This is a genomic window from Bacillus sp. JKS001846 (assembly GCF_900176455.1).
Lineage (GTDB): Bacteria > Bacillota > Bacilli > Bacillales > Bacillaceae_G > Bacillus_A > Bacillus_A cereus.
Map to the genome: position 1 here is coordinate 2,558,483 of NZ_FWYG01000001.1, position 57,671 is coordinate 2,616,153.

The window sequence follows — 57,671 nt, forward strand, 5'->3', positions numbered from 1 at the left end:
TTGCAGGAGATTCTGCGGGAGCGCAAATATCTGGACAATTTGTTACTATTCAAACATCTCCAGATTATGCGAAATTAACCGGGATTGACGCTGTTGTTGCTCCTTCTACAATTAAAGGTATATTGCTATTTTGCGGCCCGTATAATATGCCTGCATTAGCTAAAATGGAAACATCCAAAGAAGTGCAAGACTTTATGCGTACTACTGGCTGGGCTTACTTTGGGAAAAAGAAATTTGAAACATTACCTGAAATGGAAATCGCCTCTATTTATAAACACGTTACAAAAGATTACCCACCAACGTTCATCACAGATGGAAATACTGCATCATTTGAAGAGCAAGGTAAAGCATTAGCTTCTACTTTACAAAATAAAGGAGTACCTGTAGATACACTTTTCTTTGATAAAAATATCTCTGGCGAGTTAGCACATGAATTTCAATTTAAAATGAACACTCCAGCAGGTGAAGAAGCTTTTAACCAAGTTCTTAAATTTCTAAATGAAAATAAATAATATATATACTATTAACTTTTTATAAGCCTAGTTTAATACCATATAGGGGTGAACAAAATATTGCATTAATAATCTAATGGTAGCAAAAATAAATTTGATAAGAAGTATATAGTAAGAATGATTTGGAGATACAGATGGGGATATAACTATTTTATTTAGGACGGTGCACTTTAAATGGATTTACAGAAAGGGAAATTATATTGGAACACAACTTTTTCTAATACATCTTCTTATCCTCGCTTGGAAGAAGATATAAAATGTGACGTACTAATAATAGGAGCAGGAAGTTCAGGTGCTCAATCAGCATACTATTTGAGTGAATCAGATTTAAATATTGTTGTCGTTGATAAAAGAAAGGTAGGACACGGGAGTAACCTTACAAATACAGCACTTATTCAATATTTAGGTGACAAGATGTTTTTTGAACTTGTAAATACATTTGGAGAAGAGTATGCAGTTAAGCATATGAAATTATGTGAACAAGCTATTAATGATATTGAATATGCTGATCAAAACTTGCCTTATTGCTCTGATTTTAAACGACGTGACAGTTTATATTATGCAAGTTATGAAGAGGATATAAAGAAATTAGAAAAAGAACTGTATTATTTACATAAGCATGATTTTAAAGCGACTTGGCTATCAGAGGAACAAATTGGACAGAGATATCCATTTAAAAAACGTGCAGCTATTTATACGTATAATGATGGTGAAATAAATCCTTATAAATTTACACATAGTTTATTAGAACAAGCTGCTAATAAAGGAGTTCAAATTTATGAAGATACAGAGATTGTTGGCAAAAAGTTAGAGAAAGAATGTGCTATCTTTTATACAAAGGGGGGCAATTCTATTACTGCCAATAAAGTAATTGTGGCTGCAGGATATGAAGGGTTGGAATTTAAAAAGGAAAAGAACGCTACACTGATTAGCTCATATGCAGTTGTTACTAATCCTGTAGAAGATTTATCTTCTTGGTATAAACGTACTCTCATTTGGGAAACTGCGAGACCATATATTTATATGAGAACTACTGCAGATAACAGGATTATTATAGGTGGGTTAGATGAAGATACAAACATTGCTCAAGAAAGAGATTCAAAATTAATCCATAAAAAAGAGAAATTAGTAAATGAATTTAATAAGCTCTTTCCCAATATAACAGTTGAACCTGAATTTTATTTAAGTGCTTTTTATGGTGGTACTCATGATGGTTTACCTATAATTGGAATGTATGAAGAGTTTCCAAATTGTCACTTTATCTATGCGTATGGAGATAATGGATTAGTATATAGTATGGTGCTTTCTAAAATTGTTCGAGATATAATTATTAGCGGTTCAAGTCCGGATTTGAATTTATATTTACAAACTAGACCAAAACTAAATGAGTAAGCTACATGTATGCAAAATCATAGTAGTAACGAGTTTATTTAGGGTTCCATTGTAAAAAAACGCTATTTTAAATGTATTAGTTTAATGTGACTATTTGTTATGTTTATGAATGCTTAAATAAAGCATTTATAAACAATATTATTTGTTAAACCCATTCATCTTACTAATTTCTGTTATTTGTATAATCCATTCTTTTTTTAGGTAGGGTAGAGTTGCTTGGATATGATGATATTCCCATTCTTCCTCAATGGTAGGATAAAGGTTAAATAAGTATTTTTCTTCATCATTTGTTACACTTGCTTTAGGATTGCCAGTGAGTTTAAAATAAATGTCGCACCATCCGCTATAGTTTGTTAACATAAATAAAAAATTAGGACATGTGAATTCGATGAGGTATATTTCTTTCTCTAATTGAATATCTGATAGTAATTCCCTTGCAGTCTCAAAAGTAGGCTTCTTTTTGTAACCATTGCATGAATGCCATGCCCAAATGGGGAAATCTATAGTAAAGTCAATACCTTTCTGTTTCATGTGTCTTACAATGTATTTATATGCTGTGAAATCTTCTTTACTAACAAAAATAGGATTGGCTATAAGCTTACCTTCATTCAAAAGTGTATTTATAGCATTTTTGTTTTGAAAAGTCCATAGGATTGTTGAATCAATAAATGTATTTAAGTTTGATTGTTTATCAAATTGTTTTTTCATCTTTCGCTCCATTTTCTTTTTTATTTTGCAGAATTAAGAATAAATATGACTAATCGGATAATAAGAAATACCTATGCTAGATACAATTGTAAATGCTTATTTAAAGTAACAGCAAGGAATAACCTTTGTATATAGAGTGTACAATACATGCAAAACAGGATTAAAGAAGATTTTAAATATAATATGAAATAGTACAAAATAAGAATTTGATACATCTTTTATATATAAACTATTAATTGAAGTTTGTAATTACACATTATAGTTAGTATACTAACTATATAATTAGTGTACTAACTATATTGGAGGTTATATGAATAATTTAGGCTATTTATTACACAAGGTAAGTATAATGACGAAAACAGAATTATCAAATCAATTAAAAGAATATAAAATAACAGCTCAGCAATGGTCTGTGTTAAAGGATATATCTCTTTATCCAAATGGAACCACCCCGGCTATGATTGCTGAAAGGCTCTTAGCAGACCGTCCAACAGTAACCGGAATTATACAAAGATTATTGCAAAAAGAATGGATTCTTATAAAACATAATCCTAAAGATAAACGGTCACATTTAATATTTTTAACAGATGAAACTAAGGCATTAATACAGGAGATAGAAAATGTAAGCGATGAAGTTATAAAAAATGCTACAGCTAGTATTCCTAAAGAGGAAGTAGAAAATACAGTTCGAGTTTTGCAAAGTATGATTCAAAATTTACAAAAAAATAAAGGGTGATTAAAATGATTTTAGTAACAGGTGCTACAGGGAATGTAGGAAAAGAGGTTGTAAAATGCCTAATAAAAAGAAATGCTACTTTCAAAGTCACAACGCGCAGTAGAGAAACTGAAGGAGTGTATTTTGATTTTGAAAACCCCTCATCTGTAAAGGCGGCTTTAACAGGTGTTACTAAAGTCTTTCTAATAAGACCACCACATCTAGCTGATGCAAAAAAGTATTTCCAGCCTGTTGTAGATGCCGCAAAAGAAATAGGTATAAAACACATTGTATTTTTATCTTTATTAGGTGTAGAAAAAAATCCGATAGTACCTCATGCTAAAATTGAAGCTATGATAAAGGCTTCTGGGATCCCTTACACATTCCTAAGACCGAGTTTTTTTATGCAAAATTTATTATCACAACATGGTGATGAATTAAGAAATGAAAAAATAATTGAAGTACCTGCTGGTAAAGGGGAAACAAGTTTTATAGATGTACGGGATATTGGAGAAGTTGCAGCTAAAATATTAACCGAAGAGGGACATGAATTTAAAGCTTATTCTTTAACGGGAAATGAGGCATTAACATATTATGAAGTTGCTGCTATTATTTCAAAAATAATAAATAAAGATATTACTTATACAAATCCAAGTATATTTAAATTTAGAAAAAGAATGATTCAAAAGGGACTTAACAGTGACTTTATTTGGGTTATGATTGGAATATATACAACTGCAAAATTAGGGTTAGCTAAAAAAGTCACATCAGATTTATCGAATTTACTAGATAGAAGTCCAATAACTATGGAAACGTTTGTTTACGATTACAAAGAATTATTAATATAATAATGCAAAAGTAAAAAAGAGGATTATTCACATAAAGAATCTATTATGTTTTAAGAGTAAGAGGGGATAGCCATGCAAAACAAAATTATCGTTATGTTTCAAAAAGATTTTCGTTTATATGATAACCCAGCTCTATTTGAGGCTGTTCAGTCCGGGGAGGTTCTTCCGGTATATGTACAAGATGAAACTTTTTCAATAGGAAGTGCGGCAAAGTGGTGGTTACACCATGCTATAATAGATGTCCAAAAGCAACTTAAGGCATTGGGCTCTACTTTAATAATCCGCAAAGGAAATACACAGGAAGAAATACTTTCTCTCATAAAACAATTAGATATAACGGCTGTATATTGGAATAGTTGTTATGATCCAGACAGGTTAAAATCTAATCAAAAAATGAAAATGATATTAGAAGATAAAGGTATTATTTGTAAGGAATTTAATTCGCATTTATTATTAGAACCGTGGATTATAAAAAAGAAGGATAACACTGAATATAAGGTGTTTACGCCTTTTTACAATGCATTTCAAAAGCAGGTAATACCTAAACCTATTAACAGAGTGCAGAGTATAAAGTGGGGAAACTCTTTACCAGCAAGCTTATCTGTCTCAGAATTACACTTGTTGCCGACTATACCGTGGACATCTCATATGGAAGCAATATGGGAGCCTACAGAGGAAGGGGCATACAAAACATTTAAGAAATTTTTCTCTAGTAAATTAGCCTCTTATAGTGAAGGAAGAGATTTTCCAAATCAAAATGTCCATTCGATGTTGGCACCGTATCTTTCATTTGGACAAATATCAGTAAAGCTAATGTTTCATTACTTAATAAATAAAAGTACTGAAAGACAATCTAGTCTCTTTGAAAAACAAGTTAATAGCTTTATACGTCAATTAATTTGGCGAGAGTTTTCTTATTATTTACTATACCATTATCCATTTACAGTATATAAACCTCTTAATAAGAGCTTTGAACATTTTCCGTGGAATAAGGAAGAGGAGTTATTAAGAGTATGGCAGAAGGGTGAAACTGGTTATCCGTTTATTGATGCGGGAATGCGAGAACTATGGCAAACCGGTTTTATGCATAATCGGGCAAGAATGGCTGTAGCCTCTTTTCTTGTAAAGCATTTGTTAATTCCGTGGCAAGAAGGTGCAAAATGGTTTATGGATACACTACTAGATGCTGATATTGCAAATAATACAATGGGATGGCAATGGGTTGCTGGAAGTGGAGCAGATGCATCACCGTACTTTCGTATTTTTAATCCTATCACACAAGGAGAAAAGTTTGATAAAAATGGAGAGTATATAAGAAGATGGGTACCAGAATTAAGAGATATCCCAAACAAATATATACATAAACCTTGGGAAGCACCTGAGCATATTTTACAAAAATCCAATATAAAACTTGGGAATACATACCCTTATCCGATTGTTGATCATAAGGCAGCACGAGAGAGAGCCCTTTGTGCATATAAAAGTATGAAAGAATTTATATAAAATACACGAGTCAATATGAATTTGATATGTAAAAGTTATAATGTCTATTTGCGTATTAAAGTTGTATTCATTGAAAGAGTATACGAATCATATAGAGTTTCTAAAACCTTCTATTAAAAAGGAGAATGTTTATGAAAAAATCTAGTATTATAGTATTTTTACTAACATATGGTTTGTTTTATGTTTCTAGTGTTTTATTCCCTATTGATCGTACTTGGTATGATGCGTTAGAAAAGCCGTCTTGGACACCTCCTGGTATGACAATCGGAATGATATGGGCTGTATTATTTGGACTTATTGCATTATCAGTAGCAATTATTTACAACAACTATGGATTTAAGCCAAAAACATTTTGGTTTTTATTCCTTTTAAATTATATATTCAATCAAGCGTTCAGCTATTTTCAATTTAGCCAAAAGAATTTGTTTTTAGCAACAATAGATTGTTTACTAGTCGCTATTACTACGTTGCTTCTCATAGCGGTTTCTTCCAATTTATCTAAAGTATCGACATGGTTGCTAATTCCATATTTTTTATGGACTGCATTTGCTACATATTTATCTTGGACCATTTATAGTATAAATTAAAGGCGTAAATAAAAACTTGAGCATAATAAAAATGCTCGAGTTTTTATGTGTGTTAATGATAATCCGAAATATGGAATATATACATCTTATGGAGGTCATCTTTGTGAAGAAATGGATAAAAATTACGCTGTACTCTTTACTAGCTATTTTAATTATAGGAAGTATTACTTTTTTGACTTGGTCTCAGTTTACTTATAAACCGACGCAAGAGGCTTTGTCGTTAGTAGATGATAAAAAAGATGAAGATAATATCGTTTTTGGAGCGAAAGATGCGAAAGTAGGGGTTATTTTTTATCAAGGAGCTAAAGTAGAAGCTGAGGCTTATAGTTACTTAGGAGAAGCTCTTGCAAAAGATGGGCACTTTGTAGTAATGCCTCAGTTACCATTAAATTTAGCGATACTTGGAATAAATGAGGTAGACAGTGTAATTGAAAAGTATCCGGAAGTTCAAAAATGGTATGTTGCAGGGCATTCAATGGGAGGAGCTATGATTTCTAAGTATGCCTTTCAACATGAAGACAAGGTAGACGGAATCATTTTCTTAGGTTCGTATCCTGCAGATGACTTCTCTACGAAATCGATTCCGATGTTATCAATTTATGGGGAAGTAGATGCTTTAGCAACTGTAGAAAAAATAGAAAACAATAAAAAGTTCATGTCCAAAAATACAACTATGCACATGATAAAAGGGGGCAATCATGCTCATTTTGGTATGTATGGTGAGCAAAAAGGTGATAATGCGAGTTTAATTACGCCAAAAGCACAACGAGATGAAACAGTAAAAGTAATTGAGCAATGGTTATTGGAACAATGATAACGAATTTAATAAATCTACCGAAAGAATTATCCAAACGGTAGATGGGAGAGAGAATAAAGAGCCAAATCGTATGAATTGGCTCTTTTATTTATTTGCTATCTCCAATTGTCCCCTTATTTTCTCCGGAATGTCCTTTTCAGAAATAACGTCGTAAGAATAGACATACTTTCCTTTTACATGAATTTTTAAGTAAGTTTTTCTTCTAAAATCATTAGGCGTGTTCGTTCCAATTTTATATTCTTTTTCATTGCTTAATTCATCAACACCTTTTAGTGAGTACATAGCTCTTCCTTTATGATGATAATCTGGAACACCATATCCTTTCGCAACGGCATATACATTTTTTTCTTCAGCAATCGGATTAAATCTGTCTAAATCTCCACGTAATATGAAAGGTAGTAAGTATATAGGGAGGCCTATTCCTAGTATAAAAATTACAAATTTCTTCATGAACGTTTCTCCTTTTGTTAAATTACTTATTTTTAAGTATAGGAAAAAATTCTTATGAATTTAGAAGTGAATTTCTTAAGTTTTTCTTAAATAGGTGTTTAAAGGAGGGATAACATTGTATGGTTATTCTTTCGTGCAAATCGTATTATTTTTTATTTATATCTTCGTGGCTTTTATGCAAAACACAACATTTCTAGATGAAATTAGATCTCCTTATATATATTAGAAAATGTATTTTGTGAATTAATTATGAATATATTTTATTTTAAAAAACATCCCTTGATAAATACACAGAGTTATTGTAAAGTGATGATAATTAAAATGTATATTGTGTGAAAACGATAAAAGGAAAGAGTAAAAGTAGTTTTTCTTTTAGAGAGTCGGTCGGTGGTGTAAACCGAAGATGGGGAAATAAACCAAATTAGGTTCAAAGATGGTTCGTATGCTGACATTATTTTTATGGCTCTTTATATAAAAATACCGAGTAACCACTCATTCTAAGGATGAGTGGTTACTTGCAGTTTGTTTAAATAGAGAAATATTGCTACCAAGGAAGCAAATTTATATATACGGTTCTCTTCCTTTTATGGAAGCTAGTATTAAAATTTTGTATAAATGGGAAGTACCAAAGGAATTGATTCATTATGAATCGTTTAGCCCTGTTGCAATTATAGGTGATTAACTAATACCGGATAGGATTATAATCATAATAATGTAAATAAATAGTTTTTTGCGATATTTCAATAGTGAAGTATCGTTTTTCATTGTATAACTAAAGCCCAGCTATGGATTCTGATGTAATGTTGAAAAATGATCCCAAGTAATGATTTGTCTGTTGCAATACTAAGTAACTATGACGAATTTGAATCTAAAAAGTATGCTAATAAAATAGCGGAATTTTTTTTAAAAAAAGTAAAAAACAATAGAGCTTAGATTTGCAATGATAAATGTTTTTTCATTAGATAATTACTTTACCGATAATCGAGATGTTTGCGGATACATTTATTTTTTGGATACATAATTATATTTAGAGAATACCCAGTTACAGTATTTGAATTTTTAATAAGAAGGGATGCGAAGGAATGAACTCACAGAGACAAGGCTATGTAGGCTGGTGGCAAGGCGGGCACGGTGGTGGTTGGCCGGGTGGACACGGTGGTTGGCAAGGCGGACACGGTGGTTGGCAAGGTGGACATGGTGGTTGGCAAGGTGGACATGGTGGTTGGCAAGGCGGACACGGTGGTTGGCCGGGTGGACACGGTGGTTGGCAAGGCGGACATAGTGGTTGGCAAGGTGGACACGGTGGTTGGCAAGGCGGACACAGTGGTTGGCAAGGCGGACACGGTGGTTGGCAAGGTGGACACGGTGGCTGGCAAAGTGGGCATGGATATTAAAAAGAGGCTATAAAATCATTTTTTATGCAAAGTTTGTATATTTAGTATCGTTGTATATTTTCATTTGTATAGTAAGTATATAGTGAAAACAGCAAAAAATTCTGTGAAGTAAGAATTCCATCCGAAAAATTAAAGCAGCAGAAATGTCAAAAGAACAAAAGACATCGCTTTTTATTATTCAAGGTGAAAGAGACTATCAAGTTCAATCGAAAATCGAAATCTCTCTATGGAAAGAACAATTAAAAGAACGAGATAACATTGATTATCGACTATATCCAAAGTTAAATCATTTCTTTACAGAAGGGGATGGAGAAATAAGTAAACCGGATGAATATTATAGTCCTGCTAATATTCTTGAGTATGTTATAAATGATATTGCTGCTTGGGTGCAAGGAAGATCGCAATTAAATTAGCAACTATATGTTTTAATAAAGACTTTCTTTCTGTAATTAAACTAGAAACATTATTAGGGTATATGTTTTTTAGCACTCTTTTAAAAAGAGTGTTTTTTTATTTTCCTTTGATTTAATTAACGAAAAAAATATCTTGTACTCCTTTTGTAACTTTTTTAAATCGAAATTTTCTATAAAACAATAGGCTTGTCTTCCAAATAAAGCGTTATTTGTAACACTGTTATCAAAGCAAAGTGCTCGTGACATTTCCTTGATATTCAAAAACATTAATAACCTATTATGTGAAGTTTTTTGAAAATTTAGGTTTAACATCTTTAAAATAGGTGTATTACATATTACATAACAACTAAATAAGAAAATAAAAAATCTAAGGGAGGAAAAATACGATGCATAAGAATGAAAGAAAACCGGTGGTTTATGAATATCAAAATGAACAGGAAGTAGTTATGAAAGTAAAAGAGCTAGAATTGCAAGGGATTCACCAAGATGACATTTACGTCTTAACACATGAAAAACATATAACAAAAAAGATTGCGGATGATACAAACACAAATACGATTGGAGTAAAAGAACAAGGATTGGGCACAAGTATTATCAACTTTTTCTCCAAAAAAGGGACGAGCTCCGAAATCAAATGGAGGAAATGGGGTTGTCGAAGGAGGAAGCTAACTTATATGAAGAAAAACTAGATCAAGGGAGAATTTTACTTCTAGTAACAGATGAAACACTAACGGCGAGTGATAGGCAGCCGCAAAACTATCATTCTCTCTAATAGATTGCAATATCTGATAAATAGATAAGTTAATTATTTTAGGTTGTAGCATGGAAGAAAATAAAAGTAGAGAAGGGTGAGAAAAATGAAACATACAATATTTAAATATGCTGTGATTGGGATTACGACCGGAGTCATGGTATCTCTGTTAAAAAAAGAAAATCGGAAAGCTATACAAACAAAAGGAAAAAGCGTAAAAGACAAACTACAAGAAGGAAACATAAAGGAAACATTAGAGAAGGTAACCGAGACAAGTAAACAATTCTCTGTAACTGCAGCTAATGTTGCAAAACAAACATTACCACAACTGCTTACAGCCACACCGGTTGTCATTTCTACTATTAAAGATTTAACAGAAAACGAAAATAACAAAAAGAAAAAAGATGAAAAGGATAATGAAATAAAACAAAATAGTAAGAACCTAGACGGAGAAAAAACGGAAAATGAAAAGAAATATGTGAAAGAAGGGAAAGAAGAGAGTGCTTAGATTTAATTCTAAAAAGAGAAAGTGAGGAAAAAAGTATGAAATCTCTGTATGCAATTGATGTAGGAATTGGTTTTACTAAGCGGGCATATCGACAGGATGTAGATTCTGAGGTGACGATTAAGAGTGAAGCTGCCACACTAGCTCCTGTACCTAATCATGCTGAAAGTGAAGATTTAACAAAGGTAAGTTTTATAGACTTAGACTTTGCATACTACATGGGAAATGAAGCACATCAATCTGACGCTTCATTTCTTCCTCCATTTGACGAAGAAATAGAAAATTATTATGAAAGCGAACAGTTTAAACAACAAATATTTGGTTGCATTGCAAAGGATTATAAAGAAAATGTCGTGTTACCTTTAGTTGTTACCGGGCTTCCAGTCACTTGTTTTGGTAGTCAGCATGAGCAATTACAACGTGCACTAAAAAAAGAAACTTCCGTACAAATTGATGGGAAATTTATTAATATTACGGTTGAAAATGCTTTGATTCTTCAGCAACCGATCGCTTTACATGCCTATTTCTTAAAAGAGGGAATCATTCAGGAACAAGATCGCATCTTAATTATTGATGGTGGATTTCGTACATTAGAAATGACAGATATGAAACAGAATGTCATTTTAAATCATTATGAGACGGAACTAGGATGTAGCAAGCCTTTGAAAAATATTAAGAATATCCTGCAGAATCATGCGGGTGAAAGTAATCAATTGCATATTAATGACATGCCAAAAATATTAGAAAAAGGATATGGAGATAAAGAAGAAAATTATGAGACAAGTCAGGTGGATATTTTAATTCAAAAAGAGTTGGATACACATTTCCAAGACATCATGCGTGTATTACAAGAACAATTTAAGTTAGACCAGTATGATACTATTATTTGGACAGGAGGAGTAGTAGATCTCCACAAAAAACAAATTGAAAAAATGCAAGGTGAAATTGTTTCTTTCCGTATGGTAGACGCTTCAAAAGAGGCCGCGCTTCATGGATACTATATTATTGGAAGTCAAGTATTTGAGGACATCACCAATCAATCTGCATATAAATCCAAATTATAATGACGACCGAAATGGAGTTCGTTGAATAGACGTGCCAAATTGTGTGGCTTCTTTTCCAAATATAAATAAGAAAAGATAAAAAGTGCTTGTATAGAGGAAATGTTTAAAATTGAGAATAAAAATAACTAATATATAGGGGGTCTTCCTTTTTAAAGAATAAGACCTCCTATGCATTTATTTTGTAATTTAGATGATTTAAAAACTTTTCCTCCAAGATATGGATACCTACATACAAATTTCATATTACGGATATGATTCGATCAAACATAAAACTATTTAGAAAGGAAGAATAATATGGAATGCATAAAAATGACGAAATGGAGTTGGTATCATGTGAAAACTAGTGAGCTTGAAGAAATTTCTTCTATAATCCCCCGTGATGTAACATCTTATTTCCCTCAATTTGTAAAGAAAATAAGTTCTCCTTGTGAAAATGGATTATATGTTTATACGTTATCACCAAGTCAAACTTGTGTATATGGTTCGTTTTTATATGATCAAGATAAAAAGGACGCCAAAATTCAAAAATTTCTTCATTATTTCGTAGCTCATGGGATACTGATAACGGTCCAAGAAAAAGAGGAAGAAGATTTTCAAGAATTAATACATAAATTCCCTATAGGTATAAAAAATTGTAATAGTTCCGCTGAAGGACTATGTGCCATCTTATCGATATTTATATCTCACTATTTACGAAAGGTTGACTATTTTGAAAACAATTTCAGAAATGTGTTATGGGATTTTTATCATTATAATAACATAGCAGTTTTAGAAAGGATTTATCATATTCGTCATGAATTATTTATGAACACACATGTGTTTCGCTTAATACAAGAAGTGTTACAAGGCTTGGAGGAAGCTTGGTTAGAAAAACTAACAAACACCCTTTGTTATAAACAAACACACGTAAAATTAGAGCGTGGATTACAACTTGTTAAAGAGTACCAAGAAGAATTAGACACGATGATTCATTTGCAAGAAGTTGTTTCTTCTCATCGTGGGAATGAAATTATGAAAGCTCTTACTGTATTAACTGCTGTGAGTACGCCTTTGACAGCCTTAGGAGCATTATGGGGTATGAATTTTAAATACATGCCTGAACTAGAATGGAAATATAGCTATTTAATCGCTCTCTTATTTATTATTTTCACAACAGCGGGTATGTATATGTATATGCGATTCAAAGGATGGACAGGTGATTTATTACGAGTAAAGAAAAAGAAGTCTTTTTTTAAATCTAATTAGTCCTGTTTATAAAAAATATGATAGACATATAGTTAATAATATTTATTAATTGGGGTAGTGCCATATCCCTATCAAGTTAAAGTTTTGATGTCCCCGCAATGATAAAAATAAACTTGGTTTCCATAAAAAACATAATATTTTCATTTAAAGGCTATGAGGTGAAATGTCATCATCTTCATCACGTTTGACCTTCAAGAAATAAAAAGTTAAACTATTCTTGTACTCGAAGTACTATTATAGTACTGGAGAGATAATAACTTTACTATTTTGGTATGAGGTGAATAAATGATGAAAGATCGGATTGCCAAAACTGCTATTGCGCTTTTTCATGTAAGGGGAATAAAATTCACAATGAGTGATTTAGCTCGTGATCTAGGTGTAAGCAAAAGTACGCTTTACGAGCATTTTCCATCTAAGGACGAGCTTATTGGTTATGTAGTTGAGCAAATAAATGAAGAAGCCCAAATACGTTTTCGGGAAATTATCGATAATTCGAATTTGACCATACCGGAAAAATTAAAAGGGATTCTTTTAATTGTGCCTAAGGATTTTCAGCACAGCTTCGTACGTTTACTGATTGAACTGCGACGTTACCATCCAGAGCAGTGGGCAAAAATAGAACAAGGCATAAATGAAGAATGGGAGGTAATTACTGGGCTAGTTGAAGAGGGCATCAATAGCGGTGTTTTACGTTCAATGGACATTCCAGTGCTAATCCAAACACTCAAAACGTTAATGAAATCAATTTTTGAACAGGGGAGTATAGCCTCTAACCAAATTACTCTACAAGAGTCACTTGCAATGATGGCCGATATCATATTGCATGGAATCACAAGTAAGGATTAAATAGTACTTCTACATAAAAAATGAGTAGGGTCACAATAACCATACAGGTTAACGTAGCCTCGCTCATTTTTTATTTTTATCCCGCTTTAATGGGCAGTAAGATTCCTACCTCAAAATTCAGTGAAAGCAAAGAATTTAGGTGGGAGATCAACTGCCCATAAAAGTCCGATTGGTGAGGGCTGATTAAAGTTTCACTTTATGTCGATTTTACTTAAGGGTAATTATACTTTACAGTCTGGAAGATTTCGGTATAATATAAAATGAGTACCAAAAATAATTTTTCGGTACTGAAGGTACGAATTAAGGTAATCAGAGATGGAAACGAAAAGTTTGTAATTTTAAATTGTTTTTTCAATTTGGCTGGGATGTCCTTGAAGATAAAATACGGGTATAGGAGGAATGTAAATGGATTTTTTTGAGACTGTTATAATCATTGTGAATTTTAGTATTCTAGGCTGTATATTGTTTTTTAGTGAGAAAATAAAACAATGGTCTGTCTTCATTCTAACAGTTGCCTTTTGTGTGGTTGGTGTGCAGCTTATCGTAGAAGGGTATCGCTGGCAGATGATTCCTGCTTATTTGTCCCCATTTATTTTAACAAGCTGCTATCTATTTGCTGAATCAAAAAAGAACGTTAAAAGTTGTGGGGCATTCACAGTCAAGACATCGCTACTGGTCATTTATTTGACTATTGCGGTCATGCTTCCTTCCCTCATGCCGGTAGTTTTATTTGAAAAAACGAGCGGTCCCTTCAAGGTTGGTACTACACTTTATCATTGGATTGATTATAATCGAGAAGAACCTTATATGAAAGATTTGAACGGCCGGCGCGAGCTGATGGTTCAGGTTTGGTATCCTGCAAAAGAAAAAGGAGAGATGAATCGCGCACCTTATATCCATAACTCGGATGAGATTGCCAAGGGGTTGGAAAAATCATTGTCTATTCCAGCATTCGCGTTTCATCATCTAGGCTTGATGAAGTCGAATGCATTCATGGAAGCTCAATTGTCAGATTCAGAGGAACGTTATCCGGTCCTACTCTTTTCCCATGGTTTAAGCGGTTTTCGCAATCAAAACACGTTTGAGGTGGAGGAGTTGGCCAGCCAAGGTTACATCGTCGTAGGAATTGATCATACCTATGATGCTGCAGCTACCGTCTTTCCAGATGGCAGAACCGCTTTTGTACAGTCGATCAATTTAACTGATTTTGCCGAACGAGATCGCCATATCAAATTATGGAAGGAAGATGTTGTTTTTGTACTTAATCAAATAGAGAAGCTTAACCAAAGCGATAAAGATAATCGCTTTACAGGAAGAATGGATACATCCCGAATTGGAATGTTTGGACATTCTTATGGTGGAGCTACAGCTGCGCAAGTGTTAGTGGAAGACTCCCGTGTCAAAGCAGCCATCAATATGGATGGTACATTATATGGGGAAAATGTTCCGAAATCTAGAGTTGGAAAACCGTTTTTGATTATGAATGCAGAGACTAGTGATGATTCCACGGAAGATTTTTTAGAGGGAAAAGTTCGTAGTGACCATGCACTTGCAGGTGGTGGCATGTCAATGGTTATTCCCCATACCAATCATACGAGTTTCACTGATTTTCATTTGTTCTCTCCTTTGTTACGAAGCTTAGATGAAGATCCAAGATACGTTCACCGTATTATAAACGAATTCAGTCTCGCTTTTTTTGATCGATATGTGAAACAGGTAGACGATAGCTCTGCGCTTGAAAAATTGGACTCCAAATACCCAGAAGTGAAATTTAAAGTGAATTGATGACAATGTCTTTTAATATATTTGCTAACAGTTGGGTATATATTTTAATCATCAAGAAAGATTGCCCTCTGTAGCATACAGAGGGCAATCTTTTTTAAATTAATATAAAGGAGTTTTTTTATGTTTAATAGATTGAAGTATTTTCTTTTATCCGAGAAAGAAATAGTTGAAACTGTGAAGAATTACAAGGAGGAAAAAATACATGTTTTCATAATAAAAGATTTTTTAGGGGAGTTAATCTTAATAAGAACTCTTATATTTTTAATGTTTGTTCCAATATCAACTTTTATTTTTTCAGTTGTAATTTTTGGAGCTGTTTTCTTTTTATCCGGTATTAAGATTACCATTTGGGGCATTGCTATAATGTTATTGGTTCCAATAACATTACTTTTCTATATGAATATAACTAATACATCAATTATTATTACTGATTTAGTGAAGAAATTTTTATTAACCATAAAATATCTAAATCCATTTTACTCAATATTAAATAAACCTTGGTTATTTATTTTTGAATTATTATTTGGTTTTTTATATGTCTTCGTGCTATCTTTGTTTTCTATTTGGATAGTATTACATTCATTAGAAATAGGTTTCTCTGAATTTAGTTCGGAGGACAATCGAAGTTTCCAATTTTCAATTATTATTTTGCATACAGCAATTTATTTGTTTATAAGAGTTCATGGCCAGCCTTGTAAGACAACTAAGCAAAAAATTAAAAAACTGAAAATGAAATTTTATTTATGGTTTTGTTCTATGATTGCAAGTATTGTATATATATTTGAATCACTCTTTAATTATATGAATGGAATTCAAGCAATTTATTTTATATTTGTTTTAATGATTGCTTTAGAAAGAACAGTGACACATTATAAGAAATTTATAGATTTTTTAGAATCTGAAAATTTGTATGAAAAATAATTTTAGAGAGAAAAGTCATTTGAAATATAAAAAGTTATACCTACTAAGTACTGAACGAGTAAAAAAACGCTATTCTTTCTCTAGAATCATAGGAAAGGATAGCGTTTTTTATGTCTATTTTTGTATCTGATGAACTACAACTATTTGCTCAAGAAATTCAATGTTATTTATCCCCGAACATCTTAAGAAATCTTGCCAGAGAGTCTGGTTTCGTGCAACGAACCTGTAAATTCCAAACAAAAAGTTTACTCAATTTATGAGTATGTATGGAAAAAGAAAGAGATTCAATAATGCTTTATTTAATATTAATTTATACAGAAATACATATTAAACAATATGTAATAATACATTTTATGATGATTTATTAAAATAAAATGTTATATTTTTGGGTGGAATATATAAATGGAGGAAATGTTATGAACAAGAATTTAAAATTTACTCAAATGATGATCGGTATTAGTACGATGGCATTATCATTTGGAAGTATTCAAACACAGGTATCCGCAGAAGAAAAAGCACCCTATAATACGTTACAGATGAAACCGATTGGGACAGAAACTTTAAAAGATGAAATTGCACATGCTACAAAAGCGGATGGAACTTTAACTTTTGAAGAGCGTTTAAAAGTAGGCGATTTTTCACAACGACCTACTTCGGTGATGAAACATGATGAAAGGCAATTAAAGCAAAGCTATACTCTGGCAGAATTGAATAAAATGCCTGATAGTCAATTCATTGATACGCTATCAAGAGTTTCATGGAATCAAATTACAGACTTATTTCAATTCAATCAAGATACGAAAGCTTTTTATCAAAATAAAGAACGTATGAACGTTATCATTGATGAATTAGGACAAAGAGGGACATCTTTTACGAAAGAGGATTCAAAGGGAATTGAAACTTTTGTTGAAGTATTACGTTCTGCTTTTTATGTGGGATATTTTAATAATGAAGTAGGTTACTTAAAAGAGAGAAGCTTCCATGACAAATGTTTACCATCATTAAAAGCAATTGCAAAAAATCCAAACTTTACATTAGGTACAGCTGAGCAAGATAGAGTAGTAGTTGCGTATGGAAAGTTAATTAGTAATGCTTCTAGTGATGCTGAAACAGTACAGTATGCAGCAAATATTTTAAAACAGTTTAATGATAACCTTTCTATGTATGCTAAAAATTATACGAAAGAACAAGCTGTATATGAAATTGTAAAAGGTATTGATTATGATCTACAGTCTTATTTGCAGGAAACGAATAAAAAACCTAATGCAACAATGTGGTATGGAAAAATTGATAATTTTATAAATGAGATTAGTAGAATTGCTCTCATACGGAATTTAACAACTGAGAATAGTTGGCTAATTAATAATGGGATTTATTATGCAGGACGTTTAGGGAAATTTCATAGCAATCCAAACAAAGGATTGGAAGTTATTACACAAGCGATGAATATGTATCCTCGCCTAAGTGGACCTTATTTTATAGCGGTAGAGCAAATCAAAACAAACTACGGTGGAAAAGATTATGATGGAAATACAGTAGATTTACAGAAAATACGTGAAGAAGGGAAGTTACAATACTTACCTAAAACATATACATTTGATGATGGATCTATTGTTTTTAAGACAGGCGATAAAGTAACAGAAGAGAAAATTAAAAGGTTATATTGGGCAGCCAAAGAAGTAAAGGCACAATATCACCGTGTAATTGGAAATGATAAAGCACTAGAACCAGGTAACGCAGATGATGTGCTGACAATTGTAATTTATAATAATCCAGATGATTATCAATTAAATAGACAATTATATGGATATGAAACGAACAACGGCGGTATTTATATTGAAGAGAAGGGTACTTTCTTTACATATGAGCGTACACCAAAACAGAGTATTTATAGTCTAGAAGAGTTATTCCGTCACGAATTCACTCATTATTTACAAGGAAGATACGAGGTTCCTGGTTTATTTGGGAGTGGAGAACTATATCAAAATGAACGCTTAACTTGGTTCCAAGAAGGGAATGCAGAATTCTTTGCAGGATCTACACGTACAAATAATGTTGTTCCACGTAAAAGTATTATAAGTGGCTTATCATCTGATCCGGCAAGCCGTTATACTGCAAAGCAAACTTTGTTCGCAAAATATGGATCATGGGATTTTTATAATTATTCCTTTGCACTACAGTCTTATCTATATAATCACCACTTTGAAACCTTTGATAAGATTCAGGATTTAATCCGTGCAAACGATGTGAAAAATTATGACGCGTATCGTGAAGCATTAAGTAAAGATGCACAGCTGAATACAGAATATCAAACGTATATGCAGCAGTTGATTGATAATCAAGATAAATACAATGTACCACAAGTAACAAATGATTACTTAATACAACATGCACCTAAGCCGTTAGCTGAAGTGAAGAAAGAAATTGTCGATGTAACTAATATAAAAGATGCAAAAATCACAAAACATGAGTCTCAATTTTTTAACACATTTACTGTAGAAGGCAAGTACATAGGTAGTACATCAAAAGGTGAGTCTGAAGACTGGAAAACAATGAGTAAACAAGTCAATCAAACCTTGGAGCAGTTGTCTCAAACAGGATGGAGCGGCTATAAAACAGTTACAGCCTATTTTGTTAACTATCGTGTGAATGCAGCCAATCAATTTGAATATGATATTGTTTTCCATGGTGTTGCAACAGAGGAAAAAGAAAAAACAACGACTATAGTAAATATGAATGGACCATATAGCGGGATAGTAAATGAAGGAATTCAATTCCATAGTGATGGTACAGAAAGTGAAAATGGAAAAATTATTTCTTATCTATGGAACTTTGGAGATGGTACAACAAGTACTGAAGCCAACCCTACCCATGTATATGGGGAAAAAGGAACATATACTGTGGAACTAACTGTGAAAGATAGTAGAGGAAAAGAAAGTAAAGAACAAACAAAAGTTACTGTAAAACAAGATCCGCAAACAGGTGAATCCCTTGAAGAGGAAAAGGTACTCCCATTTAATAAGCTTGTAAAAGGAAATCTGATTGCTCCTGATCAAACAGATGTTTATACGTTTGATGTTACAGTTCCAAAAGAAGTAGATATTTCTGTGGTAAATGAACAAAACATTGGGATGACATGGGTACTTTATCATGAATCAGACATGCAAAATTACGTAGTTTGTGGTGAAGATGAAGGAAATGCTATAAAGGGAAAATTCGTAGCGAAACCAGGGAAATATTATTTGAATGTGTATAAATTTGATGATAACACTGGTGAATATTCATTATTAATAAAATAAATTTATTTTCCATATGTATATAACGGTTGTTTTTTAGGAGGAGTCTGTCACGATAGGCTTCTCCTAATTTTTACTCTAAAATAAGTTAATAAATTAGGTAATTATCTCTAAAAATAAATCATTATAAACCTAAAATATTCAATTAAAAAATAGAAGAGAGGGAGCTTGCGTCTTAATAAAACTAATATTAGGAGTTATGTCACATTTCGATTAAATAAAATATCGTAAAATCCTCAGAATAAATTTTTTTGCATGTTCATTCATTTAGGGTAATTCTCAACTCTTAAGCAGATGTATGTGGGGGACCGATTCATATACATCTGCTTAAATAATTAGATATTTTATTTATTAAGTTAAGCGAAATTTTATTCGTATATGAGGAAGGCGCATTTAATTCTTTTTTCGAATGTTATTCATGTTAATCGTATTCCATCGAATGCGCTTGTTACCAAGTGATGTACATAGGAATCATCCAACTTATCACCGGTTACTAGCAACCGATAAAAAATTGGTCCGTAAATGAGATCGATGGATAATTCAATATCAAGGTTTTCTTTCAATTCTCCTCTTTGAATTCCCCTCTCTAGAAGTTGCTTTGCTTGCAGTCGACGGGGCGGAAACATCGAGTACGATATTCTTCCGCCAGTTTTAAGTCAACGTTTGATTTTCTCTTTGCAACCAGAAGTGCGTAGTCGCTTAAATGGATTATTCATGTCTATTTTCTTTTTGGGTGGTGCTGTTGGACCCTTTGTCGGAGGATGGGCATACGCTTGAGGTGGATGGAGTGTAGCATTGTGGATCGGAATCGCTTGAATGCGTATTCATTGATATGTCTGAGTTTTATAGATTATTTGCGGTTATTTTGAAGTTTTTACATCACAACCAGATTTTTTGTCTCTATCGCTAAAAGAGGGCAAAACTCACCATATAAAATGTGTCCGAATTCCATTTAGACTATGAAAAAAGAGAGCTTGCGCTAGACAACAAGCCCTCTAAAAAATAACGTAATTGAGATATCTATATATTAACAGTTATTTTCTAACGATTCCATATGTCTTATGTTGAGAAATAAATTATAAGTGGCTTGATAAAGCTAAAATGAATGATTGACATAATATTTTGACGATAATATAATAAATCTCGAATTCAAGGTAATTTGTAAAGGATTGGTAATTGTGAGCGTGATTAACGATGAGAGCTTATCTTTAAAGTTAATTGTTATATTATCAAGGGAATTACAGCCAATCACTAAACGTATTGAAAAGGATCTAAAAATTTATGGACTTAATGCAACTGAATTTGCAGTGCTTGAGCTACTATACAGTAAAGCTGATCAGCCTATAAAAAAATTGGGGACAAAATATTACTTGCAAGTTTTTGTATCACGTATGTAGTGGATAGGTTGGAAAAGAAGAGGTGAAACCATGTCCTAAAGACCGCCGTGTCACGTATGCATCAATTATTTCAGAAAGTATTGAATTGGTGACACTAATTTTTCCTCAGCATAAAGAGGGGATTCGGCAAATATTTGGTAGTTTGGACTATATTGAGAAAAAATGATAAGTAAACAGTTGAAAAAGTTAGGATATTACGCACAGAAAGTGTAAGTTTTTAGATGTTATTTCTGTTTAGTAATATCCTAATTAAATATAAATTAAATAAATAGGAGGGAAAATTAATAAATAGTAGTAAATGTATTGTAGTACAAAATAAAGAAATTATGTAATTGCAATTGATATAGTAGGAAAGATAGTTGTTATGCATAACGTATACATATTGTCCTTTTCATTATAAATCTTTCATAAAGCGGAGAGTGGGAGTGGGTATCAAGAATGGAATTACGTCATTTAGAGTACTTTATTCAAGTTTGTAATAATAATAGTTTTACTAAAGCTGCGGAAGTTCTAGGTATTTCACAGCCGACTTTAAGTCAACAAATCCGTGTGTTAGAAGGTGAACTTGATACACCTTTGTTTCATCGAGTTGGAAGAGGTATCAAAATGACAGAAGCGGGTAAGCTGCTATTTGATAAAGGAAAATTTATCATGCAACAATTTGATGACGTTTATAATGAAATTTTTGAATTAAAGGGTGTAAAAAGAGGTGTAATTACTATAGGAGGTTTATTAGAGGATCTCACTTATTTAACACCTTATATTATGAAGTTTCAACAACATTATCCCAACATCGTTGTAAAAATTATAGAATCCGAAGTTGCTGTAAATCAAATCGTTGATAAAAATATTGATATAGGCATCACGCGTAGTGCTCAAATTCCAGACACATTAACAAGTACCCTTTTGTATAGCGAAGAGCTTGTCCTTGTCATTCCCAAAAACCATCCTTTGAATGAAACATCATTTGTTTCTTTTAGAGAATTAGTAGGGCTCAGTAGAATAATGGTTTCATGTAGTTGTCGTGAAACTATTAAAATATATTGTGAGAGTTTAGGGCTATCTTTATCTGAAGTAAATATAGAAACAAAATCTTCCATTTCTCTATTGAGCCTTGTATGCAATGGACATGGGGTTGCTATAATACCTCTTTCACTAGTTGACTTTGTTAATAATGATACTTTGAGCATAGTTCGTATTATTGATCCAACACCAAGGCAAGATATTAATCTTATTCACTTTGATGATAAATTTTTAAGTTTTGCAGCACGTATCTTTATGCAGAAGTTACATGATCCTGAAAAAGTATTAGTATAATAGAAATAATAATGATTATAGTGTGAGAATTAAAAATGATACATAATCCTTGGGGTAAGAGCTAAATTACAGTCAAAGGGCATTGACTTTATATGTGTGGTGTGATCGATTCAAATGGGAATATCATTGACTTTTACTTAAGGAAAAAAGGGCAGACTTTGCAAGGGGAGAAGGCTGTTAAAAATAAGTCAAGTTAATTAATTAACTCTTCGGTTTTATCACATAGTAATAGATTCCATTAGGGAGATACTGCTATTTCTTTTTACATATCCTTATTGCATAAAGAAAACCACCGGCATTATACCGGTGGTTTTGATTTAGAAAGCAAAGCAAGTACAACCAATACCCCATTTAGTTCCATCTTTTCCTATTACGGTATGAGTGTGTTGATGGAGAGGGTTACTGCAACTATGTAACTTGTTATCATGGGCATCGTGAGAAAGTATAGTGTTGGCTAGGTTAGCACCGCCATAACCATAAACGCCCGTCGGTGACCAGTCAGGTGATGCTGGCGGCAATTCAGGTGATAAATTTTTAAATTCATCATTTCCATACACAACCTGTCCGCCCATAATTGTGAGTAATGATTCAAGGTTCTTGATTTCTTCTTCTGGCACAGTAAAGTAGTCAGCAGACAATACAGCAAGATCAGCAAACTGACCTACTGCAAGGGTTCCTTTTTTACCTTCATCACCAGAGAACCACGCACTTCCTTTTGAATATAATTCCAGGGCTACTTTTCTATCCAGTTTATTTTTTTCATCGTATATCGAAAGTCCACCAATGGTTTTTCCGGCAACCATCCAATAAAGAGCGACCCAAGGGTTATAGCTGGAAACTCTAGTTGCATCACTACCGGCGCCAACAGGTATACCAAGGTCTAACATACGATAAATCGGAGGAGTACGCTTTGCAGCTTCCTTTCCGTATAAATCAACAAAGTATTCACCTTGAAAAGCCATGCGGTCTTGGATGGCAATACCTCCATTTAAAGCCTTAACACGTTCCATGCTACGATCTGAGATTGTTTCTGCATGATCAAACCACCATCGTAGACCATTAAAAGGAATTTCACTGTTAACTTCCTCGAATACATTTAAGAAACGTGTGATTGACTCATCATAAGTTGCATGTAAACGGAAGGGCCAACGGTTTTCCACCAATAGAGAAATTACTTTCTTTAAGTCAGCTTCCATCATCGTAGCTAGTTCAGGCCGTGGCATTTGAAATTTTTCAAAATCGGCTGCTGAGAATACTAACATCTCTCCGGCACCATTCATTTTATACTTATCAGTTCCTTGACCTGGAGAAACAATTTTTGCCCATGAAGCAAAGTCTTCATATTCATGATTTGGATTTTGCGTAAATAGATTATAAGCAATACGCAAAGTTAATTGTTCCTTCTCGGCTAAATGTTCAACAACTTTGTAATCATCAGGATAATTTTGGAATCCACCACCTGCGTCAATAGCACTTGTAATACCTAATCTATTTAATTCGCGCATAAAATGGCGAGTTGAATTAATCTGGTCGTCAAAATTAAGTGCTGGTGCTTTACCCAAACTTGAATAAAGAATAGAAGCGTTAGGATTCGCAATTAAAAGGCCCGTTGGATTACCTCGTTTGTCCCGCTCAATTAAGCAGCCTGGAGGGTCTGGTGTATCTTTTGTATATCCCAGTGCATGCAGCCCAGCACGATTTACAAGTGCTCTATCGTAAAGATGTAGCACAAAGACAGGAGTGTCTTCAGAAACGGCATTAATTTCTTCCAAAGTTGGCAACCGTCTCTCTTTAAATTGAAATTCAGACCAACCTCCAACTACCCTTACCCACTGAGGAGCAGGTGTACGCCTTGCCTGTTCTTTGAGCATTTCTAGAGCAATAAAAAGTGATGGCACGCCTTCCCAACGTAATTCCATATTATAATGCAGACCACCACGAATAACGTGTATATGAGAGTCATTCAGGCCTGGAATAGCTCTCTTTCTTTTAAGGTCTATTTTTTTTGTTTTTTCCGTGGCACTATTAAGAAGCTCATCTCCACCTACTGCAGTGACTAAACCATCAGTTATGGCGATAGCAGATACCTCAGGCTGAGAAGGGTCAAGGGTAGTAATTTTTCCGTTATATAAGATCATATCCGGTAAATTCATGTTCACACCTCGTCTACTTTCTATTATTTTGTAACCATGGATGAAATAATTTACCGAAAATCGGCATGACTACCCATGATAGCAAGGACACTATACATACTGAAACAAAAAAGGCCGACATAATAGGATTCATATGTTTTATAATAGGTCCTATCACTTTAGGAACTAACATGCTAAGAGGCCATACACCCAAAAGGGTAACGATAGACATTTTCCATTTTGGCGGTGGAACTGGCGTTTTCGGAGTAACAAACCAATAAGCCAAACTACTTTCAGTTTTGTAACTCGGATTAGTAACTTGAAATTGTTCTGCCGTTTTTAACAAATCCCGGCGAATGTCTGATTCTTGCCAAGCACGTAGATGCTCATACGTATCAAAGCGAAAAATAACAGTATACTCTCTCGATTCGTTATTTGGGACTATTAGATTTACACCTAAATGCCCTGGGAATTTAGTAGCGGCAGCTTCGATTTCATGTCTCCATGTTTCAAACTGTTTTTCTTTACCTTGTTGAATTTCCCATGTAACAATCGTTGTTACTGGATCAGCAGCATCCATCGTGTTCCCTGTATAAGTCTCTTCGACAGCTACTCCTTCTTGTTTCATATTTTCCTGCTTGGAAGCGCGCCGTGCACCATAGTATATGCGTATTCTACTCCTTGACCATAAGCGCCAGTGTGCTCCTTTACAATTTCCATTACAGCATCATAAGTGTCTTTGTGTGCCCAGTCACGTTGGTATTCAAGTAAAACTTGAATTGCTGTCACTGGAATTGCACCAGCTTGTTCTACACGACGCATAGCAGCGTTATGTGCTGTCAGACTAGTACCACCTGAAGCATCATCAACTGCATACACTTCATAGCCAGCTTTCATTGCTTCAAGCACAGGGAATGCAAGGCAAACTTCAGTCCAAAGTGCTGCAAATATTAATTTCTTTCTACCTGTTGCTTTAACTGCTTCAACAAATTTTGGATCTTCCCAAGAGTTCATTGAACTGCGTTCTATAATTTCATGGTTTGGGAATATGTCAAGAATTTGTGGCCAAAAATAACCAGAAAAGCTGCGTGTCTCAACTGTAGTAAGAATAGTAGGTACGTTAAAAGTTTTTGCTGATTTAGCAAGCAACATAACGTTATTAATCAATGTTTGTCTATCAATACTTGCAACTCCAAAAGTCATTTGGGGTTGAAAATCAATCAAAATTAATGCACTGTTCTCCGGATTTAACAATTCTAACTTACTCATAATAAAACGCTCCTTTTTTAATTGTTTATCGAAAATAATATATTTTCTGTCAATTAAAACACTGCTATACTTTTTAATGTAAAATTTAGTGCTGATTTAATCAGCACTAAATTTATACTATCTACTTTAAAAAGTGATTTAAAGCTATTTCCTTGGAATACACTTATACATTTTGCTTACTAAGATCTCGTTGAGCTCCCCTATAGCTTCCAATTATATTTTGATAGCCTGGAAGATTGCTAGCAAGCAAATTGCCAAAACCTTCGACATCGTTGCGCCAATCGCGTTGTAATTCGCAAGCTACGCTAAACCAGTTCATAAGTTGTACGCCATTATGTGCCATACGCGTATTGGCAGCATCTGCAACTTGTTTACTGAAAGTTCCTGAAGCATCAGTAACAGCAAATACTTCATATCCAGCTTTTATAGCGGAAAGTGCTGGGAAAGCAACACAAACGTCCGTAACTACGCCCGCGATGATAAGTTGTTTTTTTCCAGTTTCTTCGATTGCTTTTACAAAATCATCATTATCCCATGCGTTAATTTGTCCAGGTCGAGCTATTTTTGGTGCATGAGGAAAGAGATCAACCAATTCTTGCATTAAAGGTCCATTAGGCCCGTTTTCGAAACTTGTTGTTAAAATAACTGGTAAATCAAAAAACTTAGCAGTATGAGCAAGGGCTAAAACATTGTTCTTGAATTCATCAACACCATAGTCACGTACTAGTCCGGACATAAGACCAGTTTGATGATCTACTAAAAGCACGAGAGCATCATCTTTGTTAATACGAGAATAGAGATCAGTCATTATGTATTCCTCCTAAAAATTAAGTAATCAAAGAAAGTTTAAATAGTCGAATACTATCATAAGTTTCTTCGTTTATAACTAAGCTGACCAATAATATTGGTTATAGCAGCATTCACGGAACATGAAGCGCTATACAAATTTATAGTATTTGAAAACTGATTCGTTAATCAATTCTAAATTATCTATAGTTTGTATAGGTGGTAACTATAGTTATTTTCACTATAAAATGAATTGGTTTTACCTATACATTCTATAGATAGAACGATATTGATAGTCACCTACTTTTGTTATTACAATTGAATAGGAGAAATGTTCAGCAAATACTTCGTGATGAAAAAAGTATGAGATGGGGAAGCGTTCCATAAACAGAAAATGAATTCATCGGAACAATAGAGTTTCATACTTAGCGTTCACAATATAAATGTGCATAAATAGGTTATGAGATTCATCCGGATTATTGAAGAAAAGGATATATATTAAAGGAGGTAGGAAAATGGCAAAAATTACTGTAGGAACCGAAAATCAAGCACCAATTGAGATATATTATGAGGATCATGGCATAGGAAAACCAGTTGTACTCATTCATGGTTGGCCGTTAAGTGGTCGATCTTGGGAATATCAAGTTCCCGCTCTTGTTGAGGCTGGATACAGAGTTATAACGTATGATCGTCGAGGTTTTGGAAAATCATCTCAGCCGTGGGAAGGGTATGAATATGATACCTTTACTTCTGATTTACATCAACTATTAGAACATTTAGAGCTTCAAAATGTCACACTTGTTGGTTTTTCTATGGGTGGAGGCGAAGTAGCCCGGTATATTAGTACGTATGGAACAGATCGTATTGAAAAGGCTGTTTTTGCTGGAGCAGTTCCTCCATATTTATACAAATCAGAGGATCATCCTGAAGGGGCATTAGATGATGCAACAATTGAAGCATTCAAAAGTGGTGTGATAAATGACCGCCTTGCATTTCTTGATGAATTTACTAAGGGATTTTTCGCGGCTGGTAATCGAACAGATTTAGTTAGTGAGCCATTCCGTTTATATAATTGGGATATTGCAGCCAGTGCATCACCTAAAGGAACACTTGATTGTATTACTGCCTTTAGTAAGACAGATTTTAGAAAAGACTTGGAGCAGTTTAATATACCTACTCTTATTATTCATGGTGATTCAGATGCAACTGTACCATTTGAATATAGTGGGAAATTAACACATGAATCAATTCCTAATTCTAAAGTAGCGTTAATAAAGGGTGGTCCACATGGGTTAAATGCAACGCATGCCAAAGAATTTAATGAAGCACTCCTATCATTTTTAAAGGACTAATTACAACTATATAATTGTTAATTAATAAATTATAAACAAGTTAAAATAAAGCTTTATAAAAGATGCTCTTGGATAAATCCAGGAGCATCTTTTTAAATACGGAGTAGTGCACCACCGTAATCTTCCATTACGAAATTTCTATTTATTTTTAAATTTTGATATTGGGATGTTAACTTAAAAAATACTCATTAATTTCGAATTGAATATTCTTCTTAACAGCTAAAATTTATGGATTAGAGTTTTTTAGGTCTCTTAGGGGGATTGCTATATTACTATCAAGATAATATTTTGAATAATCCTCAAAACAAAGAAATGTACATGTTCTTGTTTGTGTAGTGAAGTTTCTTAAGTTGAGAGGGAGCCTTTATATCCTAATCCAAAAGTGTAGACTACAGCCTACAAATAATCATCTTCCTCTTAAAATTGTTGTTTTACATCTTCACATTTTTGAAGAAGAAGTGTTTTGTTGGGAAATGATAAAATCTTATTAATTTTTATAATTAGTAGAATTTTTTATAGAAATAATCCTCTTAATATATTAAAATAACATTGTATTATGTAAGATTTTAATTAGGGGAGAGAAATTTTATGTTAAAAAAAATCATTCCAGTTGCTTTAGCATTAAGTACAGTTACTTTTACTAGTGTATTCGCTATGCCTTCAGCCCAAGCAAGTACAGAACCAAACCGCTACATAGATGTACAAATGCTCGGTATTAACGATTTTCATGGGCAACTAGACACAGTAAAAAAAATTAACAATAAAGATGCAGGGGGAATTGAGTACTTAGGGGCTTATTTACGTGATCGTGAAAAACAAAATCCGAATACATTAAAAGTACATGCTGGCGACGTTGTTGGAGCAAGTACTCCTGTTTCAGCATTATTACAAGACGAACCTACCATTGAATTTCTAAATGATTTGAAATTCGATGTTGGAACGATAGGAAATCATGAATTTGATGAAGGTGTTGCGGAAATGAACCGCCTTATTTATGGTGGATACCATGAGAAAACAGGAAATTTTAAAGGAGCAAAATTCCCATATGTTGCTGCAAATTTCTATAATAAATCCACCGGTCGTTTATTTTTACCACCATTCACTATAAAAAAGGTGCAAGGAGTTCCAGTTGGATTTATCGGAGTTGTAACAACGGATGTTCCTAACCTTGTTATGCCTACTATGCTAAAGAATGTAGAAATTACAGATGAAGTTGAAGCTATTAACAAATCCGTAAAGCAATTACAAAAACTAGGCGTTAAATCTATCGTTGTTCTTGCGCATAACGGAGGTACAACAGATGGGAACGGCGTAACAAATGGTGATATTGTCCGATTAGCAAATGAGACTGATCCAGAAGTTGATGTTATTTTTGGTGGGCATAGCCACACTTATGTAAATGGAACTGTTAATAATAAACTTGTCGTACAAGCAAATTCTTATGGTATGGCTTTTGCTGATGTTGATGTAAAGATTGATCGTAAGACACAAGATATTGTTGAGAAAAAAGCAGAAATTGTTACAACTTACCATGAAGGCATGGAGCCTGATAAAAAAATAAAGAAGAAGATGGAGAAATATCAAGCAAAAATCGCACCTCTTGTTAATGAAGTTGTAGGTAAGTCTATTGCTCCACTAGATCGCAAACTAAATACGGCTGGTGAATCTACTCTTGGAAATTTAGTTGCTGATGCCCAGCGTGCAACGATGCAATCCCAAATTGCACTTATGAATCCTGGTGGTATTCGTAATGACTTAGATGCTGGTGATATTACATGGGGAGAGATATATGGTATTCAACCATTCGGAAATCAATTAATAAAATTAAATTTAACAGGTCAAGACATTCGTGATATTTTAAATCAACAATGGCAAAAAGACATAACAAGAATGCTTCAAATTTCAGGGATCCAATACACTTGGGATGCGAACAAGCCCAATGGAGAAAAAGTAACAAGTATTCGCTTAACAAATGGAGAAGAAATCATTCCTTCTAAAACTTACAGCGTCGTTGCGAACGCATTTTTAGCTTCAGGTGGAGATGGATTTGTATCTTTTAAAAATGGTAAAGATGCTGAAACAGGACCAACTGATTTTGAAGCATTAGTAGATTATATAAAAAAATCAAAAGAACCAATTCAGTCTGTTATTGATGGAAGAATTCAAAAAATAAATTAGGTTTTTATTAATCTCAAAAACAAATAGATTACCTGTGCACCATTCTTTTTCTTGTGCAGGTAATCTATTTGTTTGCGCTTTCGAGCACAGACGCTACTTCAATCCTATCAATATAGAAACAATTTCGAATGTAAGGAATTTGTAAGGAAAAAGAGATTTTCAATTATATGTACATTTATTTAATAAAGTAGCGTATCTCATTGAAGATAGTTTGTTAAAACGCTCATTGTTACAAGATACTTACATGATTAAATATAAACCAGTATTAAACAAAGAAGTACAAAAAGAATTCTCAGAGTTGTATACTCAATACATTAAGCAGACAAATAAAAAATCTATGTTGTTAGAAATTGATGAAGCTAAAGAAAAAGGGGAGGAGTTAAAGAATAAATTAGTAAAATTAGTGGATGGAAAAACTATGTTTTATGACATAATTTCTCTGTTAAACAATGGATATAACTATCATGTCCTTTAATTGGCAGAAAAAGGGGAGGGAAAGGGTTCCCATAAAAATACTAGAAGAAATTAGGTTATTCATGCATAAATAGCATAATTAGGCACATGTTATTTATAAATATTCAAAGATACGAAAGTAATGCAAATGAAATTCTTATTTCTACTACTACAAGTACTATTGAGCAAATGAAGTATGAAATTGCTTTTGAACTAGGAGTAACACTGGGACTTGATACATCATCATCTACAAATGGTTCGGATCGGTGGAGAGATTACAAAACGCTTAGTTCGAATGGTTGAAAAACAGTTAACAGGTCAATACAGATTACACTAAGAAAATAATCCGTATATATATGGATTATTTTTCCTTTAATTTACAAAAAAATAAAATTTGAAATCGAAAAAACTTCTCAGATTCCTTTGTAATAAACTTTTTTAGTCATGTTAATGGAATAGGTATCGAAAGATAAGGAATTAGATACGAACGATGTATGAGCCCTTAAAAGAGTTTTGGTTTTATTTGCAATTTTAATTTCATAATACTTAAGCCGATATAATAAAATGTTTTATGTGTAAATTGATATAAAGTAATAATTATTAAGTGATATTTCTTTTTTATAGAATAAGTAAAAACTGATATTGTAGTAATTACTGTTTTGAGGTCAATTTATTGTGCACCTTAATTATTGAAGTTTTTTTTGATTAACAACTATTGTATTTGGAAATTAATAATAAGTTTATCCCGCTATTTGTGGGCAGTAAGACCCCCACCTCAAAATTCAGCGGAAGCAAAGAAGTTAGGTAGGGGATGAACAAAACCCCCACTGATTAAAGTTTCACTTTATGTGATGCGGTAATAAAACTATCTAGTTTTCTATTCTTAGTATTTGTAAATATTGTATATTTTTCCTCTTTTGTGGAAAGTAAAACTATTGTTACGACCAGTAATATAGTGTCATTTTTTTGAATATTCCATTCGTTTTTTTATTTTTAGTTGATGAAAAGACCTTTCTCTCAATTAAATGTTTAATTGAGTACTTGAATTTCCTCCACCTTGTACTTTTCAAAGCATAGTGCTTCAAAAATAGCCGTATCGCTTTCATCTGTTTCCAATTTCACAACTTCTTTATTATCTTTTTCTAAAATTTGGAGCAAAATAGTTTTTCAGTTTCACATTTAAATTAGCAGTATTTATTTTTTGAATTCAATTTGTATAAATAATTGAATTGGAACTTTGACTGTTGTTTCTTGCGGTGGTACAGTATCTTCTTTTAATTTCGCTTTATTTTAAATCTTTTTCCAGCTTGGTCCTCGCATTGACTACCACTGTATTTTGTAGTACTTCACTGTTTTCTCAAGTACAATAATATATCTTGTAGAATTAAGAAAAGAACTTAGTGTATTTCCTTTACTTATCTACTCTGATATTTAGATGCTAACTACAATTAAATAATATATGATTTTTATAAAAAAGATATAGTAACATTTTGTTGTGAATTGTACTAATTTGATATTTTATAGTATTATTTGTCGTGAATTATATATAACAGAATATATTTTATGGATCTATAAAGGAGAATGTAATGAATACTTCCATCGATATACAACACTTGTGTGATCTTGCACATAAAGCATTTAATGCCCCTGTGCATATTTTGTCTACAGACAGAAAAATTTTATATCATTCTACATCTGATAATGTTTGTAGTCCTTTTTATTCTTCAAAAGAAGAACATCTTAGTGATATTTATCAAGAAAATGATCCCTTTAACTTGCCACTTTTCCGAAGCAACAACTATCTTGAAAATTTTGTTCTAATTCATATAGAAAATCATGATGATATTAAAGGGACTATTATAATCGGTCCTACTATACATTCAAAAGATTCAGATGATATGATCATAAAATTTCAGAAAGAATTTAAATCAAATGATAACATTCAAGAAAGACTTGCCTATTATCAGTGTTTATCTGAGATTAAAAAAACTACATTAATTGATATGGGAATTTTATTACATTACATGATTTTCAATGAAAAGTTAGATGTAGATATTGTCTTGGAAAAAAATAAAGTACTAGAGGAAGTTCCTAATAAAATTGTAAAACCTGATTTATATATTTTAAAACGCCGACAAAACAAACCTAAAACGCACAATATGGCATTAGTAAATGATTTCTTTTCGACTATCAAAGAAGGAAATAAAAAAAAGTTAATACAGTATATGTATGCGGTTTCACAAGAAGATGTTGAACTTATGCTAATAGAGGATCCGCTCAGGAATCAAAAAAACCTTGGAATTATTGCGATTACCTTAGCCACTCGATATGCAATAGAAGGAAATCTGCCACCAGATATTGCTTTTGCTCATAGTATTTTATATATACAAACCCTAGAACAATTAGATAATGTAGAATCTGTAAAGCGATTGTCAGGGGACGCTTTACGTACCTTTGCAGATCGTGTGAAAGAATACAATGCAAAAAAGTATTCTTACGCGGTTACTACATGTATAAAACATATTAATAAAAATGTTTACGATGGAATATCTCTGAATGAACTTGCTAATCATTTAGAAATTACGCCTACTTATCTATCTAAACTATTTAAAAAAGAAATGGGAATTACTTTAAGCGAATATATTCAAAGGGAACGAGTGGAAGAAGCAAAGAAATTATTAACACTCACTACTTATTCGTTATCAGATATCTGTGCGTGGCTTAACTTTAATGACCAAAGTTATTTTATAAGAGTTTTCAAAAAAAACACTAGCATGACTCCTAGGCAGTACCGTGAAAAATATACAATAATATAAGCTTGTTATTTGCTGTCTCCAATGTAAAGACTTAAACATGGGTGTAAGTATCCCAAAAAATGAAAATACTGAACTTATTACGCTAGAAAGAGTTTTTGATTTGTCTAGAAAAAGCACCTGTATTCAAATAGACATGTGAGATTAACCTGTTATTATCTTGTAGCGGAACAGTTTCAATTTTTAGGAGTTAGAAAAATAATGGAGAAACAAAGTATATCTATTTTTTTAATAGCAATCAGGTGCTGAATTTATCGGTATAGTTCTGAATCAGATAAACTAGTCTGACGTCAGCCCAAACAAATAGCTCTTGAAGACTTTATAAACACATATGTGAGCAAAAGCTCAATGGAAATCTTTGTACCATATTGTTAATTTGAAAAAATACATTAACCGCTATTTTGCTAAAGGAAATAAAAAGACAGAAGGCTGCAAAGTGTTCCATGGAAGCTTTGCAGCTTTTTTGTAATTTAAAACCTATGTTTATAATGATGATAAGTTTATAGACTAACATCTTCATACTAGATATTTGTTAATAATGATATTAGAATGTTATGTAAAAAATCAATAATATAACATATATTACTAAATATATCTACATGTTATGCAATTATGCATAACTAAATAAAGGTAAAAAAGTATAAAAAGACCTATTATATTATTCTATAAGTATTTTTTCTAAAATAAAATTTCTCGGTTGAGCTAAAATAGTTATTTTTAACCGTATACACATTAATTTGTAATCATTACAATTACAGAAATGAAATTTACGAATAACTATATTCATATAATTTTTTTCGGTTCATATTTTTATTTAACAGTAAATTATCGAGCTTAATCGACAAAATTTTTCTATTTACGCATTAAAAATTTAATGTTTTAATGAACAACATAACTGGTATGACCAGACAGAAAGGAGAAGGTTACGCTAATAGGAATTACAGTGAAGTTATAAGTAACATTATGTCTTTAATAATTTTCTAAATAGTCAATTTATTTATAAGAGGTCAAGAATCAAATTGGTAATAAACGTGTTCTAAGTTTCTGCATAACAAAAGTGAAGTTATTCCGCAATAAAAGTATAAGCGATGTACAGTATAATTTCACCTTTTGTTGTCTAGTAAGGAGTTTGCTGACAAAAACTAAGAGGGATATTATCAAATTGAAATTAAACAATGTTATGACAGGATTAACTGTAAGCATTGGTTTATTGATCCTCACGATTCTGTAAGTTAAACCGCAAATTTAGGAAAGAATTAATAATTTACTACTCATAGGGTGCCTGATTCAAATATAGTTAATAAATTTTTGTTATTTATATTTTAAAAAATAGAGTATCGAAATGAGAGATAAATAAAATCCTTACATCCTATTAGAAGTAAAAAACAACGTTATTAACGTATCTGAAAGATTTCTCCTTCTTATCCAGTTTACAAAGAGAGCGGTCGTACAAGTTATATGAATTAAGTTATAAAAACAATGGTAAAGGAGTGTACGGAATGAAAACTAAAATAATGACAGGATTTTTAATAACATCCATTGTAACTGGAGCAACTATTCCTATCAATACTCTCGCAACACCAATCGTTCAAGCAGAAACTCAACAAGAAAACATGGATATTTCTTCATCATTACGAAAATTAGGTGCGCAATCTAAATTAATTCAAACGTATATTGATCAATCTTTAATGAGTCCTAATGTACAGCTAGAGGAAGTCCCAGCTTTAAATACCAATCAATTCCTAATCAAACAAGATATGAAGGAATGGTCATCGGAACTCTATCCACAGTTAATTCTATTAAATTCAAAAAGTAAAGGATTTGTAACAAAATTTAATAGTTATTACCCGACATTAAAATCGTTTGTAGACAATAAAGAAGATAGAGAAGGGTTTTCGGATAGACTTGAAGTACTTCAAGAAATGGCTATGACGAATCAAGAAAATGCGCAACGACAAATCAATGAATTAACAGATCTTAAATTACAGCTGGATAAAAAATTAAAAGATTTTGATACTAATGTGGCAACTGCGCAAGGCATACTAAGTACAGATGGGACAGGAAAAATAGATCAGTTAAAAAATGAAATATTAAATACCAAAAAAGCAATTCAAAATGATTTACAGCAAATTGCATTAATACCAGGAGCTTTAAATGAACAGGGATTTGCTATATTTAAAGAAGTTTATAGTCTTTCAAAAGAAATTATTGAACCAGCTGCTCAAGCAGGGGTGGCAGCGTATAACAAAGGAAAAGAAATTAACAACTCTATTCTAGAAGCTGAGAAAAAAGCAGTGCAAGAAGCAACAGAGCAAGGTAAAACTGCTCTAGAGATTGAATCAGCAAAAAAAGCAGCTCGTGAAGCAATTGAGAAAAGCAAACAAGGTGAAATAGCAGCCGCAGCCGCAGCAAAAACACAAGAGTATGACCTGATGAAGGTCATTGATACCGAAAAGATTAAGAAAACATTTAGCGTTTTTGCTGAAGTAAATAAATTAACAGCAGAACAGCGAGCATATTTAGATGATTTAGAGAAACAAAATCAAAAAATATATGATTTAACAACGAAATTATCAATAGCTGATTTACAAAAATCAATGCTTCTTCTTACACAAAATGATTTGCATACGTTTGCAAATCAAGTAGATGTAGAACTTGATCTACTAAAGCGCTATAAAGAAGATTTAAATCTAATAAAAAGTAGCATTACAAAATTATCTACTAATGTTGATACAACTAACGAGCAGTCTCAAAAAGATACATTAAGACAATTAAAAAATGTAATAAGTTACCTTGAAGAACAAGTATATAAATTTTAATATTGCGTTTTTGGGGAATTCATAAAGATTATAAGCATTTAGCGAAAGAAGGAGAATAGTCATGAAAAAATTTCCATTCAAAGTACTAACTTTAGCTACATTAGCAACTGTTATAACTGCTACTACCGGTAACACTATTCATGCATTTGCACAAGAAACGACCGCTCAAGAACAAAAAGTAGGCAATTATGCATTAGGCCCCGAAGGACTGAAGAAAGCATTGGCTGAAACAGGGTCTCATATTCTAGTAATGGATTTATATGCAAAAACAATGATTAAGCAACCAAATGTAAATTTATCTAATATCGATTTAGGGTCAGAGGGGGGAGAGTTGCTCAAAAATATTCACCTTAATCAAGAGCTGTCACGAATCAATGCGAATTACTGGTTAGATACAGCGAAGCCACAGATTCAAAAAACTGCTCGTAATATTGTAAATTACGATGAACAATTTCAAAATTATTACGACACATTAGTAGAAACTGTACAAAAGAAAGATAAGGTAGGTCTAAAAGAGGGTATAAATGATTTAATTACTACAATCAATACAAATTCAAAAGAAGTTACAGATGTGATTAAGATGCTACAAGACTTCAAAGGGAAACTATATCAAAATTCTACAGATTTTAAAAATAATGTTGGTGGTCCGGATGGGAAAGGTGGATTAACTGCAATATTAGCAGGTCAACAGGCAACGATTCCACAACTTCAAGCTGAAATTGAGCAACTTCGTTCTACTCAGAAAAAACATTTTGATGATGTATTAGCATGGTCAATTGGTGGTGGATTGGGAGCAGCTATTTTAGTTATTGCAGCTATTGGAGGAGCGGTAGTTATTGTTGTAACTGGCGGTACAGCAACACCGGCTGTTGTTGGTGGACTCTCGGCTCTTGGCGCAGCTGGTATCGGTCTAGGAACTGCGGCTGGTGTCACAGCATCTAAGCATATGGATTCCTATAATGAAATTTCTAACAAAATCGGAGAATTAAGTATGAAAGCAGATCGTGCTAATCAAGCAGTTCTTTCGCTTACTAACGCGAAAGAAACATTGGCATATTTATACCAGACTGTAGATCAAGCGATATTGTCTCTAACAAATATTCAAAAGCAATGGAATACAATGGGCGCAAATTATACAGATTTATTGGATAATATCGATTCTATGCAAGACCACAAATTCTCTTTAATACCAGATGATTTAAAAGCCGCTAAAGAAAGTTGGAATGATATTCATAAAGATGCAGAATTCATTTCAAAAGATATTGCTTTTAAACAGGAGTAGAACTGAATTTTAAAACCTAAATTGGAGGAAAATGAAATGATAAAAAAAATCCCTTACAAATTACTCGCTGTATCGACGCTATTAACTATTACAACTGCTAATGTAGCTTCACCAGTAACAACTTTTGCAAGTGAAATTGAACAAACGAACAATGGAGATACGGCTCTTTCTGCAAATGAAGCGAGAATGAAAGAGACCTTGCAAAAGGCTGGATTATTTGCAAAATCTATGAATGCCTATTCTTATATGTTAATTAAGAATCCTGATGTGAATTTTGAGGGAATTACCATTAATGGATATGTAGATTTACCTGGTAGAATCGTACAAGATCAAAAGAATGCAAGGGCACATGCCGTTACTTGGGATACGAAAGTAAAAAAACAGCTTTTAGATACATTGAATGGTATTGTTGAATACGATACAACATTTGATAATTATTATGAAACAATGATAGAGGCGATTAATACAGGGGATGGAGAAACTTTAAAAGAAGGGATTACAGATTTACGAGGTGAAATTCAACAAAATCAAAAGTATGCACAACAACTAATAGAAGAATTAACTAAATTAAGAGACTCTATTGGACACGATGTTAGAGCATTTGGAAGTAATAAAGAGCTCTTGCAGTCAATTTTAAAAAATCAAGGTGCAGATGTTGATGCCGATCAAAAGCGTCTAGAAGAAGTATTAGGATCAGTAAACTATTATAAACAATTAGAATCTGATGGGTTTAATGTAATGAAGGGTGCTATTTTGGGTCTACCAATAATTGGCGGTATCATAGTGGGAGTAGCAAGGGATAATTTAGGTAAGTTAGAGCCTTTATTAGCAGAATTACGTCAGACCGTGGATTATAAAGTAACCTTAAATCGTGTAGTTGGAGTTGCTTACAGTAATATTAATGAAATGCACAAGGCGCTTGATGATGCTATTAACGCTCTTACTTATATGTCCACGCAGTGGCATGATTTAGATTCTCAATATTCGGGCGTTCTAGGGCATATTGAGAATGCAGCTCAAAAAGCCGATCAAAATAAATTTAAATTCTTAAAACCTAATTTAAATGCAGCGAAAGACAGTTGGAAAACATTACGAACAGATGCTGTTACATTAAAAGAAGGAATAAAGGAATTAAAAGTGGAAACTGTTACTCCACAAAAATAGGGAAATATTAATTCTGTTGTAAAGTGAACTAAAACATAGAAAGTCTATGATTACACTGTTAAACAGAAAAGTAATAATTAATAAATCCTTATATAACAGAAAGGCGGAGTCTCATTAAAGACTTCGCCTTTCAATTATATATAAGTATGATTCGAATAAAGAATAACCTTGTAGTTTAATTGCTTTTTTAAAATTTGCAATAGAATCGGTTAATTTGAAGCAGATGATATACATTTTCTTTAATACTTAATGATTTGAAGGCTGCTAAAGAAAGTTCAAACGATACTGATAAAAGATGTAGAACTCATTTTGAAAGACATCGCTTTTTAATAAGATTAGAACTTGAAACCATACCTTATATAGGAGGAATACAAAATGATGAAAAAAATCCCTCATAAACTACTCGCTGTATCAGCGTTTTTAACTATAACAACTACTTATGCAGTCATACCACTAGAAACTTTTGCAATTGAAATTGAACAAACGAACACTGAAAATATGTCTCTTTCAGCAAATGAAGAACAGATGAAAAAAGCTTTGCAAGATACTGGTTTATTTGCAAAAGCTATGAATGAATATTCTTATTTGCTAATTAATAATCCAGATGTGAGTTTTGAAGGAATAACTATTAATGGAAATGCAGATTTACCTAGTAAAATTGTACAAGATCAAAAGAATGCAAGAGCACATGCTGTTACATGGAATACACAAGTAAAAAAACAGCTTTTTGATACATTGACAGGCATTATAGAATACGATACAAAATTTGAAAATTATTATGAAACATTAGTAGAGGCGATCAATACTGGAAATGGAGATACTTTAAAAAAAGGGATTACAGATTTACAGGGAGGAATTCAACAAAATCAAAAGTCTGCAAAAGCATTAATAGAAGAATTAATTCAATTAAAAAATGCTATTGGAGAAGATGTTAGAACATTTGGAAGTCATAAAGAGACATTGCAATCGATTTTAAAAAACCAAGGTGCTGATGTGGAGGCTGACCAAAAGCGTCTAGAGGACCTTTTAGGACAAGTAAAATATCAGAAAGACATAGAATCTAAGGGCTTAGACATGGTGAAAATCCCCTTTATTCCAACCTTGATTGCTGGTGGCATAATGATAGGTGATGCAAGAGGTAAGTTAGGTTGGCTAGAACCTGAATTAGCAAAATTGTGTCAGACTGTAGATTATAAAATAACATTGAATCGTGTAGTTGGAGTTGCATTTCATAATATTAGTGATATGCATAGTATGCTTGATAGTGCTATCACTGCTCTTACTTATATGTCTACGCAATGGGAGGATTTAGATTCTCAATATTCGGGTGTACTGGGACATATTGATAAAGCTGATCAAAAAGCTGATCAAAATAAATATAAATTCTTAACCCCTAGCTTGAATGCAGCGAAAAACAGTTGGAAAACATTAAAAACAGATGTTGTCACTTTGCAAGAAGGGATAAAAATTGCAGAGAAAAAAGAACAGGATTTTTTGAATCAGCTTCGTCCATCAAACGTGTTCTACTTTTATAAAAAAATTCATAACGCATACACTTTTGAAATAAAGACTGGAACAAATGCGCCAAATGCGTCTTATAAAGTTATGAATTTAACTAAAAACACTGTTCATAATATGTGGAGTGGAGGGGCTAATACTAACATGTGGGCTGATTGGCTTTCATTCAATCCAAATGATGAATTTGCAGTAGTAGCAGTAGTGGATGGTAAAGAATATGTTGTGTATAAAGACAAAGTACAAAATATAATGAACTGAATCTGAAAGTAACGAAGTAATTGGAACTGGACAATAAACTAGACACCAAGTTAATTGAAAAATCTCCTTATATCCTAGAATATTTTGCTCAAGAAAAAGAATTTGTTCAGCGAAAAAGTAAATATTGAACCAAGGAGTTAGTTGTCTTATGTGTATGGTTTTACCGAAAGGTTTCAAGTACATTACTCATACAATTATGTAGTTATCCTGAAGCATCTACAGGTGTTCTTATCGACCTTGAAGAACTACTTAGCTTCCTAAGTTGAGTAATTTTATGCAAAATTAAGTGAACGTTTTTGTACATAGATTAGTTGACATTTATATAGTTTTTTTCCATTTTTAAAGATAGTTTTGTTTTTTATGTTATTTTTCAAAAATTACTGCTGAAATTTCTATATTCATCACTCAGCATATAATCATTGTTTGATGAAATGACATACCACGTCCCTTAGAGTTTCAGACATATTACGATAAATTAAAGAAAAAAGATAATAGTAGTCAACGGTTACTATTATCTTTTTTTGAACTATTTTTCATTAAAATATCTCATCTGCTGTGCCCCTTATTTACTTTTCTAGATTTTATCCTAGTTTAAAATTTATGCATTTGAACTGTTTATACAATTTGTAGGATTTTTAGCTTTTTTGTCGAATACACTTAATGCAAGGAGGGACATTACATGATTATTAAAGATTATTTCATCAACCTTTCTATTTTTTCTTTATTAGTTAGCGCAGCAATATTTATTCAAGTGTTTACAATTAATTCTAGTCGATATTTTGAAAAGCTCTATGGAGGGATTATTGCAGTTACGTTAATGTTCTTTTCTTTTCCATACATGGGATTTTCCTACGATCTTCGAGTTGTTCCTCTTATTCTATCTTTTATTTACTTTGGTCGTATTGCTGGTTGGATTACGTTAATTAGCATAATTGTAATGCGTATCTTTTACACAGGAGGGTACTGGGAACCTCCTGTGATTGCTTATTTTGGTATGGGGATTCTATTTTCTACCTTTAAAACTTATTTTAAAAAACTACATCCTTTTAAAAGTGCATCGTTATATTTTTCTGTTTTTATTGGAATAAAGTGGTTAGTTGGCGTATTATTTAATACTACATTACTTTACACAGGAGGCTTATTATATATAGCGTTAGGACTTTTAATTGGGCTATTTCTTATGGAAGCCTACCAGAGATTGTATTATTTAACACAGGACTTATCTAAAATGAATCGAGAATTAAAAAAATCGAAGCAAGAACTTGCAGATACCGTACATGAGCTTCAAGGAGGAATTTTTAAATTTAAAAAAGTGGGTAAGCACTTTATACACACTTTATGTGATGGACAGTTTTATTATCAAAACGGATTTTATTCTGAACAGGTGGTAGGAAAAAGCTTACGTACTATTGATGCTTCTATTGTTCCTCCACATTTAGTTCCACAATTGATGAAGTACTATCTTCAGGCATGGGAAGGAAAAGAAATTATATTTGAATTACCTTGGCCAAATGATAAAACTATTATTCTTATTGCGCTTAGGCCGATTAAACGAAATGGACAAGTTATTGAAGTTGTTGGTTCTACAGTTGATATAACCGAAAGGAAAAAGGTAGAATCAGAATTAAGCGCTACCAAAGAATTATTGGAATCATTTATAAAGCACAATCTAGATGCTATTACCATTTCTGATCGAGAAGGGCATATTTTACAAGCGAATAAAGCTTATGAAAAGATATTTGGGTGGTCATCACAAGAAATCATAGGTAAGAGATTACCTTGTGTACCAGATTTTTTAATGGAAGAATCGCTTAAAAATATTCAGAATATTCTAACTGGAGAATCTGTGGTTACTAGATTAGAAACTGTTAGACAAAGGAGTGATGGGAGTCTTCTTGATGTTAGTCTGACAGTTTCTCCTATACTAGATGTAAGAGGAAATGTGATAGCTTTATCAGCAATATGTAGAGACATCTCTGAAAGAAAACAAGCAGAAAGAGAACGACATCGATTACACCAGCAATTAAGAGATAGTGAAATGAAGTACCGTGCACTAATCGAACAAGCAACTGATGCGGTATATGTAGTAGAGCTGAATGAAGAGAATGCTCCAAGTCGATTTATTGAGGTAAACCCTGTTGGGTGTAGAAGGTTTGGATATAGTAGAGAAGAGTTGCTCTCATTATCATTTTCAAATATAGTACCACAAGATTCTCAAATGATCGTAAGGTTATTAGAAAAAATTAAAAAGGGACAAACTTCCTTCACTTTGCAAGATGAATATGTTTTTCCAACAGGAAAAGTAATAACAACTGAGTTTAGTGTTCGTGTTTTTAACTTAAATGGTAAAAAAGTTTTCCTAAGTATTTCTCGTGATATCACTGAACGGCTAAAAACAGAAGAATTATTACGAAAATCTGAAAAACTTGCTGTTGTAGGACAATTAGCGACTGTAATGGCTCATGAGATTAATAATCCATTAACTGCAATGAAAGGGTTCATGCAATTACTAAAATCAACGGAAAGTGAGAATAATCAGGGTTATATTAATATAGTATCATCAGAGATTGAGCGTATAGAGAGCATTACAACTGAATTTATGGCGGTAGCCAAACCACAGGTGGTAAAAATGCAACCTAATAACATTAGTGTGCTAATGGATCAAGTTTTAATGCTACTACAACCTCAAGCAATGATGAATAATATAAAAATTAAAATCGATCTTAACCCTGGTATTCCATTGATTTCATGTGAAGGAAATCAATTAAAGCAAGTATTTGTTAATATATTAAAAAATGCAATTGAATCTATGCCGATGGGAGGAGAAATTCTCATTCAATTAAATATACTTGATAATAATCAATTAAGTATTCGTTTTATCGATCAAGGGTGTGGCATTCCAAAAGAACGTATACCATACCTCGGAGAACCTTTTTATAGTATTAAAGAAGAGGGGATTGGCTTAGGGTTAATGATCTGTTATAAAATCATTGAAACACATCAGGGAAAGGTATTTATTGAGAGTGAAGTGAATAAGGGAACTACAGTTGAAGTCACTCTCCCTATTTGTACACTTCAAAATTAATATGTTCTTTTACTGAAATTTTTTAAGAAACCATATAAAACGTAATGCTATTAAACAAAAACTGAATAGAACTTTCTATCGTTGTTTACAAGAGGAAATGACAAACGCAATAAGACATGGAAAAGCGAGAAACGATACAAGTCTTGTTACAATAGCATACAAATCATGTAATACTTCCAAAACAAGATTGTCTGTATATGTCGAAGAGTTATATCCCCGATACACTTAATCAATTAACTATAGAAACTGGTGGAATGAAACGAAAATGTAAGTATCATAGGAACTTATGGTTAAATCAAAAAATCTCTACTACGGCTCTTACTCAACTGTGTAGTCATTTTAGAAATCATAACAGGGATTTTATTAAGCATGGAGGGAATTAATCGACACTTTAACTTAGTTTCTGCAGCTGTCTACTGTTCAAAAAATAATTTCTGTATGTTATACCAAAAATAAAGAATGTACTTTTAGAATTTATAAAAAATATAATTAGGATTAAATTAAAACCTTCCAAAAAGCCTGTTATAAAAACATCTTTTCTTTACAACCAAAAGAAAGGATGTTTTTAATATTGTAATTATGCTTGAAAATATTTCAAATTTTTACTTGTAATTTTAATGAAAAATATAGTCTCGCAGGAGATTAGGGAGAAGAGAAACTATTAACAAAGAATTTCATAAACATTAAGATGCTTTGTTAATAGTTTTTATACCTGTAGCGGTTTGTCCGGTTTGATAATATTAATCAGTTCTTCTTTATAATAAAACCATGAAGTACAACTCTTTTAAGTTAGTTAACATTGTTATGGTGTTCGCTATTTGGTTACTTTATACTTTAATTCATGTTTTCACCAATTAATTACTACCTCAAAATGCAAAGTTTTTGGAAATAACTATTTTAGATGTGAGATGAAAATGGGGGATAGATACTTAGCATTTAATAAAAAAGATAAGATTACGAAATGTAATCTTATCTTTTTATTAAGAATAATGAATTGTAGCTTCAAGGCTTCAGAATGACTTTTATACAATCATCTTCACGATTATTAAAAATTTGATAACCGTAGCTCGCTTCTTCAAGGGGGATTTTGTGTGTAATAATCTCTTTTGGATCAAATTCTTTATTTGTTATTTTTTTAAATAGTTCTGGCATAAAATGAATGACAGGTGCTTGTCCCATTTTAAGATTAATATTTCTAACCCAAAATGCTCCGAGTGGAAATGCATTATAATTGCCACCATAAACGCCAGTCATTTGAACCGTTCCATATTTTCTTACGGCTTTCGTAGCTATTTGAATAGGGCCGAGAGTTCCGCCTTGTAATTTCAATTTTTGTTCCAGAAATTCTAGTGGCGATTTTTTTCCATCCATCCCCACACAATCAATAACTACATCGGCACCACCATGTGTAATTTCCTTTAAATGTTCTCCCATATCGGGGAATTTTGTAAACTCAAATACCTCAACATTGTTAATCTTTTTTGCATAATTCATCCGATAATCTAAGTAATCCACTGCAATTACACGTTTAGCACCTTGCATCCAAGCAAATTTTTGTGTCATTAATCCAACAGGTCCACAACCAAGGACGATAACAGTATCACCTGGCTTAACGCCTGCGTTTATTACACTCCAATAGGCTGTAGGTAAAACATCTGATAAAAATAGTAGGGATTCATCTTCAAGCTCGCATGATTCCGGTATAACAAATGGAGTAAAATTGCCAAATGGAACTTTTAAATATTCTGCTTGTCCGCCTGGATGATTACCAAATTTCTCCGTATAACCAAAGTATCCACCAGAATCGTAATGAGGATTTGAGTTATCACATTGACTTTCCATTTCATGTTGGCAATAGAAACAATGTCCACAAGAAACGTTGAAGGGGATGACAACACGATCGCCTTTTTTCACTTTAGTGACATCTGGCCCGACTTCTTCAACGATTCCCATTGGTTCATGGCCGATAATGTATCCTTGAGGTAAGGGCATGTTACCTTGATATAAATGTAAATCAGAACCGCAAATAGCGGTTGAAGTAATTCTTACAATAATATCATCTTTTTTCTCTAACTTTGCATCATCAACTTGTTTAACTTGTACTTGATTTGGTCCTTGATAGGTTACAGCTTTCATCTCATATCTCCTTTTGGATTATGTCTCAAAACATAATTTTATTTAATCTCTTGGTGAAATAGAAATCTTTCTTTTATTTACTGAAGGGAATTAGGAAGTATACATAGTGTTGTTATGAAAGTATGTTATATCAGTTATTCTTTCTTATATGTTTTGCCCTACTTTAAGAAAAAAATCAATTTTTATTCATAATCTAATTTCCATAAAAAGGATAATTATTATTTCATAATTTGTAGCATATTAAAAACATCGGAGGTGAAATAAGATGGCAAACAATAATAGTGGAAGTCGTAATGAATTGTTAGTTCGAGGTGCTGAACAAGCTCTTGATCAAATGAAATATGAAATTGCACAAGAGTTTGGTGTACAACTTGGTGCAGATACAACAGCTCGTGCAAACGGATCTGTTGGTGGCGAAATTACAAAACGTTTAGTAGCAATGGCAGAACAACAACTTGGTGGTAGAGCTAACCGCTAAGTAAATTGGCTTAAAATATACCAAATATGTAAATCAATTTCTTTTGTGTATTCATAAAAATAAAAAACCTTATATTAAACAGATACTCACTCAAAGATTATTGATAATCTTCTTTCATAATCTTTGAGTATTTAATTTGTAAACTACTTTCCTAAACAATAAACACGCGGTGTTGGAAAGGTGTTTTCCATGCATAGTAGAAAATCTTTTGCAGGAAAAAGCATACTTAAAAATTTGATTTCAATATTGAAATCAATATTTATTATGATATTTTCGAAAGGTAGGAATTTAAAAATGGGTATATTAAGTGGAAATCCTCAAAATGAACCGTTACATTACGGTGAAGTATTTGACATTTGGAGCTATCTTCTTGCTGCACAGGGTGCGATTGCAAGCCATCAAGTATTTATGAATCATACAGGTGATGAAGACTTGAAGAAGTTTTTAGAAGGCTTAATTGAAAATGATATGAATTCGGAAATAGAAGAATTAAAAGCTCTTTTAAAGATTAATGGGGTCGCTTTACCGCCTGCTCCTCCAGAACGACCAGTTGCATCTATCGAAGACATTCCTCCGGGAGCACGTATTAATGATGTTGAAATTGCTGCTGCTGTTTCTGCAGGATTAGCAGCTGGACTTGTGACATGTAGTCAGGTGATGGGAAAATGTCTTCGAGAAGATGTAGGGATGCTATTTGGCCAATTTCATATGAAAAAAGCGCAGGCAGGTGTAACTCTGCTACGTTTAAGTAAGAAAAAAGGATGGGTAGTTCCACCTCCGTTACATGTAAGAAATTCCGATCAAGCTTAATAAACAAAAATAAAAAGTGGCGTTGGCCACTTTTTTATTTTTTAGATGTATCCTCAAGATTGGATTTATTTATTGTGGAAGAATCCATATATTCCTCTGACATCTCCATAGCATATTTATCATGATGAATATGATTGCGATTTTTTAATTCATCGTCGTTACGTAGCACTAGCCTCTTCATATAAATATGGAAGAAAACTTCTGTTCCACCAATAATTAAAGCGGCTATAAATGAAGAAAGTCCAATGTTACGAGTAGCATCTAAATTAGTAAACAAGGATGTTAGTAACCAAGTTCCGAAAAAGCTTAAGCCGAAATCTGCCATTGTAGCAATCATATTTCCGTATTTAGGTAAAATGAAGAGGTCTCCGATTAAATAGGCAGCTCCCGTAAGAAAAAGAGAAATTAGTAATACTCTAGGAATTGAAATGCCTTGAAAGATACTGAGCATGATTAGCAATACTGCAGTTATCGCTGTGTATTTAATTAATAAGGCAACAATATGTTTCATCATTTTCCTCCATTGTTTAAACGTATATGGAATACAATATTTCATTAAAAACGGATTATGCTTTTATATAGCGTAACCCGTTTTAATCACCCCTTAATGGTAAGAAGTACAACCTGGGTAAGAAGCAGGCTTATACTATGGATAGTATTTGCGGAATATCGAGCTTTATTCATAAAGGGTAGTTCCATTCTTATAATAGAGATGTTGCCTAAGTACAGTGTTTTTTCATATTAAACTTAATATTCGTTGGTGTTTTGATTCATTAATATAAAAATAAACAAAGTATTTCCGCATTTAATGCATCTTTTTATCTATATATTTTCCGTAATCAGGTACAGCAATTTTATCAAATTCTTGAACCAGTGTTTTGAGGTTCGTTGATAGCAATTCACCTGACATTGGTATCCCATGTCCAGTAATAGCGACTAGAGGCTTTAATTCTTCTAATTTAATGACTGATTCTTTAGCGGCTTTCCAGTCTGTTGTTAAATAACGAGGAGGACCGCTTATTTCCTGTTCTTGAGTTATTACTTTATACAGATACTCCTGTTTCACTGTAACAAAAGCGTCCCCAGCAATTAAAGTTCGGTCTTTCTCTCGGAATAATGAAATATGCCCAGGAGTATGCCCTGGTGTATGAATCCATCTAAACTCTGGCATATGGGGAACAGTTCCATCGATAGGTAGTGCTTTTACGCTATTTCCTAAATCAATCGGTTCATTAGGGAACAGGGGAGACATTTTCGCTACCATACCACCTTCAACTGTTGGATCTGGTTCAGGATAGCTTTGTTGTCCAGTCAAAAACGGTATCTCCATTTGATGGGCATAGACTGGAACATCCCAATATTTAATGAGTTCAATTATTCCTCCAACATGATCAAAATGCCCATGAGTTAAAATAATTGCTTTTGGACGGCTATTTGTACCAAATCGCTCCTCAGTAACAGAGATAATTTCATTTGCACATTTAGGCATTCCAGCGTCAACTAAAACAAAATCATCGGTATGCGGATTCCCAACAAAACATATGTTGACGATTTGAATCGTGTAGCAAAATAAATCAGGTAATACTTCGATGCCGTGACCACTTTCAATTGAAGTTGCTGGAATAAACTTGTAATCACTTCCATAATTCATTTCCTTGTTCACCTTTTGTCCCCCTTAATATGTTTCAATACGACATTATAGTTCCCTAATTTCTCAAATCCATTTTGGGGGATTTGAGAAAAGAATTAGTGGGGATTACAAAAAACAAAAATTAAGGTGGAGACATATCGATTTATATAAAGTGCAAACAGAAAATATTGATTTCACAAGTGTAGTTTTTACTATTTTTTGAGGAGGGGTTATGAGTTAATAAAAGGTTCATCTGAATATTTTAACGTAGGTTTATAAAGAATACAGAACAGTTTCTAATAGAAATTCATTAAATGAGGCGATTACTTGTACCGATGCTTTTCATAATCAAAGGATATTTAAGTTTTGTGATGTAATTGAGATTGATTAAATTATGCTTTTCAATAGCTATTAACAGCCCGTTCAGTGATACTAATATCTCTTACTAGCTATATGATATATTCTATTTTTTATCTAACTAACGCTCTTAGTGTAGCTGGTGTCCTTGCATTGAGTACTTCATGGTTTTTATTCATTTTCACATGTTTCATCCGAAAGAAAAACGGAAATCCCTTCTTTATTAGAGATAGGAAATTCCGGTTCATCTTTTTTATAAACAGTTCAATTGTATTTCAAATTCACATGATGATTCGGTAAATCACCTTGGATAAAGTAGGCTTTATTGATAGCGAATCTGTATTTCTTGATTGATTACCGCCTATTCCTCATACATCATTTTCCTCGTCATTCCACCGTCTACGACAAGGTTTATACCTGTAACAAAATCATTTTCGCTGGCTGTTAAATACAGACAGGCTCGTGCAATATCATCTGGTGTTCCTACACGCTTTGATAGGTGCTGTTCATGATCAATTTTACTTAATTTTGAATAATCTCCTGTTTCAATCCAACCTGGGGAAATAGCATTCACGGTAATCCTAGCTTCGCTAAATGAGGCTGCGAGCGCGTGTGTAATAGCAACGATCCCACCTTTTGTGGCAGCATAAGATTCTGAATTTGGCTCAGACATAATCGCCCTTGTAGAGGCAATATTCACGATAGATCCACCTTCTTTGTTATGACGCATATACTTTGCTGCTTCACGTGAACCCAAGAAAACGCTTCTTAGGTTTGTGCTTATTACATCGTCCCATTCTTCTAGCGAAATATCGTAAGGAGACTTGAATAACTCTTTTCCTGCATTATTAATTAAAATATCTATCTGACCGTATGTTTGATTAGCTACTTCCATTAATCGAATAATATCTGTTTCCAGCCTTACATCTGTTTGTACGAAAAGTGCTTCTTTACCCTGTTCTTTCATCTTAGTAACTGTTTTTGCACCTGCTTTTTCGTCTATATCTGCTAAAATAACATTGGCCCCTTTTTCTGCATAATGTAAAGCAATTCCTCTCCCGATTCCATTTCCAGCCCCTGTTATGATCACTGATTTATTAGAAAAATCCATTGTAATTACACTCCTTTTAAAAAAATATAACGTCTTTATTTTTTAATATAACATACAAAAATTATCCTTCTGCATAAGCAATAGTTAATTGATTATGCCCGTATTTTTATTCTTCACTAATAAAAGGAGTAATTATCTTTTTTTCATAAGAAGATAACACAATATTCGTTGATGGCGTACCATATTGCATTGAATCATCAATAAATTGTTCTAAACTTTCTACAGAATGTGTTGCTATTTTGACAATATAGCTAATTTCTCCTGCTACTCTGTAACACTCAAGTACATCTGGATGATTGTAGCAAAAGTTAGATAATGATTTACAATTTGTTGATTTAAACAGTATAAGTGCAGAAATTGGACGATTTATTTTTTTTAGAGAAACATGTGCATGGTAACCTTCAATAATTTGTTGTTCCTCTAACTTTCGTACTCGCTCAGTTACTGACGGGGAAGATAAGTGAACCGCTTCCGCTAAATCCTTCATTGAAATTTTTGCATTTGACTGTAATAGTCCCACGATTTTTTTATCAATTTGATCCATAAATTATCCAACCTTTTTTTATAAAATAGAATAACCTAAATTCTTTATAAAATAAAGAAAAACAATCAAATATCCTTATTGAACTTATTTATCAGCCTTCTATACTTGTATAAAATAAGGGTAGAAGGAGGCGGTTTACGATATGAAAAAGATTTTATTATTATTAGCTGACGGGTTTGAAGCAGTAGAAGCTAGTGTATTTACAGATGTACTAGGCTGGAATAAATGGGAGGGAGATGGATCAACCGAGGTCGTAACAGTTGGTCTTCGGAATAAATTAACTTGTACTTGGAATTTCACTGTCATACCGGAAAAAACGGTTGATGATATTCAATTAGATGAATTTGATGCACTAGCTATTCCAGGAGGATTTGAAGAGGCTGGTTTTTATCGGGATGCATACAGTAGAGAATTCTTACATGTTATTCAACATTTTTATGCCAAGCAGAAGCCTATTGCCAGTATTTGTGTTGCATCATTAACGCTTGGAAAAAGTGGAATTCTTGTAGGTAAAAAAGCTACCACATACAGTCATCCGACGAGTAAACGAAAAGAGCAGTTAAAGAATTTCGGTGCAATAGTACAAAATGATTTAATAGTACAAGATGGAAATATTATTACATCATCAAATCCAGGCACAGCTTTTGATGTTGCGTTTTTATTACTTGAAAAATTAACATCTAAAAAGAATGCTGAACATGTAAAGGATCTTATGGGATTTTAGGCATTTATCTTCTTATGAGTTTTTGATGCTTGCTAGAAGTAATGTGAAAAGTCGCCGTGCTGTAGTTCTATTTGCTGAACCCGAGGAAAAAGAAAAAGGGTTTGATTATTACAATACTTATAATAGGAGAATTTTTATGATTATAACACTTTTCACATATATTTTGTTAGGTTTATCTTTAGCAATACCCGCAGGTGCTATGACAGTCCAAATGACTAAACAAGGAATGAGAAATGGTTTCGTACATGGTTGGTTTGTAGGTATAGGAGGAATGACTGTAGATTTATCTTTAATCGTCCTGATTTATCTAGGGTTCTCTAGTGTATTAACCAATCCATGGGTAGAAACAGTTATGTGGCTCCTAGGTTTTATATTTTTAATGTTTATTGGAATAGAAAGCATTAAAGAAGCAAAGTCGGAAGTTAACATAGATGGAGAAGATCCTAATAAATCTTTATTATCAGCTTATTTATCTGGTTTTATGATTGCTATATCACCGGCTAATATTGTATTTTGGATAGGGGTCTTTGGCCCGGTTCTAGTTTCTTCATTAGGTAATGCAAGTACATCTACATTTATATTAATAGCTGTAGGTATTTTATTAGGTATCTTTATGCATGATATGATCTTATTAAGCTTTGTTCATTTTACTAGACGTTTTCTAAATCCAACCTTTATTAAAAGAGTATCTATATTTGCCGCAATAGTCCTATTCGGATTTAGTGGTTATTTTGGTTACGAGTTTATAAAACAAGTAATGACTTTTATCTCAAAAGCATAGTTCTTATAAACTTAAATAGGGTGGTTATAAGGTAAATGAAAAAGATACGTATTTTAAACGTAACATAATTGTAAATATGTTATATCACGTAGGCAACCCCTCAGGAATTCATTGATCCCTGAGGGGTCTTTAAATTCTTTACACGTAGCCTCTACTATAATTGATGGTGTATGAGCTTAGCTCAATAGCGATGGGGTACTACCCGCATTTTAACGAAAATATACGCTAAGCAAATTTCGATATAAAAGAAGCCGAATTTTCTACTTTAAGAAACTTTCGGTTTCAATTCGTTATGACATTGCTCTATGTTGTTATAGATATATAATTTAATTAAAGTTTCAATTAGTTTAGATCATCAAAAATAATGTCTTTTTTATCTAAATTTCTTAGAACTTATATATGAGATGAATATTAATTTATAAGCATTAAATATTTGTGAAGATTTAATTGACGAACATATTTTTTGACTTTTATTGAAAGTGGATTACACTATAAAAATTTTAGAGAATGGCTATCTATATAAAAATTACATAACAGTAGCTAATATAAATCCATTAAATAAGACGATTACTTGTACGGATGCTTTTCATAATCAAAGAATGTTTAAGTTTGGAGATGTAATTGAAGTGGATTAGAGGGGGAGAAATAAAAATAGTTATCTCTTCCTAACTTAATTATATCATGTAAATCAAGTTCGAAATAGACTGTTTATTCGTATTTACTACTGCTACAATCAAGAACACATGCATAGTAAGGAGAGATGTTATATGAGTTCTTTCGTTCTCGATTTTCAGGAAATAGAAAACACGCAGCTTTCGCTCGTCGGTGGAAAAGGTTTGAATTTAGGGGAATTAACAAACATTCAAGATATACAAGTGCCAGAAGGTTTTTGTGTTACAACGGTAGGATATGAAAAGGCTATCGAGAAAAATGAAGAGCTTCAGGCTTTGTTGCAGCAACTAACAAAGTTGAAAATGGAAGAGCGAGCTCAAATTGGTGAAATGAGTAAGAAGATTAGAGAAGTCATTATGGCAGTAGAAATCCCTTCTGATGTAGTGGAAGCAGTAACTCATTATCTCTCACGTTTTGGAAATGAACATGCGTATGCCGTGCGTTCTAGTGCGACGGCTGAAGATTTACCGTATGCTTCATTTGCAGGTCAACAAGATACGTATTTAAATATTATCGGAGAAGAAGCGATTTTACAGCATGTAAGAAAGTGCTGGGCGTCTTTATTTACAGAGCGAGCAGTTACGTACCGCATGCAAAATGGTTTTGAACATAATCAAGTTTCTATATGTGTTGTCGTTCAAAAAATGGTTTTCCCTGAGGCTTCGGGTATTTTATTTACGGCTGATCCGATTACTTCAAATAGGAAGGTGTTGTCAATCGATGCCAGCTTTGGACTTGGCGAGGCGCTAGTATCTGGATTGGTTTCTGCCGATAATTATAAGGTAAAAGAAGATGAAATCGTCGAAAAGGTCATCGCAATGAAAAAATTAGCCATCTATGGACGAAAAGAAGGCGGAACAGAGAGAAAGAAAATTGCTCCTAATCAGCAAAAAGTTCAAACACTTACTGAACAACAGATTTTACAACTAGCACGCATCGGAAGACAAATCGAAGCTTATTTTGGTTGTCCGCAAGATATTGAATGGTGCTTAGTTGATGATACAATTTATATAGTCCAAAGTCGCCCCATTACGACTTTATATCCAATTCCTGAAGAAAATGATGAGGGAAATCATGTGTATATATCGGTTGGCCATCAACAAATGATGACCGATGCGATGAAACCATTAGGTTTATCTTTTTTCCTGTTAACGACTAGTGCCCCTATGCGTAAAGCGGGAGGCAGGTTATTTGTCGATGCTACGCAAAAATTAGCTTTACCTGCTAGCAGAGATTACTTAATAAACACTTTAGGAAAATCGGATCCACTCGTAAGAGATGCATTAACGACTATAGTTAAGCGAGATAATTTTATTAAATTATTACCAGATGATGAAAAAGGGAAGAGTGTTGGTAAAAGTGTGCCACCTGCAAATTCTCAACCGGAAATTGAAAATGATCCGGCAATCGTTACAAATTTAATACAGAATAGTCAAGCATCACTTGAAGAGTTAAAACAAAATATGCAACTGAAATCAGGAGTGGACGTACTTGATTTTATTTTGGAAGATATTCAGCAATTAAAGAAAGTATTGTTTAACCCGCAAAGTATCGCTGTCATTATGGCTGGTATGAATGCTTCAACATGGATAAATGAAAAGATGGAGCAATGGTTAGGTGAAAAAAATGCAGCAGACACGCTTTCTCAATCCGTACAAAATAATATTACATCTGAAATGGGTTTAGCGTTAATGGATGTCGCTGATGTGATTCGGCCGTACAAAGAAGTTATTACGTATTTACAACATGTAGAAGATGATAGCTTTTTAAATGAACTAGTTCAGTTTAAAGGTGGAGAAGAAGCTCGAGATGCTATTCTAACTTTTCTAAATAAATACGGAATGAGATGTAGCGGAGAAATAGATATTACGAAAACGCGCTGGAGTGAAAAGCCAACTACAATTATCCCGATGATTTTAAATAATATAAGAGATTTTGAATATGGTGCGAGTAAGCGGAAATTTGAAGAAGGACTGCAAGAAGCTTTGAAAAAAGAAGAAGAGTTAGTAGATCGATTACAGCACTTATCGGGTGGAAAACAAAAAGTAGAAGAAACGAAGCGAATGATTCGTAATATCCGTAATTTTATCGGTTATCGTGAATATCCAAAATACGGTATGATTAATCGTTATTTCATATATAAGCAAGCGTTACTGAAAGAAGCTGAGCAACTTGTGCAGAGCGGTGTCATTCGTGAAGTGGATGATATATACTATTTAACTTTTGAAGAACTTCACGAAGTAGTCTGCACGAATAAACTAGATTACGAACTGATACAAAAACAAAAAAATGATTACAAATTATATGAAAAACTAACGCCTCCTCGTATAATGACGTCTGATGGAGAAATCATTACAGGTAAATATAAACGAGAAAACCTCCCAGATGATGCGATTGTAGGTTTGCCTGTTTCTTCAGGAGTGATTGAGGGGAGAGCTCGCGTTATTTTAAACATGGAAGAAGCGAATTTAGAAGAGGGCGATATATTAGTTACAGCTTTTACTGATCCGGGCTGGACACCATTGTTTGTGTCTATAAAAGGGTTAGTCACTGAAGTTGGCGGACTTATGACGCACGGAGCAGTAATTGCACGTGAATATGGATTACCGGCAGTCGTTGGAGTAGAGAATGCTACGAAATTAATAAAAGACGGACAACGAATTCGGGTACATGGAACAGAAGGGTATATTGAAGTGTTGTAATGAAATAAAAGAACATCCGCTATTATAGTGGATGTTCTTTTATTATATAGCTGACTTATTTCTTTAAGCCAGCCGCATAAAAAGGTCCATGAACTGCGATTGTTGATAAAAAGCGAGCAATCTCCTCAGGTGTTTCTTTTTGTCCATTATTTAACCATTGTTGGATGACACCTATATGCGCAGATGCCATATAAGAAGTTAAGTATTCGCTTGGAACAAGTAAATTCTCCTTATTAATGAGAGGACCATTCGTATCTTCAAATAATGTTTTCCACATAAAGTCTTTCAGTTTTGTTTGGAAAGATAAATCTCCTTTCGGACTTAGTACAGCTCTCATAAAATCACTATTTTCATTTAGAAATGCAAGAATAGAAGTGATAAGTATAAATGGCATTGTTGGAGAAGGATTTGATCCAAGGTCAGCAATAACTTCTGGGAATTTCTGTTTAGCAATGTTAGAAAACTCGTACATAATGTCTTCTTGGCATTTTGTCATTAAATCAAATTTATCTTGATAGTGCGCATAGAAAGTACCGCGATTAATGTTTGCTTTCGTTGTAATATCTTTCACTGTAATGGCGTCAAAACCTTTTTCTTCAATTAGCTCCACCAATGCATTTCGTATGGCAGTTTTTGTACGAACAACACGCAAATCTAAATTATTATCGCGCAAAGCATATCCCTCCTTAATTTTACTCAACACATTTAGAAAATGTGTCTTATAACCAACACATTCACGATTTTTGATTATTGTATAAGGTTCAACTCGAACATATAATTCAAAATATAAATAAACAACACGTTGTTGGTTATTATAGATCAAATTAAGGGAGGAGAAAAGAAAATGTTTAAAAATAAACTTTTATTGTTATCACCAGTTATTGCACTACTTGTTGTTTTTATTTTTTCATTAACGTTATTTCCAACTGTTCAACCAAAGCCGAAAAACTTGCCAATTGCAATTGTAAATGAGGATCAAGGTGTAGAAATTCCAAATCAACCGAAAATGAATATGGGGCAAACGATCGTTGATAACATGAAAAAAACAGCGAAATCAGAGGAAGAACCCGCAGTGAAGTGGGTAGAAGTAAAAAATAAAGAAGCCGTTCAAAAGGGATTAAACAATAAAGAGTATTACGCGGCATTAGTCATCCCGAAAGAATTTAGCGCAAAACAAGCGTCGTTACGAACACCACAGCCATCTTCACCTGAGATAGAAATATATATTAATCAAGGAATGAATACGGCTGCATCAACTATGGCAGGACAAATATTACAGGCGATTGTTGATAATATGAACAATACTGTTCGCGCGCAAGTATTAGAAGGATATAAGGAAAAAGGAGGTACATTAACAACAGATCAAGCTGCGAAATTAGTAACACCTATTGTAAAGAACGTGAAAAATATGAATGAGGTCGGCAAAAATAGTGCGAACGGTAACTCACCAATATCATTGTTCCAGCCGTTATGGATTGCAAGTTTAGCTAGTGCAGCGATTATTTTTATTGCGATTAGTAAAATGCCAGTAAGCTCAAGAAAAGAAAACTTTCTGTTAAAAGTAAACCAAATCGTAACAGGAGCTATTGCGACACTTGTAATTGGATTTGGTCTTACATGGATTGCGGATGGGATGGTAGGGTTAAATATTTCGAACTTCACGGATACAGCTCTATTCTTATCCATTACTTCTTTTAGTTTCTTCTTAATGATATCTGCGGTACTTTCATTGGTTGGGCTAAAAGGAATCGGTTTATTCGCTTTATTACTATTCTTCGGGGCGCCGTTACTATCGTTAGCACCTGAGATGTTGTCTCCGTTTTATCAAGACTGGGTTTACTCATGGTTACCAATGAAATTTATGATTGAAGGCTTAAGAGAAATCTTCTTCTTCGGAAAAGGATTAAGCTGGAATACACCTGTTACTGTACTCGTTTGGATTGGTATAGTAAGTATGGTTACTATATTAGCAACTGCATTCAAACGTAGTGCAGTAAAAGGGTATAAAACAGAATTGAACGCTTAAAAAAAAGCCGTTTCACTAATTAGTGAAACGGCTTTTTTTGATGAAATCTATAAGCTGAAGAATGAATATTTGCTGATAATAAAGTTTGTTAATTTTTCTGGCTTTTCCTCAATGTAAACACCTAA

44 protein-coding genes and 12 pseudogenes (1 of these 56 cut by a window edge) are annotated in these 57,671 nt (G+C 33.0%); 41 read left to right on the forward strand and 15 right to left on the reverse strand.

What is annotated here, in order from left to right:
* Nucleotides 1–512, forward strand: partial view of an alpha/beta hydrolase gene (locus B9A45_RS13795; protein WP_001220683.1) — the 3' portion only. It extends 514 nt beyond the left edge of the window; 512 of the gene's 1,026 nt are visible here — the last part of the coding sequence; the start codon falls outside the window, past its left edge; it ends in the stop codon at nt 510–512.
* A gap of 174 nt (nt 513–686) precedes the next feature.
* A complete protein-coding gene (locus B9A45_RS13800) occupies nt 687–1,904 on the forward strand; it encodes an NAD(P)/FAD-dependent oxidoreductase (RefSeq protein ID WP_000365648.1) in 1,218 nt (405 codons plus the stop codon).
* A 138-nt stretch (nt 1,905–2,042) separates the two neighbouring features.
* On the opposite strand, the gene B9A45_RS13805 is transcribed toward B9A45_RS13800, so the two are convergent.
* Nucleotides 2,043–2,612 (reverse strand): DUF3841 domain-containing protein, encoded by a 570-nt coding sequence (locus B9A45_RS13805; protein ID WP_000743850.1) that lies wholly within the window; start codon nt 2,610–2,612, stop codon nt 2,043–2,045.
* A 310-nt stretch (nt 2,613–2,922) separates the two neighbouring features.
* Between B9A45_RS13805 and B9A45_RS13810 the strand changes: the two genes are divergently transcribed.
* The 5 genes from B9A45_RS13810 (at nt 2,923) to B9A45_RS13830 (ending at nt 7,079) form a co-directional block, all read left to right on the forward strand.
* Nucleotides 2,923–3,348, forward strand: a complete 426-nt coding sequence (locus B9A45_RS13810) for a MarR family winged helix-turn-helix transcriptional regulator (RefSeq protein ID WP_001061039.1) — start codon at nt 2,923–2,925, stop codon at nt 3,346–3,348.
* A gap of 5 nt (nt 3,349–3,353) precedes the next feature.
* Nucleotides 3,354–4,175, forward strand: a complete 822-nt coding sequence (locus B9A45_RS13815; RefSeq protein ID WP_000604773.1) for an SDR family oxidoreductase — start codon at nt 3,354–3,356, stop codon at nt 4,173–4,175.
* A gap of 72 nt (nt 4,176–4,247) precedes the next feature.
* Nucleotides 4,248–5,678, forward strand: a complete 1,431-nt coding sequence (locus B9A45_RS13820; protein WP_001179979.1) for a cryptochrome/photolyase family protein — start codon at nt 4,248–4,250, stop codon at nt 5,676–5,678.
* A gap of 131 nt (nt 5,679–5,809) precedes the next feature.
* On the forward strand, nt 5,810–6,265 hold the full coding sequence (locus B9A45_RS13825; protein WP_000749742.1) for a TspO/MBR family protein: 456 nt from the start codon (nt 5,810–5,812) through the stop codon (nt 6,263–6,265).
* A gap of 103 nt (nt 6,266–6,368) precedes the next feature.
* Entirely contained in the window at nt 6,369–7,079 is a 711-nt protein-coding gene (locus tag B9A45_RS13830; protein ID WP_000758827.1) for an alpha/beta hydrolase, read from the forward strand.
* Between the two features lie 87 nt (nt 7,080–7,166).
* Here B9A45_RS13830 and B9A45_RS13835 read toward each other — a convergent pair whose 3' ends face one another.
* Entirely contained in the window at nt 7,167–7,532 is a 366-nt protein-coding gene (locus B9A45_RS13835) for a YxeA family protein (protein ID WP_000714895.1), read from the reverse strand.
* Between the two features lie 828 nt (nt 7,533–8,360).
* Here B9A45_RS13835 and B9A45_RS33220 point away from each other — a divergent pair.
* The 3 genes and pseudogenes from B9A45_RS33220 to B9A45_RS13850 form a co-directional block, all read left to right on the forward strand.
* Nucleotides 8,361–8,465: pseudogene (locus tag B9A45_RS33220) on the forward strand (D-alanyl-D-alanine carboxypeptidase); the annotation flags it as partial.
* Nucleotides 8,466–8,614: 149 nt separating this feature from the next.
* A complete protein-coding gene (locus B9A45_RS13845; protein ID WP_001088228.1) occupies nt 8,615–8,926 on the forward strand; it encodes a hypothetical protein in 312 nt (103 codons plus the stop codon).
* A gap of 113 nt (nt 8,927–9,039) precedes the next feature.
* Nucleotides 9,040–9,339 (forward strand): annotated as a pseudogene (locus B9A45_RS13850) (hydrolase); the annotation flags it as partial.
* 112 nt (nt 9,340–9,451) lie between these two features.
* Here the strand turns inward: B9A45_RS13850 and B9A45_RS32690 are convergent.
* Nucleotides 9,452–9,606 (reverse strand): annotated as a pseudogene (locus B9A45_RS32690) (acyl dehydratase).
* 119 nt (nt 9,607–9,725) lie between these two features.
* Between B9A45_RS32690 and B9A45_RS13860 the strand changes: the two are divergent.
* The 9 genes and pseudogenes from B9A45_RS13860 to colA all read left to right on the forward strand — a co-directional run bounded on the left by B9A45_RS13860 (nt 9,726) and on the right by colA (nt 19,755).
* Nucleotides 9,726–10,111: pseudogene (locus tag B9A45_RS13860) on the forward strand (general stress protein).
* 85 nt (nt 10,112–10,196) lie between these two features.
* A complete protein-coding gene (locus B9A45_RS13865) occupies nt 10,197–10,598 on the forward strand; it encodes a hypothetical protein (protein WP_000683226.1) in 402 nt (133 codons plus the stop codon).
* Between the two features lie 35 nt (nt 10,599–10,633).
* A complete protein-coding gene (locus B9A45_RS13870; RefSeq protein WP_000839455.1) occupies nt 10,634–11,659 on the forward strand; it encodes a ParM/StbA family protein in 1,026 nt (341 codons plus the stop codon).
* A 294-nt stretch (nt 11,660–11,953) separates the two neighbouring features.
* On the forward strand, nt 11,954–12,904 hold the full coding sequence (locus B9A45_RS13875; protein WP_000388913.1) for a magnesium transporter CorA family protein: 951 nt from the start codon (nt 11,954–11,956) through the stop codon (nt 12,902–12,904).
* Nucleotides 12,905–13,189: 285 nt separating this feature from the next.
* Nucleotides 13,190–13,750 (forward strand): TetR/AcrR family transcriptional regulator, encoded by a 561-nt coding sequence (locus B9A45_RS13880; RefSeq protein WP_000974054.1) that lies wholly within the window; start codon nt 13,190–13,192, stop codon nt 13,748–13,750.
* 405 nt (nt 13,751–14,155) lie between these two features.
* Nucleotides 14,156–15,535: an alpha/beta hydrolase family protein gene (locus B9A45_RS13885; protein ID WP_084064151.1), complete on the forward strand. Its 1,380-nt coding sequence runs from the start codon at nt 14,156–14,158 to the stop codon at nt 15,533–15,535.
* Between the two features lie 120 nt (nt 15,536–15,655).
* Complete coding sequence (locus B9A45_RS13890) at nt 15,656–16,456, forward strand: hypothetical protein (protein WP_000483298.1); 801 nt, start codon at nt 15,656–15,658, stop codon at nt 16,454–16,456.
* Nucleotides 16,457–16,566: 110 nt separating this feature from the next.
* Nucleotides 16,567–16,713, forward strand: a pseudogene (locus B9A45_RS31635) (IS4 family transposase); the annotation flags it as partial.
* Nucleotides 16,714–16,872: 159 nt separating this feature from the next.
* Entirely contained in the window at nt 16,873–19,755 is a 2,883-nt protein-coding gene (colA, locus tag B9A45_RS13895; RefSeq protein ID WP_001038982.1) for a collagenase ColA, read from the forward strand.
* 413 nt (nt 19,756–20,168) lie between these two features.
* On the opposite strand, the pseudogene B9A45_RS13900 reads toward colA, so the two are convergent.
* Nucleotides 20,169–20,404, reverse strand: a pseudogene (locus B9A45_RS13900) (TetR-like C-terminal domain-containing protein); the annotation flags it as partial.
* Between B9A45_RS13900 and B9A45_RS13905 the strand changes: the two are divergent.
* From B9A45_RS13905 to B9A45_RS13920, 3 genes and pseudogenes are all read left to right on the forward strand, one after another.
* Nucleotides 20,401–20,529: pseudogene (locus tag B9A45_RS13905) on the forward strand (MFS transporter); the annotation flags it as partial. The pseudogenes B9A45_RS13900 and B9A45_RS13905 sit on opposite strands and share 4 nt — an antisense overlap.
* Before the next feature lie 401 nt (nt 20,530–20,930).
* Nucleotides 20,931–21,362, forward strand: a pseudogene (locus tag B9A45_RS32695) (MarR family transcriptional regulator).
* 225 nt (nt 21,363–21,587) lie between these two features.
* Nucleotides 21,588–22,466 carry a LysR family transcriptional regulator gene (locus B9A45_RS13920; RefSeq protein WP_000423200.1) on the forward strand — a complete coding sequence of 293 codons (879 nt, stop codon included), beginning with the start codon at nt 21,588–21,590 and terminating at the stop codon, nt 22,464–22,466.
* Nucleotides 22,467–22,783: 317 nt separating this feature from the next.
* Here B9A45_RS13920 and B9A45_RS13925 read toward each other — a convergent pair whose 3' ends face one another.
* From B9A45_RS13925 to ycaC, 4 genes are all read right to left on the reverse strand, one after another.
* Nucleotides 22,784–24,619, reverse strand: a complete 1,836-nt coding sequence (locus tag B9A45_RS13925) for an amidohydrolase (RefSeq protein ID WP_001052852.1) — start codon at nt 24,617–24,619, stop codon at nt 22,784–22,786.
* Between the two features lie 13 nt (nt 24,620–24,632).
* Nucleotides 24,633–25,226, reverse strand: a complete 594-nt coding sequence (locus B9A45_RS13930) for an antibiotic biosynthesis monooxygenase (RefSeq protein ID WP_000806851.1) — start codon at nt 25,224–25,226, stop codon at nt 24,633–24,635.
* Nucleotides 25,223–25,867: a hydrolase gene (locus tag B9A45_RS13935; protein WP_000039941.1), complete on the reverse strand. Its 645-nt coding sequence runs from the start codon at nt 25,865–25,867 to the stop codon at nt 25,223–25,225. Before B9A45_RS13935 ends, B9A45_RS13930 begins: the two co-directional genes overlap by 4 nt.
* 163 nt (nt 25,868–26,030) lie before the next feature.
* Complete coding sequence (gene ycaC / locus B9A45_RS13940) at nt 26,031–26,675, reverse strand: isochorismate family cysteine hydrolase YcaC (protein ID WP_000131206.1); 645 nt, start codon at nt 26,673–26,675, stop codon at nt 26,031–26,033.
* Nucleotides 26,676–27,168: 493 nt separating this feature from the next.
* On the opposite strand from ycaC, the gene B9A45_RS13945 reads away from it, so the two are divergent.
* From B9A45_RS13945 to B9A45_RS13960, 4 genes and pseudogenes are all read left to right on the forward strand, one after another.
* Nucleotides 27,169–28,005 carry a bromoperoxidase gene (locus B9A45_RS13945; RefSeq protein WP_084064152.1) on the forward strand — a complete coding sequence of 279 codons (837 nt, stop codon included), beginning with the start codon at nt 27,169–27,171 and terminating at the stop codon, nt 28,003–28,005.
* 588 nt (nt 28,006–28,593) lie between these two features.
* Nucleotides 28,594–30,183, forward strand: coding sequence for a bifunctional metallophosphatase/5'-nucleotidase (locus tag B9A45_RS13950; RefSeq protein ID WP_084064153.1), 1,590 nt, complete (start codon nt 28,594–28,596; stop codon nt 30,181–30,183).
* A 166-nt stretch (nt 30,184–30,349) separates the two neighbouring features.
* A pseudogene (locus tag B9A45_RS13955) lies at nt 30,350–30,655 on the forward strand (nucleotide excision repair endonuclease); the annotation flags it as partial.
* Between the two features lie 98 nt (nt 30,656–30,753).
* Nucleotides 30,754–30,973: pseudogene (locus B9A45_RS13960) on the forward strand (alpha/beta-type small acid-soluble spore protein).
* A gap of 692 nt (nt 30,974–31,665) precedes the next feature.
* Here B9A45_RS13960 and B9A45_RS13965 read toward each other — a convergent pair.
* A complete protein-coding gene (locus B9A45_RS13965) occupies nt 31,666–31,794 on the reverse strand; it encodes a hypothetical protein (protein ID WP_000939299.1) in 129 nt (42 codons plus the stop codon).
* 428 nt (nt 31,795–32,222) lie between these two features.
* Between B9A45_RS13965 and B9A45_RS13975 the strand changes: the two genes are divergently transcribed.
* From B9A45_RS13975 to B9A45_RS32705, 8 genes and pseudogenes are all read left to right on the forward strand, one after another.
* Complete coding sequence (locus tag B9A45_RS13975; protein WP_084064154.1) at nt 32,223–33,452, forward strand: helix-turn-helix domain-containing protein; 1,230 nt, start codon at nt 32,223–32,225, stop codon at nt 33,450–33,452.
* Between the two features lie 1,496 nt (nt 33,453–34,948).
* Nucleotides 34,949–36,268, forward strand: a complete 1,320-nt coding sequence (gene hblC, locus B9A45_RS13980; RefSeq protein WP_084064155.1) for a hemolytic enterotoxin HBL lytic component L2 — start codon at nt 34,949–34,951, stop codon at nt 36,266–36,268.
* A gap of 61 nt (nt 36,269–36,329) precedes the next feature.
* Nucleotides 36,330–37,550, forward strand: coding sequence for a hemolytic enterotoxin HBL lytic component L1 (gene hblD, locus B9A45_RS13985; RefSeq protein WP_016110271.1), 1,221 nt, complete (start codon nt 36,330–36,332; stop codon nt 37,548–37,550).
* Between the two features lie 36 nt (nt 37,551–37,586).
* The gene (gene hblB / locus B9A45_RS13990; RefSeq protein ID WP_084064156.1) at nt 37,587–38,714 is read left to right on the forward strand and encodes a hemolysin BL binding component B; all 1,128 of its coding nucleotides are present in this window, start codon (nt 37,587–37,589) and stop codon (nt 38,712–38,714) included.
* 375 nt (nt 38,715–39,089) lie between these two features.
* The gene (gene hblA / locus B9A45_RS13995; protein WP_084064157.1) at nt 39,090–40,490 is read left to right on the forward strand and encodes a hemolysin BL regulatory component HblB; all 1,401 of its coding nucleotides are present in this window, start codon (nt 39,090–39,092) and stop codon (nt 40,488–40,490) included.
* 20 nt (nt 40,491–40,510) lie between these two features.
* Nucleotides 40,511–40,723, forward strand: a pseudogene (locus tag B9A45_RS32700) (hypothetical protein); the annotation flags it as partial.
* A gap of 446 nt (nt 40,724–41,169) precedes the next feature.
* Nucleotides 41,170–43,575, forward strand: coding sequence for a PAS domain S-box protein (locus B9A45_RS14000; protein ID WP_084064158.1), 2,406 nt, complete (start codon nt 41,170–41,172; stop codon nt 43,573–43,575).
* Between the two features lie 187 nt (nt 43,576–43,762).
* A pseudogene (locus B9A45_RS32705) lies at nt 43,763–43,971 on the forward strand (IS4 family transposase); the annotation flags it as partial.
* 606 nt (nt 43,972–44,577) lie between these two features.
* Here B9A45_RS32705 and B9A45_RS14005 read toward each other — a convergent pair.
* On the reverse strand, nt 44,578–45,711 hold the full coding sequence (locus B9A45_RS14005) for a zinc-dependent alcohol dehydrogenase (RefSeq protein WP_000649093.1): 1,134 nt from the start codon (nt 45,709–45,711) through the stop codon (nt 44,578–44,580).
* A 265-nt stretch (nt 45,712–45,976) separates the two neighbouring features.
* On the opposite strand from B9A45_RS14005, the gene sasP reads away from it, so the two are divergent.
* Nucleotides 45,977–46,189 (forward strand): small acid-soluble spore protein, SasP family, encoded by a 213-nt coding sequence (gene sasP / locus B9A45_RS14010; protein WP_000002840.1) that lies wholly within the window; start codon nt 45,977–45,979, stop codon nt 46,187–46,189.
* 294 nt (nt 46,190–46,483) lie between these two features.
* Nucleotides 46,484–46,999 (forward strand): DUF3231 family protein, encoded by a 516-nt coding sequence (locus tag B9A45_RS14015; RefSeq protein WP_002101091.1) that lies wholly within the window; start codon nt 46,484–46,486, stop codon nt 46,997–46,999.
* A 34-nt stretch (nt 47,000–47,033) separates the two neighbouring features.
* On the opposite strand, the gene B9A45_RS14020 is transcribed toward B9A45_RS14015, so the two are convergent.
* The 4 genes from B9A45_RS14020 to B9A45_RS14035 form a co-directional block, all read right to left on the reverse strand.
* Nucleotides 47,034–47,510, reverse strand: a complete 477-nt coding sequence (locus tag B9A45_RS14020; RefSeq protein WP_016110267.1) for a YndM family protein — start codon at nt 47,508–47,510, stop codon at nt 47,034–47,036.
* 294 nt (nt 47,511–47,804) lie between these two features.
* On the reverse strand, nt 47,805–48,662 hold the full coding sequence (locus B9A45_RS14025; protein ID WP_001031191.1) for an MBL fold metallo-hydrolase: 858 nt from the start codon (nt 48,660–48,662) through the stop codon (nt 47,805–47,807).
* A gap of 685 nt (nt 48,663–49,347) precedes the next feature.
* A complete protein-coding gene (locus tag B9A45_RS14030) occupies nt 49,348–50,097 on the reverse strand; it encodes a glucose 1-dehydrogenase (RefSeq protein ID WP_016110266.1) in 750 nt (249 codons plus the stop codon).
* Nucleotides 50,098–50,203: 106 nt separating this feature from the next.
* The gene (locus tag B9A45_RS14035; RefSeq protein ID WP_000372089.1) at nt 50,204–50,641 is read right to left on the reverse strand and encodes an Lrp/AsnC family transcriptional regulator; all 438 of its coding nucleotides are present in this window, start codon (nt 50,639–50,641) and stop codon (nt 50,204–50,206) included.
* Between the two features lie 142 nt (nt 50,642–50,783).
* Between B9A45_RS14035 and B9A45_RS14040 the strand changes: the two genes are divergently transcribed.
* From B9A45_RS14040 to ppsA, 4 genes are all read left to right on the forward strand, one after another.
* On the forward strand, nt 50,784–51,365 hold the full coding sequence (locus B9A45_RS14040; RefSeq protein ID WP_000722336.1) for a DJ-1/PfpI family protein: 582 nt from the start codon (nt 50,784–50,786) through the stop codon (nt 51,363–51,365).
* Nucleotides 51,366–51,501: 136 nt separating this feature from the next.
* Entirely contained in the window at nt 51,502–52,146 is a 645-nt protein-coding gene (locus B9A45_RS14045; RefSeq protein ID WP_000587494.1) for a LysE family translocator, read from the forward strand.
* A gap of 473 nt (nt 52,147–52,619) precedes the next feature.
* The gene (locus B9A45_RS14050) at nt 52,620–52,781 is read left to right on the forward strand and encodes a YolD-like family protein (protein ID WP_015382330.1); all 162 of its coding nucleotides are present in this window, start codon (nt 52,620–52,622) and stop codon (nt 52,779–52,781) included.
* A gap of 132 nt (nt 52,782–52,913) precedes the next feature.
* Nucleotides 52,914–55,520, forward strand: a complete 2,607-nt coding sequence (gene ppsA, locus B9A45_RS14055) for a phosphoenolpyruvate synthase (RefSeq protein ID WP_016110265.1) — start codon at nt 52,914–52,916, stop codon at nt 55,518–55,520.
* A 55-nt stretch (nt 55,521–55,575) separates the two neighbouring features.
* Here the strand turns inward: ppsA and B9A45_RS14060 are convergent, their stop codons facing one another.
* Nucleotides 55,576–56,193 carry a TetR/AcrR family transcriptional regulator gene (locus tag B9A45_RS14060; RefSeq protein ID WP_001205503.1) on the reverse strand — a complete coding sequence of 206 codons (618 nt, stop codon included), beginning with the start codon at nt 56,191–56,193 and terminating at the stop codon, nt 55,576–55,578.
* A 171-nt stretch (nt 56,194–56,364) separates the two neighbouring features.
* Between B9A45_RS14060 and B9A45_RS14065 the strand changes: the two genes are divergently transcribed.
* Nucleotides 56,365–57,546 (forward strand): YhgE/Pip domain-containing protein, encoded by a 1,182-nt coding sequence (locus tag B9A45_RS14065; protein WP_000475859.1) that lies wholly within the window; start codon nt 56,365–56,367, stop codon nt 57,544–57,546.
* Nucleotides 57,547–57,671 lie beyond the last annotated feature (125 nt).

Excerpts from the sequence above, each read along its gene's own strand:
- B9A45_RS14065 (WP_000475859.1), top strand. The coding sequence starts at position 56,365 with ATGTTTAAAAATAAACTTTTATTGTTATCACCAGTTATTGCACTACTT.
- B9A45_RS13800 (WP_000365648.1), top strand. The coding sequence starts at position 687 with ATGGATTTACAGAAAGGGAAATTATATTGGAACACAACTTTTTCTAAT.
- B9A45_RS14015 (WP_002101091.1), top strand. The coding sequence starts at position 46,484 with ATGGGTATATTAAGTGGAAATCCTCAAAATGAACCGTTACATTACGGT.
- B9A45_RS13820 (WP_001179979.1), top strand. The coding sequence starts at position 4,248 with ATGCAAAACAAAATTATCGTTATGTTTCAAAAAGATTTTCGTTTATAT.
- B9A45_RS14040 (WP_000722336.1), top strand. The coding sequence starts at position 50,784 with ATGAAAAAGATTTTATTATTATTAGCTGACGGGTTTGAAGCAGTAGAA.
- B9A45_RS14030 (WP_016110266.1), bottom strand. The coding sequence starts at position 50,097 with ATGGATTTTTCTAATAAATCAGTGATCATAACAGGGGCTGGAAATGGA.
- B9A45_RS13825 (WP_000749742.1), top strand. The coding sequence starts at position 5,810 with ATGAAAAAATCTAGTATTATAGTATTTTTACTAACATATGGTTTGTTT.
- B9A45_RS13920 (WP_000423200.1), top strand. The coding sequence starts at position 21,588 with ATGGAATTACGTCATTTAGAGTACTTTATTCAAGTTTGTAATAATAAT.
- ycaC (WP_000131206.1), bottom strand. The coding sequence starts at position 26,675 with ATGACTGATCTCTATTCTCGTATTAACAAAGATGATGCTCTCGTGCTT.
- B9A45_RS14045 (WP_000587494.1), top strand. The coding sequence starts at position 51,502 with ATGATTATAACACTTTTCACATATATTTTGTTAGGTTTATCTTTAGCA.
- hblC (WP_084064155.1), top strand. The coding sequence starts at position 34,949 with ATGAAAACTAAAATAATGACAGGATTTTTAATAACATCCATTGTAACT.
- B9A45_RS13805 (WP_000743850.1), bottom strand. The coding sequence starts at position 2,612 with ATGAAAAAACAATTTGATAAACAATCAAACTTAAATACATTTATTGAT.
- B9A45_RS13950 (WP_084064153.1), top strand. The coding sequence starts at position 28,594 with ATGTTAAAAAAAATCATTCCAGTTGCTTTAGCATTAAGTACAGTTACT.
- B9A45_RS13810 (WP_001061039.1), top strand. The coding sequence starts at position 2,923 with ATGAATAATTTAGGCTATTTATTACACAAGGTAAGTATAATGACGAAA.
- B9A45_RS14005 (WP_000649093.1), bottom strand. The coding sequence starts at position 45,711 with ATGAAAGCTGTAACCTATCAAGGACCAAATCAAGTACAAGTTAAACAA.
- B9A45_RS13925 (WP_001052852.1), bottom strand. The coding sequence starts at position 24,619 with ATGAATTTACCGGATATGATCTTATATAACGGAAAAATTACTACCCTT.
- B9A45_RS13815 (WP_000604773.1), top strand. The coding sequence starts at position 3,354 with ATGATTTTAGTAACAGGTGCTACAGGGAATGTAGGAAAAGAGGTTGTA.
- ppsA (WP_016110265.1), top strand. The coding sequence starts at position 52,914 with ATGAGTTCTTTCGTTCTCGATTTTCAGGAAATAGAAAACACGCAGCTT.
- B9A45_RS13885 (WP_084064151.1), top strand. The coding sequence starts at position 14,156 with ATGGATTTTTTTGAGACTGTTATAATCATTGTGAATTTTAGTATTCTA.
- hblD (WP_016110271.1), top strand. The coding sequence starts at position 36,330 with ATGAAAAAATTTCCATTCAAAGTACTAACTTTAGCTACATTAGCAACT.
- B9A45_RS14035 (WP_000372089.1), bottom strand. The coding sequence starts at position 50,641 with ATGGATCAAATTGATAAAAAAATCGTGGGACTATTACAGTCAAATGCA.
- hblA (WP_084064157.1), top strand. The coding sequence starts at position 39,090 with ATGATGAAAAAAATCCCTCATAAACTACTCGCTGTATCAGCGTTTTTA.
- colA (WP_001038982.1), top strand. The coding sequence starts at position 16,873 with ATGAACAAGAATTTAAAATTTACTCAAATGATGATCGGTATTAGTACG.
- B9A45_RS14020 (WP_016110267.1), bottom strand. The coding sequence starts at position 47,510 with ATGAAACATATTGTTGCCTTATTAATTAAATACACAGCGATAACTGCA.
- B9A45_RS13890 (WP_000483298.1), top strand. The coding sequence starts at position 15,656 with ATGTTTAATAGATTGAAGTATTTTCTTTTATCCGAGAAAGAAATAGTT.
- hblB (WP_084064156.1), top strand. The coding sequence starts at position 37,587 with ATGATAAAAAAAATCCCTTACAAATTACTCGCTGTATCGACGCTATTA.
- B9A45_RS13870 (WP_000839455.1), top strand. The coding sequence starts at position 10,634 with ATGAAATCTCTGTATGCAATTGATGTAGGAATTGGTTTTACTAAGCGG.
- B9A45_RS13835 (WP_000714895.1), bottom strand. The coding sequence starts at position 7,532 with ATGAAGAAATTTGTAATTTTTATACTAGGAATAGGCCTCCCTATATAC.
- B9A45_RS13975 (WP_084064154.1), top strand. The coding sequence starts at position 32,223 with ATGAATACTTCCATCGATATACAACACTTGTGTGATCTTGCACATAAA.
- B9A45_RS13930 (WP_000806851.1), bottom strand. The coding sequence starts at position 25,226 with ATGAAACAAGAAGGAGTAGCTGTCGAAGAGACTTATACAGGGAACACG.
- B9A45_RS13845 (WP_001088228.1), top strand. The coding sequence starts at position 8,615 with ATGAACTCACAGAGACAAGGCTATGTAGGCTGGTGGCAAGGCGGGCAC.
- B9A45_RS13880 (WP_000974054.1), top strand. The coding sequence starts at position 13,190 with ATGATGAAAGATCGGATTGCCAAAACTGCTATTGCGCTTTTTCATGTA.
- B9A45_RS14000 (WP_084064158.1), top strand. The coding sequence starts at position 41,170 with ATGATTATTAAAGATTATTTCATCAACCTTTCTATTTTTTCTTTATTA.
- B9A45_RS13875 (WP_000388913.1), top strand. The coding sequence starts at position 11,954 with ATGGAATGCATAAAAATGACGAAATGGAGTTGGTATCATGTGAAAACT.
- B9A45_RS13865 (WP_000683226.1), top strand. The coding sequence starts at position 10,197 with ATGAAACATACAATATTTAAATATGCTGTGATTGGGATTACGACCGGA.
- B9A45_RS13935 (WP_000039941.1), bottom strand. The coding sequence starts at position 25,867 with ATGAGTAAGTTAGAATTGTTAAATCCGGAGAACAGTGCATTAATTTTG.
- B9A45_RS13945 (WP_084064152.1), top strand. The coding sequence starts at position 27,169 with ATGGCAAAAATTACTGTAGGAACCGAAAATCAAGCACCAATTGAGATA.
- sasP (WP_000002840.1), top strand. The coding sequence starts at position 45,977 with ATGGCAAACAATAATAGTGGAAGTCGTAATGAATTGTTAGTTCGAGGT.